General features: G+C 71.8%; 47 protein-coding genes and 1 tRNA gene (1 of these 48 only partly in view). 18 read left to right on the top strand and 30 right to left on the bottom strand.

The window, feature by feature from the left end; translation table 11 throughout:
- Together SGA01_RS32030 and SGA01_RS32025 are read right to left on the bottom strand one after the other, a co-directional pair.
- On the bottom strand, positions 1-717 hold the 5' portion of the coding sequence (locus SGA01_RS32030; RefSeq protein WP_141300932.1) for a carbohydrate ABC transporter permease. 390 nt of this gene lie to the left of the window's left edge; only the first 717 of its 1,107 coding nucleotides appear in the window; it begins with the start codon at positions 715-717; the stop codon falls past the left edge of the window.
- Positions 718-724: 7 nt separating this feature from the next.
- A complete protein-coding gene (locus SGA01_RS32025) occupies positions 725-2,065 on the bottom strand; it encodes an ABC transporter substrate-binding protein (RefSeq protein ID WP_141300930.1) in 1,341 nt (446 codons plus the stop codon).
- 202 nt (positions 2,066-2,267) lie between these two features.
- On the opposite strand from SGA01_RS32025, the gene SGA01_RS32020 reads away from it, so the two are divergent.
- Positions 2,268-4,919 (top strand): cellulose-binding domain-containing protein, encoded by a 2,652-nt coding sequence (locus SGA01_RS32020; RefSeq protein ID WP_141300928.1) that lies wholly within the window; start codon positions 2,268-2,270, stop codon positions 4,917-4,919.
- Entirely contained in the window at positions 4,904-6,244 is a 1,341-nt protein-coding gene (locus tag SGA01_RS32015; RefSeq protein ID WP_141300926.1) for a glycoside hydrolase family 10 protein, read from the top strand. Before SGA01_RS32020 ends, SGA01_RS32015 begins: the two co-directional genes overlap by 16 nt.
- A gap of 76 nt (positions 6,245-6,320) precedes the next feature.
- On the opposite strand, the gene SGA01_RS32010 is transcribed toward SGA01_RS32015, so the two are convergent.
- The 6 genes from SGA01_RS32010 to SGA01_RS31985 form a co-directional block, all read right to left on the bottom strand.
- Positions 6,321-6,767: a hypothetical protein gene (locus SGA01_RS32010; RefSeq protein WP_141300924.1), complete on the bottom strand. Its 447-nt coding sequence runs from the start codon at positions 6,765-6,767 to the stop codon at positions 6,321-6,323.
- Complete coding sequence (locus tag SGA01_RS32005) at positions 6,764-9,865, bottom strand: DNRLRE domain-containing protein (RefSeq protein ID WP_141300922.1); 3,102 nt, start codon at positions 9,863-9,865, stop codon at positions 6,764-6,766. Before SGA01_RS32005 ends, SGA01_RS32010 begins: the two co-directional genes overlap by 4 nt.
- Positions 9,866-10,092: 227 nt before the next feature.
- Positions 10,093-10,165 (bottom strand) — tRNA-His (locus SGA01_RS32000).
- Between the two features lie 113 nt (positions 10,166-10,278).
- Positions 10,279-10,881, bottom strand: a complete 603-nt coding sequence (gene orn / locus SGA01_RS31995) for an oligoribonuclease (protein ID WP_141300920.1) — start codon at positions 10,879-10,881, stop codon at positions 10,279-10,281.
- 320 nt (positions 10,882-11,201) lie between these two features.
- Positions 11,202-12,359, bottom strand: coding sequence for a helix-turn-helix domain-containing protein (locus SGA01_RS31990; protein WP_141300918.1), 1,158 nt, complete (start codon positions 12,357-12,359; stop codon positions 11,202-11,204).
- A gap of 409 nt (positions 12,360-12,768) precedes the next feature.
- On the bottom strand, positions 12,769-13,149 hold the full coding sequence (locus SGA01_RS31985) for a hypothetical protein (RefSeq protein WP_141300916.1): 381 nt from the start codon (positions 13,147-13,149) through the stop codon (positions 12,769-12,771).
- 342 nt (positions 13,150-13,491) lie between these two features.
- Here SGA01_RS31985 and SGA01_RS31980 point away from each other — a divergent pair, with 342 nt between their 5' ends.
- On the top strand, positions 13,492-14,013 hold the full coding sequence (locus SGA01_RS31980) for a universal stress protein (protein ID WP_055643330.1): 522 nt from the start codon (positions 13,492-13,494) through the stop codon (positions 14,011-14,013).
- 224 nt (positions 14,014-14,237) lie between these two features.
- On the top strand, positions 14,238-14,798 hold the full coding sequence (locus SGA01_RS31975; RefSeq protein WP_055643331.1) for a GPR1/FUN34/YaaH family transporter: 561 nt from the start codon (positions 14,238-14,240) through the stop codon (positions 14,796-14,798).
- Positions 14,799-14,926: 128 nt separating this feature from the next.
- On the opposite strand, the gene glmS is transcribed toward SGA01_RS31975, so the two are convergent.
- Both glmS and SGA01_RS31965 read right to left on the bottom strand, forming a co-directional pair.
- Positions 14,927-16,744: a glutamine--fructose-6-phosphate transaminase (isomerizing) gene (gene glmS, locus SGA01_RS31970; protein ID WP_055643332.1), complete on the bottom strand. Its 1,818-nt coding sequence runs from the start codon at positions 16,742-16,744 to the stop codon at positions 14,927-14,929.
- A gap of 61 nt (positions 16,745-16,805) precedes the next feature.
- Positions 16,806-17,081, bottom strand: coding sequence for a hypothetical protein (locus SGA01_RS31965; RefSeq protein ID WP_024758123.1), 276 nt, complete (start codon positions 17,079-17,081; stop codon positions 16,806-16,808).
- 185 nt (positions 17,082-17,266) lie between these two features.
- Between SGA01_RS31965 and SGA01_RS31960 the strand changes: the two genes are divergently transcribed.
- Both SGA01_RS31960 and SGA01_RS31955 read left to right on the top strand, forming a co-directional pair.
- Positions 17,267-18,898 carry a beta-N-acetylhexosaminidase gene (locus tag SGA01_RS31960; RefSeq protein ID WP_141300914.1) on the top strand — a complete coding sequence of 544 codons (1,632 nt, stop codon included), beginning with the start codon at positions 17,267-17,269 and terminating at the stop codon, positions 18,896-18,898.
- 149 nt (positions 18,899-19,047) lie between these two features.
- On the top strand, positions 19,048-19,926 hold the full coding sequence (locus SGA01_RS31955) for a DUF4175 domain-containing protein (RefSeq protein ID WP_141300912.1): 879 nt from the start codon (positions 19,048-19,050) through the stop codon (positions 19,924-19,926).
- On the opposite strand, the gene SGA01_RS31950 is transcribed toward SGA01_RS31955, so the two are convergent.
- Entirely contained in the window at positions 19,919-20,602 is a 684-nt protein-coding gene (locus SGA01_RS31950; RefSeq protein WP_141300910.1) for a hypothetical protein, read from the bottom strand. The genes SGA01_RS31955 and SGA01_RS31950 overlap by 8 nt on opposite strands.
- 240 nt (positions 20,603-20,842) lie before the next feature.
- Between SGA01_RS31950 and SGA01_RS31945 the strand changes: the two genes are divergently transcribed.
- Complete coding sequence (locus SGA01_RS31945; RefSeq protein ID WP_229917511.1) at positions 20,843-21,565, top strand: hypothetical protein; 723 nt, start codon at positions 20,843-20,845, stop codon at positions 21,563-21,565.
- Between the two features lie 72 nt (positions 21,566-21,637).
- Here the strand turns inward: SGA01_RS31945 and SGA01_RS31940 are convergent, their stop codons facing one another.
- The 10 genes from SGA01_RS31940 to SGA01_RS31895 all read right to left on the bottom strand — a co-directional run bounded on the left by SGA01_RS31940 (position 21,638) and on the right by SGA01_RS31895 (position 34,568).
- Positions 21,638-23,422, bottom strand: a complete 1,785-nt coding sequence (locus SGA01_RS31940) for an IucA/IucC family protein (RefSeq protein WP_141300908.1) — start codon at positions 23,420-23,422, stop codon at positions 21,638-21,640.
- Positions 23,419-23,949 carry a GNAT family N-acetyltransferase gene (locus tag SGA01_RS31935; protein ID WP_141300906.1) on the bottom strand — a complete coding sequence of 177 codons (531 nt, stop codon included), beginning with the start codon at positions 23,947-23,949 and terminating at the stop codon, positions 23,419-23,421. The genes SGA01_RS31940 and SGA01_RS31935 overlap by 4 nt, the downstream gene beginning before the upstream one ends.
- Positions 23,946-25,229 (bottom strand): lysine N(6)-hydroxylase/L-ornithine N(5)-oxygenase family protein, encoded by a 1,284-nt coding sequence (locus SGA01_RS31930; RefSeq protein WP_141300904.1) that lies wholly within the window; start codon positions 25,227-25,229, stop codon positions 23,946-23,948. Before SGA01_RS31930 ends, SGA01_RS31935 begins: the two co-directional genes overlap by 4 nt.
- Positions 25,216-26,655, bottom strand: coding sequence for a pyridoxal phosphate-dependent decarboxylase family protein (locus tag SGA01_RS31925; protein ID WP_141300902.1), 1,440 nt, complete (start codon positions 26,653-26,655; stop codon positions 25,216-25,218). The genes SGA01_RS31930 and SGA01_RS31925 overlap by 14 nt, the downstream gene beginning before the upstream one ends.
- 145 nt (positions 26,656-26,800) lie before the next feature.
- On the bottom strand, positions 26,801-27,649 hold the full coding sequence (locus SGA01_RS31920) for a siderophore-interacting protein (protein ID WP_141300900.1): 849 nt from the start codon (positions 27,647-27,649) through the stop codon (positions 26,801-26,803).
- A gap of 3 nt (positions 27,650-27,652) precedes the next feature.
- The gene (locus SGA01_RS31915) at positions 27,653-28,702 is read right to left on the bottom strand and encodes an ABC transporter substrate-binding protein (protein WP_141300898.1); all 1,050 of its coding nucleotides are present in this window, start codon (positions 28,700-28,702) and stop codon (positions 27,653-27,655) included.
- A gap of 208 nt (positions 28,703-28,910) precedes the next feature.
- On the bottom strand, positions 28,911-30,071 hold the full coding sequence (locus SGA01_RS31910; RefSeq protein WP_141300897.1) for an acyl-CoA dehydrogenase family protein: 1,161 nt from the start codon (positions 30,069-30,071) through the stop codon (positions 28,911-28,913).
- Between the two features lie 8 nt (positions 30,072-30,079).
- Positions 30,080-31,015: a hydroxymethylglutaryl-CoA lyase gene (locus SGA01_RS31905; RefSeq protein ID WP_141300895.1), complete on the bottom strand. Its 936-nt coding sequence runs from the start codon at positions 31,013-31,015 to the stop codon at positions 30,080-30,082.
- A complete protein-coding gene (locus SGA01_RS31900; RefSeq protein WP_141300893.1) occupies positions 31,012-32,946 on the bottom strand; it encodes an ATP-binding protein in 1,935 nt (644 codons plus the stop codon). Before SGA01_RS31900 ends, SGA01_RS31905 begins: the two co-directional genes overlap by 4 nt.
- Before the next feature lie 14 nt (positions 32,947-32,960).
- Complete coding sequence (locus tag SGA01_RS31895) at positions 32,961-34,568, bottom strand: carboxyl transferase domain-containing protein (protein WP_141300891.1); 1,608 nt, start codon at positions 34,566-34,568, stop codon at positions 32,961-32,963.
- Positions 34,569-34,655: 87 nt separating this feature from the next.
- On the opposite strand from SGA01_RS31895, the gene SGA01_RS31890 reads away from it, so the two are divergent.
- Positions 34,656-35,273: an SACE_7040 family transcriptional regulator gene (locus tag SGA01_RS31890; RefSeq protein ID WP_141300889.1), complete on the top strand. Its 618-nt coding sequence runs from the start codon at positions 34,656-34,658 to the stop codon at positions 35,271-35,273.
- 96 nt (positions 35,274-35,369) lie between these two features.
- On the top strand, positions 35,370-36,143 hold the full coding sequence (locus SGA01_RS31885) for a phosphatase (RefSeq protein ID WP_141300886.1): 774 nt from the start codon (positions 35,370-35,372) through the stop codon (positions 36,141-36,143).
- On the opposite strand, the gene SGA01_RS31880 is transcribed toward SGA01_RS31885, so the two are convergent.
- The 4 genes from SGA01_RS31880 to SGA01_RS31865 all read right to left on the bottom strand — a co-directional run bounded on the left by SGA01_RS31880 (position 36,129) and on the right by SGA01_RS31865 (position 40,461).
- Positions 36,129-37,079 carry a cation diffusion facilitator family transporter gene (locus SGA01_RS31880; RefSeq protein ID WP_141300884.1) on the bottom strand — a complete coding sequence of 317 codons (951 nt, stop codon included), beginning with the start codon at positions 37,077-37,079 and terminating at the stop codon, positions 36,129-36,131. The genes SGA01_RS31885 and SGA01_RS31880 overlap by 15 nt on opposite strands.
- A 22-nt stretch (positions 37,080-37,101) precedes the next feature.
- Complete coding sequence (locus tag SGA01_RS31875) at positions 37,102-37,971, bottom strand: acyl-CoA thioesterase (RefSeq protein ID WP_055643349.1); 870 nt, start codon at positions 37,969-37,971, stop codon at positions 37,102-37,104.
- Complete coding sequence (locus SGA01_RS31870) at positions 37,972-39,129, bottom strand: acyl-CoA dehydrogenase family protein (protein ID WP_017237177.1); 1,158 nt, start codon at positions 39,127-39,129, stop codon at positions 37,972-37,974.
- A 126-nt stretch (positions 39,130-39,255) separates the two neighbouring features.
- Positions 39,256-40,461, bottom strand: a complete 1,206-nt coding sequence (locus SGA01_RS31865) for a helix-turn-helix domain-containing protein (RefSeq protein ID WP_141300882.1) — start codon at positions 40,459-40,461, stop codon at positions 39,256-39,258.
- A 163-nt stretch (positions 40,462-40,624) separates the two neighbouring features.
- Here SGA01_RS31865 and SGA01_RS31860 point away from each other — a divergent pair, with 163 nt between their 5' ends.
- Entirely contained in the window at positions 40,625-41,230 is a 606-nt protein-coding gene (locus SGA01_RS31860; RefSeq protein WP_141300880.1) for a hypothetical protein, read from the top strand.
- A 12-nt stretch (positions 41,231-41,242) separates the two neighbouring features.
- Here SGA01_RS31860 and SGA01_RS31855 read toward each other — a convergent pair whose 3' ends face one another.
- Positions 41,243-42,802, bottom strand: a complete 1,560-nt coding sequence (locus SGA01_RS31855; RefSeq protein WP_229917513.1) for a PucR family transcriptional regulator — start codon at positions 42,800-42,802, stop codon at positions 41,243-41,245.
- 118 nt (positions 42,803-42,920) lie between these two features.
- On the opposite strand from SGA01_RS31855, the gene speB reads away from it, so the two are divergent.
- Together speB and SGA01_RS31845 are read left to right on the top strand one after the other, a co-directional pair.
- Entirely contained in the window at positions 42,921-43,898 is a 978-nt protein-coding gene (gene speB, locus SGA01_RS31850) for an agmatinase (protein ID WP_055643358.1), read from the top strand.
- A gap of 172 nt (positions 43,899-44,070) precedes the next feature.
- Positions 44,071-45,753: a thiamine pyrophosphate-binding protein gene (locus SGA01_RS31845; protein WP_141300876.1), complete on the top strand. Its 1,683-nt coding sequence runs from the start codon at positions 44,071-44,073 to the stop codon at positions 45,751-45,753.
- A 47-nt stretch (positions 45,754-45,800) separates the two neighbouring features.
- Here SGA01_RS31845 and SGA01_RS31840 read toward each other — a convergent pair whose 3' ends face one another.
- Positions 45,801-46,172, bottom strand: coding sequence for a hypothetical protein (locus SGA01_RS31840; RefSeq protein WP_141300874.1), 372 nt, complete (start codon positions 46,170-46,172; stop codon positions 45,801-45,803).
- A gap of 178 nt (positions 46,173-46,350) precedes the next feature.
- Between SGA01_RS31840 and SGA01_RS31835 the strand changes: the two genes are divergently transcribed.
- Positions 46,351-50,103 (top strand): ABC transporter ATP-binding protein, encoded by a 3,753-nt coding sequence (locus SGA01_RS31835; RefSeq protein WP_141300872.1) that lies wholly within the window; start codon positions 46,351-46,353, stop codon positions 50,101-50,103.
- Between the two features lie 101 nt (positions 50,104-50,204).
- Positions 50,205-50,558 carry a hypothetical protein gene (locus tag SGA01_RS31830; protein WP_141300870.1) on the top strand — a complete coding sequence of 118 codons (354 nt, stop codon included), beginning with the start codon at positions 50,205-50,207 and terminating at the stop codon, positions 50,556-50,558.
- A 10-nt stretch (positions 50,559-50,568) separates the two neighbouring features.
- Here SGA01_RS31830 and SGA01_RS31825 read toward each other — a convergent pair whose 3' ends face one another.
- Positions 50,569-50,994 (bottom strand): DUF4267 domain-containing protein, encoded by a 426-nt coding sequence (locus tag SGA01_RS31825; RefSeq protein ID WP_141300868.1) that lies wholly within the window; start codon positions 50,992-50,994, stop codon positions 50,569-50,571.
- A gap of 86 nt (positions 50,995-51,080) precedes the next feature.
- A complete protein-coding gene (locus tag SGA01_RS31820) occupies positions 51,081-51,527 on the bottom strand; it encodes an anthrone oxygenase family protein (RefSeq protein WP_141300866.1) in 447 nt (148 codons plus the stop codon).
- Positions 51,528-51,618: 91 nt separating this feature from the next.
- Between SGA01_RS31820 and SGA01_RS31815 the strand changes: the two genes are divergently transcribed.
- The 3 genes from SGA01_RS31815 to SGA01_RS31805 all read left to right on the top strand — a co-directional run bounded on the left by SGA01_RS31815 (position 51,619) and on the right by SGA01_RS31805 (position 54,406).
- A complete protein-coding gene (locus tag SGA01_RS31815; protein WP_055643365.1) occupies positions 51,619-52,197 on the top strand; it encodes a TetR/AcrR family transcriptional regulator in 579 nt (192 codons plus the stop codon).
- Positions 52,198-52,403: 206 nt separating this feature from the next.
- Positions 52,404-52,835 carry a hypothetical protein gene (locus SGA01_RS31810; RefSeq protein ID WP_141300864.1) on the top strand — a complete coding sequence of 144 codons (432 nt, stop codon included), beginning with the start codon at positions 52,404-52,406 and terminating at the stop codon, positions 52,833-52,835.
- A 122-nt stretch (positions 52,836-52,957) separates the two neighbouring features.
- The gene (locus SGA01_RS31805; RefSeq protein ID WP_055643367.1) at positions 52,958-54,406 is read left to right on the top strand and encodes a serine protease; all 1,449 of its coding nucleotides are present in this window, start codon (positions 52,958-52,960) and stop codon (positions 54,404-54,406) included.
- A 66-nt stretch (positions 54,407-54,472) separates the two neighbouring features.
- Here SGA01_RS31805 and SGA01_RS31800 read toward each other — a convergent pair whose 3' ends face one another.
- Complete coding sequence (locus SGA01_RS31800) at positions 54,473-56,206, bottom strand: glycoside hydrolase family 3 protein (RefSeq protein ID WP_371866232.1); 1,734 nt, start codon at positions 56,204-56,206, stop codon at positions 54,473-54,475.
- A 371-nt stretch (positions 56,207-56,577) separates the two neighbouring features.
- On the opposite strand from SGA01_RS31800, the gene SGA01_RS31795 reads away from it, so the two are divergent.
- Entirely contained in the window at positions 56,578-57,144 is a 567-nt protein-coding gene (locus SGA01_RS31795) for an AAA family ATPase (RefSeq protein ID WP_141300860.1), read from the top strand.
- The last annotated feature ends 105 nt before the right edge of the window (positions 57,145-57,249 follow it).

The following is a 57,249-nucleotide window of genomic DNA, read 5'->3' as shown; positions in this document are numbered from 1 at the left end:
CAGCTCGCGCGGGACCGTCTGCATCGCCGCCAGGTAGATCAGCGCGTTGTAGCCGGTCCAGCGCCAGACGACGATCGACGACACCGCGAGCTTCGACGCCCACGGGCCGTTCTGCCAGTCCACCGGGGCGAGACCGGCCACCCCCAGGGCCCAGTTCGCCATGCCGTTGTCCCGTCCGTAGAACAGCGCGAAGACCAGGGTCGCGGCGGCGACCGAGGTGGCGTACGGGGCGAGCGCCACGACCCGGAAGAGGCCCCGGCCCCGCAGCCGCACGTCGAGCAGATGCGCCACGCCGAGCGCGAGCAGCAGCTGTGGGACGGTGGAGAGGACCCCGATGACGGCGGTGTTCACCAGGGCGTTCCAGAAGAACGCGTCGTCGAGCAGCCGCGCGTAGTTGTGCAGCCCCACCCACTCCGCCTCGGCGGGCGCGGTCAGTTCGACCCGGTGCAGCGAGGTCCAGGCGGTGGCGGCCAGCGGGAACACCCCGAAGGCACCGAAGAAGAGGAAGAAGGGCGCGACGAGCGCGTAGGGGGCCCAGCGGGACCCGACGGGGGTGCGGCGGGGCGCGCCGGGGGTGCGGCGGGCCGACCGCGCGCCCCGCGCCCCGCGGTCCGCACGACGGCCGGTGCCGACCCGGGCGCCACGAGCACGGGAACCGGCTCCGGGCCCGGGGGCAGGCGGATCCGCCGGCCCCGTCGGCGTGTGTGTCTCCGTCACCCCGCCCTCACCGGTCCAGCGCGTTGTCGATCGCCTTCATCGCGGCCTTCCAGGCCGACTCCGGCGAGCGGCCCGTCTGGTCGACCTGGAGCATGCCGACGTCGGCCAGGGTCTGGGCGACCAGGGCGTCCTTCGGGCCGACGGGGGCCCGGGGGACGCCCCGGGCCGCCGCGGCGAAGATCTCGCCGACCGGGGCGTCGCCGAAGTACGGGTGCCGGGCGTCCGCGACCGACGGGAGCGCGTACGCGGCCGAGGCGCTCGGGAAGCTGCCGCGCCGCTCGAAGAGCACCGCCTGCTGGGCGGGCGCCGTCAGCCAGGCCGCGAGCCGGGCCGCCTCCGCGCGGTGCCGTCCGGCGGAGGGCACGACGAGGAACGAGCCGCCCCAGTTGCCGGGACGGGGCGCCGCGGCCACGTCCCAGCGGCCGCGCCCGGCGGGGCCCGCCTTGTCCTGGATGTAGCCGAGCATCCAGGCGGGGCAGGCGACCGTGGCGAACACGCCGTTGGCGAAGGCCTGGTCCCAGCCGGGCGTGAACTGCTGGAGCCGGGCCGTGAGCCCCTGCCGGGCGAACGCCGCCGCGAGGTTCCAGGCCTCCCGTACGGCCGGATTGACCGCCACGATCAGCTCGCCCCGCTCGTCGTAGTAGCGGAGCGCCGCGCTGCCCGTGACCGCCGCCATCACCCCGGACGCGGAGTCGGTGAAGGCCGTGCCTTTCGGGGCCCGCTCGCGGTAACGGACCCCGGCCGCCAGGTACTTGCGCCAGTCCCCGGCCCACAGCCGACCGACCGCGCCCCGCTCGGTGGGCAGTCCGGCCCGGGCGAAGAGGTCCTTGCGGTAGCAGACGGCCTGCGGCCCGATGTCGGTGCCGAGCGCGAGCGTGCGCCCGTCGGGAGCGGTGCCCTGCGCCCACTTCCACGGCAGGAAGGCGCTCGGGTCGACCCCCGGTGCCGAGCCGAGCGCGTCGAGCCGGCCCGTCTGCGTGGCGAGGACCTCGGCGATGTTGCCGACCTCGACGGCCTGGACGTCGGCGAGGCCGGAGCCGGCGGTGAGGTGGGTGAGCAGCTGCGGGTAGTAGACGTCGTTGCGGGTGAGGGAGGTCTGCCGGACCGCGATGTCCGGGTGGAGCCGCATGTACGTGTCGTAGAGCCCGGCCTCCTGGAGGCCGAACGTGCCGAACACCCCGACGGTGAGCGTGATCCGCCGCCCGCTCCCGTCCACCGGCTCCCGCGCCGGGACGCCCGCCCCGGGCGGCGGTGCGGGGTCGGTCGCGCAGCCGCCGGAGAGTGTCGCGCCCAGGAGGAGGGCGAGGGCGAGTACGACGACGGGCCCGTTCCTCCTCCTGCTCCCCATGCGCCCCGACCGTAGTGCGGCTCCGTCCGGGCGGCGGGGGCAGCTCGCCGGGCCGCGCGGAAGTCACCCGCACGCACCACACCCGCACCCCCACCTCCACGCCTGCGTCGTCGAACGTCTTCGACGACTCCCGGACCTTGACCGTGTTCTGACCCCGACTCAATAGTGGGAGCGCTCCCATTCAATCTTCGACGGGATACCCATGCGCAGAACACGCCACCTCCTCGCGGGGCTCGCCCTGACCGCGGGCCTCCTCGCGGGAGCGGTCCCCGCGACCGCGGCCTCGGAGACGCCCGTACCCGCGGCAGCGGCAGCACCTTCGTACACCTGGAAGAACGTCCGCATCGACGGCGGCGGCTTCGTCCCCGGCATCGTCTTCAACCGGGCCGAGAAGGACCTCGTCTACGCCCGCACCGACATCGGCGGCGTCTACCGCTGGAACCAGGCCACCACCTCCTGGACCCCGCTCCTCGACTCCGTCGACTGGGACCACTGGGGCCACACCGGAGTCGTCGGCCTCGCCTCCGACACCGTCGACCCGAACCGGGTGTACGCGGCGGTCGGCACGTACACGAACGACTGGGACCCCGGGAACGGCGCCGTCCTCCGTTCCGCCGACCGGGGCGCCACCTGGCAGCGCGCCGACCTCCCCTTCAAGCTCGGCGGCAACATGCCCGGCCGCGGCATGGGCGAACGCCTCGCCGTCGACCCGCACAAGAACAGCGTCCTCTACCTCGGCGCCCCCAGCGGCAACGGCCTGTGGCGCTCCACCGACTCCGGCGCCACCTGGGCAAAGGTCACCTCCTTCACCAACCCCGGAAACTTCCAGCAGGACCCCACTGACACCAGCGGCTACAACTCCGACGAACAGGGCATCGTCTGGGTCACCTTCGACGAGTCCACCGGCACCGCCGGCTCCGCGACCCGCACGATCTACGTCGGCGTCGGCGACAAGGACAACGCCGTCTACCGCTCCACCGACGCCGGCGCCACCTGGACCCGCCTCGCCGGCCAGCCCACCGGTCACCTCGCCCACAAGGGCGTCCTCGACGCCGCGAACGGCCACCTCTACCTCGCCTACAGCGACCGCGCCGGCCCGTACGACGGCGGCAAGGGCCAGGTCTGGCGGTACGCCACCGCCACCGGCGAGTGGAAGGACATCAGCCCCGTCGCCGAGGCCGACACCTTCCACGGCTTCAGCGGCCTCACCGTCGACCGGCAGAAGCCTGGCACGGTCATGGTCTCCGCCTACAGCGCCTGGTGGCCGGACACCCAGATCTTCCGCTCCACCGACTCCGGCGCCACCTGGACCAAGGCCTGGGACTACACCTCGTACCCCACCCGCGCCAACCGCTACACGATGGACGTCTCCTCCGCCCCCTGGCTCACCTGGGGCGGCACGCCCACCGCGCCCGAACAGACCCCGAAGCTCGGCTGGATGACCGAGGCACTGGAGATCGACCCCTTCGACTCGAACCGCATGATGTACGGCACCGGGGCCACGATCTACGGCACCACCGAACTCGCCAAGTGGGACACGGGCACGAACTTCACCATCCGGCCCATGGTGAAGGGACTGGAGGAGACCGCCGTCCTCGACCTCGCCTCGCCGCCCTCCGGGGCCCCGCTGATCAGCGCCCTCGGCGACATCGGCGGCTTCCGGCACACGGACCTCACCAAGGTCCCGTCGATGATGTTCACCGGCCCCAACTTCACCTCCACCACCAGCGTCGACTTCGCGGAGACCAAGCCGGGCACCGTCGTACGGGCCGGCCACCTCGACGGCGGGCCCCGCGTCGCCTTCTCCACCGACAACGGCGCCAACTGGTCCCCGGGACAGGAGCCCTCGGGCGTCACCGGAGGCGGCACCGTCGCCGCCTCCGCCGACGGCACCCGGTTCGTCTGGAGCCCGGACGGCACCGGCGTCCACACCGGCACCGGAGGCGCCTGGACCGCCTCCACCGGCATCCCCGCCGGCGCGACCGTCGAGTCCGACCGCGTCGACCCGAAGACCTTCTACGGCTTCAAGGACGGCACCTTCTACGCCAGTACGGACGGCGGCGCGAACTTCACCGCCCGCGCCGGCGGCCTCCCCGCCAAGGGCAACGCCCGCTTCAAGGCCGTCCCCGGCAGGAAGGGCGACCTCTGGTTCGCCGGCGGCGCCACCGACTCCACCTACGGCCTCTGGCACTCCACCGACGGCGGCGCCACCTTCACCCGCGTCTCCGGCGTCGAGCAGGCCGACACCATCGGCTTCGGCAAGGCCGCCCCGGGAGCCTCGTACCCCGCGCTCTACACCAGCGCGAAGATCGGCGGCATCCGCGGCGTCTTCCGCTCCACCGACGCGGGCGCGAGCTGGGTCCGGATCAACGACGACGCCCACCAGTGGGGCTGGACCGGCGGCGCGATCACCGGCGACCCCCGGGTCTACGGCCGCGTGTACGTCTCCACCAACGGCCGCGGCATCATCTACGGCGACACCGCCGAAACGGGTGGCGGCGACGGCGGCGGCACCGACCCGGGAACCCCCACCGGCGCCTGCAAGGTCGCCTACAAGGTCACCAACCAGTGGCAGGGCGGCTTCCAGGCCGACGTCACCCTGACCAACACCTCCACCACCGCCTGGACCGGCTGGGCCCTCGGCTGGGAGTACCCCGCCGGACAGCGGATCGGCCAGATGTGGAACGCCGCCCCGACCCAGTCCGGCACCGCGGTCACCGCACGGAACGCCGGCTGGAACGGCGCCGTCGCGGCCGGAGCCTCCGCCTCCTTCGGCTTCACCGGCACCTGGACCGGCAGCAACCCCGTACCCGCCGCCTTCACCCTCGGAGGTGCGACGTGCTCCGTCGCCTGATCGCCGCGGGCGCGGTCCTCGCCGCCGCCCTGACCGCGCTCGCCACCGCACCCGCGACCGCCGCCGACACCCCGCTCCGGGACCTCGCCGAGGCCCGCGGCCGCTACCTCGGCACCGCCGTCACCGCCGGCCGGCTCACCGGCGGATACGCGGACGTCGCCGCCGCCCAGTTCGACTCGGTCACCCCCGGCAACGAGATGAAGTGGGGCTCCGTCGAACGCACCCGGGGCACCTACGACTGGACCGGCGCCGACAAGGTCGTCGCCTTCGCCGAGGCCCACGGCCAGCGCGTCCGCGGCCACACCCTCGTCTGGCACAGCCAGCTGCCCTCCTGGGTCACCGGCGGCACCTGGACCGCCGATCAGCTGCGCACCCTGATGACCGACCACATCGCCGCCGAGGCCGGCCGCTACCGGGGCAGGATCGACCACTGGGACGTCGTCAACGAGCCCCTGAACGAGGACGGCACCCTCCGGCAGTCCGTCTTCGGCGCGACCCTCGGCGAGTCGTACATCGCCGACGCCTTCCGCGCCGCCCGGGCCGCCGACCCGGCCGCGAAGCTCTACCTCAACGACTACTCGACCGACGCGGTCGGCGCGAAGAGCGACGGCATGTACGCCCTCGTGAAGCGGCTCCTCGCGCAGGGCGTCCCGGTCGACGGCGTCGGCTTCCAGGCCCATCTGGTCCTCGGCCAGGTCCCCGCCTCCCTGGAGGCCAACCTGCGCCGCTTCGCCGACCTCGGCGTGGACGTGGCGATCACCGAGCTCGACATCCGGATGACCCTCCCCGCGACCGAGGCGAAGCTCGCGCAGCAGAAGGCCGACTACGCCTCCGTCCTGCGCGCCTGCCTGGCCGTCACCCGCTGCGCGGGCGTCACGGTCTGGGGCTTCACCGACTCCGACTCCTGGATCCCGGACTTCTTCCCGGGCCAGGGCGCGGCGACCCCGTACGACGAAGGGCTCGCCGCGAAGCCCGCCCGCGCCGGGATCGCCGAGGCGCTCGCCCCGGTCACCCCGCCCGCCCCGGGCGGGTGCTCCGCCACGTACGCGGTCACGAGCCAGTGGACGGGCGGCTTCACGGCGCAGGTCACCGTCCGCAACACGGGTACGGCCCCGCTGACCGGCTGGACCGTCCGCTGGACCCAGCCCGCCGGGCAGCGGGTCACCCAGGCCTGGAACGCCACGGTGACCCAGACCGGCGCGGAGGCGACGGCGACCCACCTCTCCTACAACGCGACGATCGCTCCGGGCGGCTCGACCGCTTTCGGCTTCAACGGCACCTGGTCGGCCACCAACCCGCCCCCGGCGTCCCTCACCTGCTCCTGAGGGCGTACGGGAACGACGGAGGCCCCGGTTCGGGAGAACCGGGGCCTCGGTCGTGCTGTCAGGCAAGGAGTACGGGTCAGGCCGTGGCCGTGAGCTCCGTCCTCCGGAACTCGCCGCGGAGGCCCAGGAGGCACGCGGCGGAGGCGATCACGGCGAACAGGACCATCACGCCGTTGATCACGACGTCAGGTCCGGCGTCCTGGGCCAGGGCGTTGGCCGTCGCCGACCAGGCGCCGAGCACCTGGACGGCCGTCGCCAGGCCGAGTCCCGCGACACGGGCCCACGTGGGTCCCTTGTCCGCGAAGGACGGCAGCGCGAGCAGAGCCGCGGCCCAGAGCAGGACCAGTACCGCCGCCGCTTCGGCGCCGAGGAAGAGCAGGGCGCCGGAGCCTGCCGACTCCGTGTGGTCGATCTCCGAGGTGTCCACCATGAAGACGGCCATGGACAGCTGCATGAGCAGCAGGTAGGCGACCTCGAGGCCGAGGATCGCCGCACCCGCCCGCCGCAGGAAGAGGGGCGTCACTGGTTGCTCCTCACAAGCTTGCCGCTCTTGATGATCCACAGCTTGCCGTTCCGCTGTGCGCTGCGGCAATCATCCCGCGCCCTGGTCCCGGCGCTGGTCTGACCGGTGCGCTTCCGGCCGATCTCCCGGCCGATCGCGTTGTTCTTCAGGTCCATCTGCTTGTCGACGCCCGAGGACGTCGACTCGTGCCGGGTGGCGAACTCGTAGGCGTCCGTGGTGGACAGCCGGATCTCCATCCGCGCGTTCCAGTAGCAGTGGCGGAAGGAGTCACCCGTCCCCTGGAAGAGGGTGCTGTCCGGGTACCAGTCCTGCGCCTGCTTGAACGCCTTGTTCGCGGCGTCGTACGCGGCGGTGCAGTCGATCGGGTTCCAGAAGCAGTAGGACCGCTCGGAGGAAGTGGCGCTGCCGTAGCCGAAGCCGGGGTCCATCAGGACCGGGAAGGCGAACTGCTGACCGGCGGCCGGGTCCAGCGAGGCGGTGACGACGCTCCCGGCGAGCGTGAGCTTCACCGGGATCTCCACACCCTTGGCGTCCCTGGCGAGAGGCGCGGTGATGAAGGTCAGGTTGCCCAGCTCGTCCGCGACGATGATGACGTTCCCCGCGGCCTGCGTCGCCGTCTGACCGGGAAGCAGCTGCAGCGTGTACGAGTAGCTCTGCGCCGCGGCGGCGCTCCTGAGAAGGTGGAACGTCTCGACGGCGTTCTGCCCCGTCCGGATGGCGAGGGTGTCCGCGTCCGTCTGCGTGTTGGGGTAGACGATGACGCCGGTCTCGCTGAGGCCGGCGCTCGCGGCGGCGCCCTCCGGCATGGTCACCGAGGTCTGGGTGGCACCGTCGGCGCTCGTGCCGACGATCTCCTGGCCCGCGGTGCCCGGGAGTTCCACGACTCCGGAGGCCAGGACGGACTCCTCGGTCTCGATGACCTCCGGGTCGATCTGCTCCTGGTAGCCCACGGGAGTGTCGTCGACCTCGGGGTACTCGGTGTCGACGGGCCGGTCCTCGGCCTCCGCGGGCGCCTCCTCGGGGTGCAGCAGGTCGGCGAAGTGCGTCTCGGCGAGCTCGTTGATGAAGCCGGAGGTGAGGCTTCCGGTGATGCGGCCGGCGCGGAACGTGTACTCCGCGAGCTCCGACCACGTTCCGGCGGCGTTCTTGACCCGGGCGGTGAGGACGTGTGTGCCGTCCGTCGCGGGGGTCAGGTTCACCGTCGCCTTGCCGGCCGTGAGCGCGACGGTGCTCGGCGCCCCGCCGTCCAGGGCGTACTCGGCCGTGACGGCCTGTCCCTTGGTGTCGGCGATCGTGAACGATCCCGGCGTCCCCGCGCCACCGTGCCACAGACCGTCGGCGGGGTAGGTGGTGGAGGTGACGGAGGGAGCGACCGGCACGGAGGTGTCGACGGTCAGGGTGCGCCAGGCGGACCAACCGCCGTTCCAGAGCTTGCCGTCGTACACCGCGATGCGCCACTTGTACGCGCCCGGCGCGAGAGCGGGGGAGGTCCAGGCGGCGGGCTTGGCGGAGGGCACGAAGGCGGAGGTGCCGGTGGTCACCTTGGTGGTGCCGGCGCTGTTCCACACCTCGAAGGTGAGGCGTACGGAGTCACCGTCGGGGTCCGTCGCGTAACCGGTGAGGGTCGGGGTCGTGTCCGAGGTGACCGTCGCGTTGAGGGGGCTCAGGGGGGAGGCCAGGTTCGGCTTGGTGTTGTACGTGACGACGAGCGTCGGCTCGGTGGGGCCCTGCGAGCCGTCCACGTAGTTCGCCGAGCGGAAACGGCGCCAGCTCAGCGAGTCGGCCTCGTCCACGGCGCGCACCTGGAGGCCGTGGTTCGGCTGGCCGTCGGCCCAGGCCTGGACGATGCCGTCCACGTCCCAGCGCATGAAGTTCGCCGGGCAGGCCGAGCTGAAGCCGTAGGCGGCCTTGGAGACGACGGAACCGTCCGTGGTCGTCGCGGGCTGCGCTCCCCAGGTCACCGCGCTGGGGTCCCAGTTGGCGGTGATGCGCTTGACCGCGACACCCGAACCGGTCGCGGAGCAGCTGGAGGACCAGTAGGAGTGCAGCCGGAACTCGGTGTCCAGGATCTGCGTGCCGGCGTACTTCGCGACGTCGAACTTCACGTACGAACGGGCCTTCGTGCTGCCGCTGTCGTAGGTGCCCGCCTTCAGCTCGGTCGAACCGCGCTGGGAGTCGGGGTAGTTGGTGGCGACCCAGGTGTCCGTGGACGCGGCCAGGGTCGTCGTGGGGTCGATGTTCACCGGGTAGGTGACATCGGGGTCGGTGAGGAAGTCCATGCTGGGCTTGAGGACCAGGACGGCCTTGCCCGCGGCCCGCTCGATACGGGTCTCGATCTCCATGGAGTGCGTGGGGTCACCCGACTTCGGGTTCGTCCCCATGCCCCACATCCGGGGCGCCGGGGCGCTGGCGACCAACGTCCCCTTGGAGTCCTCGAGTCGGAGGTGCCCCGACTTCTCCTTCTCCAGGCTCAGCCCGTCGAGCGTGACGGGCAGCCGCAGCTCCACCGGCTCGGTGGGGCGCTCGTGCAGGATGAGCGACTCGGTGAAGCCCTGGGGGAGCGCGGTGACGTGCAGGTCGCCCCCGGGGACGACGTCCTCGTAGACCGCGGTGTCGCCGTCGAGCTGAGGGGTCGGCAGGGACTTCGAGGCGGACCAGTCGAGACCGAAGGTCCGGCCCGAGCGGGTCACGGCGGCGAAGTCCTCCGCGCCGCCGTCGGACAGCTCCACGTCGGCGACGGCGACTTCGGGCTCCAGCCGCGCCCCGGTGTCGACGAGGGTCGTGTCGAGCGGCTTCCACTCGCCGCCCTCCTTGACGCGGACGGGCCCGGAGGCCGTCTCCGTGGTGAGCGTCCCGTTCGGGTTGGCCCAGGTGCTGGAGGTCGCCGTCCGCTCGGACAGGGCCTCCACCCTCTTGCCGCCGAGTGCGGCGGCCAGGCGCGCCGAGGCGAGGTCAGGAGCCTCGGTCGCACGGACGGAGGTGGTGCCGAATTCCCCGGCTGGTGCTGCTGTTTCCTCCACCGCGAGCGCCGGCAGCTGTATGGACAGCGTCAGCGCCACGGCGGCAGAGACGGAAGCGGTACGTACGCCTCTTCGCATCTCTCCCCCTTAGCTTGTTCGTTCGATGTGGTTCACCCGTAGGGACAGGTGGCCCGTGAGCTTTGCATGAGAACGAGGTAAAGAGAGTGCCAAGGGCATATGCAATCGATCACACTGCGTTGCAGCCGTTTGCAATCTGTAACTGCGAGTGATCAAGGAAAGAGGGCGGGCACATGAGAAAGGCCCCGACTCGCGTCTCCGCGAATCGGGGCCTTTTTCCTACTAAGGGTGAGTAACGGGACTCGAACCCGCGACATCCTGGACCACAACCAGGTGCTCTACCATCTGAGCTATACCCACCATGACCGGCGTTTTTCGGGTTTCCCCGACCGGCCGAGAAGAAGTCTACAGGGTTCTGAGGGGTGCTCGCGCCCACGTTTCCCGGAGGGGGTTCCGCGGGCGCGAGCGGGCGGTCATTCGGCCGGTACGACGTGCTTGGCGGCGATCCGCTTGGCGGTCTCCGAGTCGGGGCCGGGCTGCGGGACGAAGACGGCCTCGCGGTAGTAGCGCAGTTCCGCGATGGAATCGCGGATGTCGGCGAGCGCCCGGTGGTTGCCGTTCTTCTCCGGACTGTTGAAGTACGCCCTCGGGTACCAGCGGCGAGCCAGCTCCTTGACCGAGGAGACATCGACGATCCGGTAGTGCAGGTGGCTCTCCAGGGCAGGCATGTCCCGGGCGAGGAAGCCGCGGTCCGTGGAGACCGAGTTCCCGCACAGCGGCGCCTTGCCGGCTTCCTTGACGTGCTCGCGGATGTACGCGAGGACCTGGGCCTCCGCGTCGGCGAGCGTCGTGCCGCCGGCGAGCGCGTCGAGGAGCCCCGAGGACGTGTGCATCCGGCGCACGATCTCGGGCATGGTCTCCAGCGCCGCGTCCGGCGGGCGGATCACGATGTCCACCCCGTCGCCGAGCACGTTCAGTTCCGAGTCGGTGACCAGTGCGGCCACCTCGATGAGTGCGTCGTCCGTCAGCGAGAGCCCGGTCATCTCGCAGTCGATCCACACCATGCGATCGTTCATGCGTCCACCTTAGGGGGTCTCTTGCCGATCACGCCGGGCTCGCGGGGTCCTGCACCGCGCCTCGCCGCGTTGTCGTCACTCGCCATGGCTCCGCCATGACTCCCTCCTCCGCCTTGCGATCCACGGCACCAGACCCCGCTCCCTGATCCGGCCTGACCGACAAGACACCCCCAGGGAGTCTCTTGCCGATCACGCCGGGCTCGCGGGGTCCGGCTCGCAGGGGTCCGGTCCCCGGGATACGCCCGACGGGCGCCCGGGGGAGGTGTCCCCGGACGCCCGTCGTTCCTGCGATGCGCCGCTTGTGGCCGCGCGGGTCGGTGTTACGGCGTGCGCTGGCCCGGCAAAGAGGGGCGAGCGTAGAGGTCCGCGTGCTGCTTACCCGTGTCGAGCGGGGAGGCCGGGCGCCGCATGCCGGCGGCGACCTGCACGGGCACCTGGTCGAGCACCGCCGTGGCGGACTCGCCCTGGGGCCGCCTGGCCCGGTACGCCGCCCGGTAGGCGGCCGGCGAGGAGCCGAGCTGGCGCCGGAAGTGGCCGCGCAGCGCCACCGGGGACCGGAAGCCGCACCTGCCCGCGACCTCGTCGACCGAGTAGTCGGAGGTCTCGAGCAGCCGCTGTGCCTGGAGCACCCGCTGCGTGATCAGCCACTGGAGCGGGGCGGAGCCCGTCAGCGAGCGGAACCGGCGGTCGAAGGTCCGCCGTGACATGTACGCGCGCGCGGCCAGGGTCTCCACGTCGAACTGCTCGTGGAGGTGCTCCAGCGCCCAGGCGACGACCTCGGCCAGCGGGTCGGCGCCGATCTCCTCTGGTAAAGACCTGTCGAGGTAGCGCTCCTGACCGCCACTGCGCCGCGGCGGGACGACCAGCCGGCGCGCCAGCGCGCCCGCGGCCTCGGTGCCGTGGTCGGTCCGCACGATGTGCAGACACAGATCGATTCCGGCCGCGGTGCCGGCGGAGGTGAGGACGTCACCGTCGTCGACGAAGAGCTCCCGCGGGTCCACATGGACCGACGGGTAGCGCTTGGCGAGCGTCGGCGCGTACATCCAGTGCGTCGTCGCCGGGCGGCCGTCGAGCAGGCCGGCGGCGGCGAGGACGAAGGCCCCGGTGCACAGGCCGACGATCCGCGCGCCCTCCTCGTGGGCGCGGCGCAGCGCTTCGAGCGCCTCCGGTGGCGGCGGAGAGGTGATCGACCGCCAAGCCGGCACGACGACCGTGCCGGCGCGGCCGATGGCCTCCAGGCCGTACGGCGCGGTGAGTTCGAGACCGCCGGTGGTACGCAGCGGACCGTCCTCGCCGGCACAGACGAGCAGCCGGTAGCGGGGCACGCCCGCGTCCTGCCGGTCGATGCCGAAAACGGAGAGCGGGATGGAGCTCTCGAAGATGGGGCCGCCACTGAACAGCAGCACCGCGACGACTTCGCGGCGGCGGCGTCCGGACAGCTTCCGTGCGACCTCCGGTACGGCGGAGTCCTGGCTCATGGCGCTAAGCCCCCCTCGGTGTTCGCGTCTCCCTGGTCGTGTCGCTCCTGCACGTTTCCCCTCGGTTTTGCACGAGACCCCAGTCTTCGGTACCCATGATCGAATCTACTGTGTCCCATGGCGCCGGCGTGACAAGTTCTCCATCCGGTGGATTGTCGACAAGGCCACTTGGCGCGAAGCGATCGATCGCGAAGCGTTCCACCTGACGGCCGCCGTGGGAAGGGGTGGCGCCGCGAAGGCCCCGTGTGTGTGGGGTGCAGGGCCTTGTGGCGGGGCTTCGGGGGCCTTCGGCGCCAGGGTTGGCCAACCGTTCCGCCAAGGACTCGCCGACGAATGGAAGTTGGCTGAAAACATATGGGCTCGGGTGTGCGAACCTGTCAACTCGGAGGGGGGCGGAAGCGTCCCCGGCTCAGTTCCGGCGCCTGGTTCGTACGGTTTCGGCCCGTAGTCCCCGCTCCGAGCGCCGCAGCAGCACCCGGCACACCGCCGTCACCGTGACGAGCCCCAGCGCGGTCCCGGCCGCCCCGCCGAGCGAGGTGCCGTAGACGACGAGCACCACGGGGACGAGGACGCAGCAGAAGACCGCCCATCGGACGACGTCACCGGCAGCATCCGCGGTTCCCGCCCCGGCACCCGTCCCCCACTCCCGGTCCGGGCCCGCGGAGGGGCCCGCGGGGGCGACGGGGGCGACGGGGGCCCGGCGGCGGCCGCGGGGTGAGCCGAGCGCGGGGACGGGGACGGGGGCGGAGCCGGTGGAGGTCTGGCCGACGGTGGTCGATGGTGCGGGCACGGGCGGTCTCCCTGCGACGGTGGGCTGGACCTGTGGCAACGAGGAGCGGAACGTTCCGGTCACTGTGGGTGGCGTCCGTTTGGCCCCCGTACGGACGCCTGTAGGGCACAACCGGCATTGCCAGATCGCGAACCCCTCGGGCATGCTCCCTGGAACGCCGCGCACAGCGGGGCGTACGCCGGGGAGTGGCACGGCGGGCTCTGGGCAGGAGAGGAGTGTCGCCGTACCCTTGGGGGTATGGGCTTGGGAAGATGATTCCCGGACACAGCTCCGCCGCCACCCGTTGTTCCGTCCCCTCCTTTCCCGTCCCTTCCCACGAGGACTCTCTTCGCCGAGACACCGATGGCCGGTCACGAATTCCCCGAACCCGCGGACCGCAAGCGCGTCGCCGACTCCACGGTCGACCCCCTCGCGGTCGAACAGCCACGTCACGCCTGCGACCCGGCCTTCCGGCACGGGGTGGTCGTCGGCTTCGACGGCTCCATGTCCAGTGAGCGAGCGCTCGCGTACGCCATCGGCATGGCCCGCCGCTCCGGCTCCGGCCTGATCATCGTGCACGTGGCCAACCGGCTGCCCACCACGGTGTGGGCCGGCTGCGAGCCGCCGGTCTTCGTCGACGTACCGGATCACCGCACCGAGGTCCTCGGGCTCGAGCTGGCCTGCGCCGAGCACCTCTCCGAGGTGCCGTGGATCCTCGTCGAGCGCGGCGGCGACATCTGCCACGAGCTGGAGGAGGTCGGCCGCGAGTACTCGGCCGACGCGATCGTGGTCGGCTCCACGCACGGGATCGTCGGCCGGATCTTCGGCTCGGTCGCCGGCCGCCTCGCGCGCCGCGCCCAGCGGCCCGTGATCGTCATCCCGTAGCCGGCCCCTCCCTCGACCCGTAAGCGGCGCCTTCCTCGACCCCGCATGCGGCCCGGCCCTCGACCCGCAAGCGGCCCCCTTCACGCGCTCCGCTCCCCAACTGGCGTTCCCCGGCCATAATTTCGGCCTTCCTCAGGTGAATTGTGCGCTTGTGAAGGGTAGATAAGGCTCACCGGATCACAGCAGCTCACGCAGCTCGACTGCTCTCCTGAAGGGAGCCCGCCGTGGACAACGAAGTCGCCGCGGGGAACAGCACCTCCACTCTCGGCAACCTCGCACTCGGACTGACCCTGCTTGCCTTCGGGCTGGGCGGGACGGGTGTCATCGACAACGTCGCGGCAGCGGATGCCGCAGGCCTCGCCACCTGGGTCGGCGGGGTGACGCTCTTCCTCGTCGGACTGCTCGCCCTGCGCGGCGGCAGCACCGGTGAGGGCACGGCGTACGCGGCGCTCGGCGCCTTCTGGTTCACCTGGGGGACCGCCGTCGGCGGCGGGGCCTCGGCGGACGCCGTGGGGCTCTTCATGCTCCTGTGGGCGCTCCTCGCGCTCACCCTGACCATGGCCGCGTCGGGGAGCGGTCTGTTCGGACAGGGCGTGTACGGGCTGCTGTTCGTCGCGCTGCTGCTCATCGGCATCGGCGCGCTGGCCGACAACGGCGGCCTGGCGAAGGCGGGCGGCTGGGTCGCGGCCGTCGGCGGACTCCTCGCCTGGTACGGCGCCACGGCCGCCGTGGCGGGCTGGCCGACGGCGCTCCGGCGCACGGCGAGCGCCCCGGCCGCGGGGTAACGAACAGGGGAAGTGAAAGAGGTCCCTGCCGCACCTGGGTGTGCGGCAGGGACCTCTCTCGTGTCCGGTCGAACCGCCGGGGGACAGGCCCGGCGGCGCTGGTCGGGGGGACAGGCCCCGACCGGCTGCTACTCGACCGTGACGGACTTGGCCAGGTTGCGCGGCTTGTCGATGTCGCGGCCCATGGCGAGCGCCGTGTGGTAGGCGAGGAGCTGGAGCGGGATGCCCATGAGGATCGGGTCCAGCTCGTCCTCGTTCTTCGGCACGACGATGGTGTGGTCGGCCTTCGCCTGCGGCTGGTGCGCGACCGCGAGGATGCGGCCGCTGCGGGCCTTGATCTCCTCCAGGGCGGCGCGGTTCTTCTCCAGCAGGTCGTCGTCGGGGACGATCGCGACCGTCGGCAGGGCCGGCTCGATGAGGGCGAGCGGGCCGTGCTTCAGCTCGGAGGCCGGGTAGGCCTCGGCGTGGATGTAGGAGATCTCCTTCAGCTTGAGGGAGGCCTCCAGGGCCACCGGGTAGCCCCGGACGCGGCCGATGAACATCATCGACTGGGCGCCCGCGTACTCCGCGGCGATCTTCTTGATCTCGTCCTCGGTCTCGAGGATCTCCTGGATCTGCGCGGGCAGCTTGCGCAGGCCCTCGATGATCCGCTTGCCGTCGGTGACGGACAGGTCGCGGATGCGGCCCAGGTGCAGGGCGAGCAGCGCGAAGGCGGTGACCGTGTTGGTGAAGCACTTGGTGGAGACGACGCAGACCTCGGGGCCGGCGTGGACGTACACGCCGCCGTCGGCCTCGCGGGCGATGGCCGAGCCGACGACGTTCACGACGCCGAGGACGCGGGCGCCCTTGCGCTTGAGCTCCTGGACGGCGGCGAGCACGTCGTAGGTCTCACCGGACTGCGAGACGGCGATGTAGAGGGTGTCGGGGTCCACGACCGGGTTGCGGTAGCGGAACTCCGAGGCCGGCTCGGCGTCGGCGGGGATGCGGGCCAGGGACTCGATGAGCCCGGCGCCGATGAGGCCGGCGTGGTACGAGGTGCCGCAGCCGAGGATCTTGATGCGGCGGATGGTGCGGGCCTCGCGGGCGTCGAGGTTCAGGCCGCCCAGGTGCACGGTGGAGAAGCGGTCGTCGATCCGGCCGCGCAGCACGCGGTCGACCGCGTCGGGCTGCTCGGAGATCTCCTTGTGCATGAACGTGTCGTGGCCGCCCATGTCGTAGGAGGCGGCCTCCCACTCCACGGTCTCCGGGGTGGCGGTGGTGGACGCGCCCGAGGTCGTGTAGGTGCGGAAGTCGTCGGCCTTGAGGGTGGCCATCTCGCCGTCGTCGAGGGTGACGACCTGGCGGGTGTGGGCGATCAGGGCGGCGACGTCGGAGGCGACGAGCATCTCCTTCTCGCCGATGCCGAGGATGACCGGGGAGCCGTTGCGGGCCACCACGATGCGGTCGTTGAAGTCGGCGTGCATCACGGCGATGCCGTAGGTGCCCTCGATGACCTTGAGCGCCTCGCGGACCTTCTCCTCCAGGGTGGAGGCCTGCGAGCGGGCGATGAGGTGGGTGATGACCTCGGTGTCGGTCTCGGAGGCGAAGACGACGCCGTCGGCCTCCAGCTTCGCGCGGAGCTCCTGGGCGTTGTCGACGATGCCGTTGTGGACGACCGCGACCTTGTTCTCGGGGTCCAGGTGCGGGTGCGAGTTCACGTCGCTGGGGGCGCCGTGGGTGGCCCAGCGGGTGTGGGCGATGCCGGTGGTGCCGGAGAAGCGCTTGGGGACGCGGGCCTCGAGGTCACGGACCCGGCCCTTGGCCTTGACCATCTTCAGGCCCGTGGCCTTCGGGCTGGTGATGACCATGCCGGCGGAGTCGTATCCCCGGTACTCCAGGCGCGCCAGGCCCTCAAGGAGCAGGGGGGCGACGTCGCGCTTTCCGATGTAACCGACAATTCCGCACATAAAGGTGAAACCCCTCCAGGTTGGTGATGGTGCTCGTGTGCTCGCCGTGGTCGTTCGCGGCTCAGCCGTAGACGATGCGGCGCAGCTGTCGGAGCGAGAGCTCCGGTGGTGCCACGGCCCGGTGCGGCAGCTCCGCCGCGATCCGTTCGAAGATCTCGGCGTTCACGGCCCCGCCGGACTGCAGTTCGCGGTGGCGGCGGCGGACGAACTCCTCGGTCGTCTCGTCGAAGTACGCCAGCACGTCGAGCACCACCCGGGCGGCCTCACCGCGCTGGAGCGCGGTGCTGCGGACCAGATGGTCGACGAGGTCGTCGTGCGACGGGCGGCGTTCGAGCACCCGTGAATACTGAGGGGTGCCTGCCACTCTTCGCAAGAATCCTGCCCGAAATCGGGCAGGAGCTGCATGATCGGCGCCCTGTGCGGGGATATTGGTCCAGACCTTGACCCGGAGTAGTGGTAGCGGTACGCATGGTTGCCAAATGGATATATGACCCGAAGACGTGTCGATCACCGAAGGGGACCATGCCCGTGAGTCAGCGCCGAAGGATTCCTCGCCTCATCGGATCACTCCTCCTGGTCGCCACCGCCGGGGTCGGCTGCGGCGAGGCCGCCGCCGACAGCGGAGGCACCGACGGGAAGGCGGCCGCCGCGGAGCCCGAGGTCCGCCCGCTCGGCCGCATCGTGCCCGTACCCGCCTCCGTCACCCCCGAGGGCGAGCCGTACACCCTCACCCACGCCACCCGCATCGGCATCGACGAGACCTCCCGCGAGTCCCGGGCCGTCGGCCGCTACCTCGCCGGCCTCCTCCGCCCCGCCACCGGCTTCCCGCTGCACATCGTCGACGAGGCCGCGGCCGGCGGCGGCATCCGCCTCCGCCTCGACCGCGAGGACACCGCGCTCGGCGACGAGGGCTACCGCCTCCACTCCGGGGCCGAGGGCGTCACCCTCACCGCCCGCACGCCCGCCGGCCTCTTCCGCGGCGTCCAGACCCTCCGCCAGCAGCTGCCCTCCGCCGTCGAGCGCCGCACGGTCCAGGAGGGCCCCTGGAAGATCGCGGGCGGCACGATCACCGACACCCCGCGGTACGCCTACCGGGGCGCCATGCTCGACGTCGCCCGCCACTTCTTCACCGTCGACGAGGTGAAGCGGTTCATCGACCAGCTCGCCCTCTACAAGATCAACACCCTCCATCTGCACCTCTCCGACGACCAGGGCTGGCGCATCGCCGTCGACTCCTGGCCCCGGCTCACCACCCACGGCGGCTCCACCGAGGTCGGCGGCGGCCCCGGCGGCTTCTACACGAAGGAGGAGTACACGGAGATCGTGCGGTACGCGGCCTCCCGCTACCAGGAGGTCGTCCCCGAGATCGACGTGCCGGGCCACACCTTCGCGGCCCTCTCCTCATACGCCGAGCTCAACTGCGACGGTGTCGCCCCGCCCCTCTACACCGGCATCAAGGTCGGCCTCAGCTCCCTCTGCGTCCCCAAGGACGTCACGTACGACTTCGTCGACGACGTGATCCGCGAGATCGCCGCGCTCACCCCCGGCCGCTACATCCACATCGGCGGCGACGAGGCCCACTCCACCAGCCACGCCGACTACGTGACCTTCATGGACAAGGTGCAGCCGCTCGTCGCCAAGTACGGCAAGACGGTCGTCGGCTGGCACCAGCTGACCGGCACGAAGCCCGTCGAGGGCGCCCTCGTCCAGTACTGGGGCCTCGACCGCACGCCCCTCGCCGAGAAGGAGCGCGTCGCCGCCGCCGCGCGGGACGGCGCCGGGCTGATCCTCTCGCCGGCCGACCGCTCCTACCTCGACATGAAGTACACGAAGGACACGAAGCTCGGCCTGGCCTGGGCCGGCACGGTCGAGGTCCGGCGCTCGTACGACTGGGACCCGGCGACGTACCTCGCGGGCGCCCCGGAGAGCGCCGTCCGGGGCATCGAGGCCCCGCTCTGGACGGAGACCCTCGCCACGACGGACGACCTCGACGTCATGGCCTTCCCCCGCCTCCCGGGCCTCGCCGAACTGGGCTGGTCCCCGGCGGAGACCCACGACTGGGAGACGTACAAGGTCCGGCTCGCGGAACAGGCCCCGCGGTTCGACGCGATGGGCATCGACTACTACCGCTCACCGCAGGTGCCCTGGGAGTAGGCCGGAGTTCGGCCGGGTGGCGGGCTCGTCGCGCGCGGCCGGGCGGTGGTGCGGAGACTGGCGGCATGTCCGTTCCGTCAGGGGAACCGTCCCAGCCAGCGCCCGAGCCGTCGGGGGAACCGTCCCGGCCGGCGCCCGAGCCGTCGAGGGTGACGCTCTTCGACAAGGCGGCCTACATCGTGGCGCCGGGGACGGCCGTCATCGGCCTGCTCTACTACTTCGGCAGCCTGTACGCCGACACCTATTACGCGACCTTCGGCGTGCCGGCGGCCGACCTCCAGCTGTCCGTCCAGTCCTACCTGGCCAAGAGCCCGGACGCGGTCTTCGGCCCGGTGTGGTTCCTGCTGATCTGCGGACTGGTCGTGCTGCTGGTGCTCGGCCGGGTCGGACACACGCTGGACCGCCCCGGGAAGGAGCGCCGGCGCCGCACGGTGTGCCAGGTGCTCCTTGTCGTCGGCCTGTTCATGGCGCTGCTGGGATTTCCGGTCTTCTTCGGACTGCGGATCTGGCTCCCCCTCCCCGCGGGCTTGTGGTGGAGACCGTTCGTCCCGCCCTTCCTGGTGGCCCTGGGGGCCACCCTGGCGTTCTTCGCCGTGCGGCAGCGTCTTCAGCGGAGCGCGGACGAGCACCGGCGTGAGCGGACCGCCGAGCGGATGTGGTCCGCGGGCGGGGCCCTGCTGATCGGGCTGCTGGCCATGAGCCTGTTCTTCGGTGTGAGCCAGTACGTGGCCGCGGGCGCGGCGACCAAGGCCCGGGCGGCCATCGAAGCGGGCAACGAGAAGAGCCTGCCCGTGCTGGTCTATTCGCGCATCCCGGTCGCGCACGACGCGAAGGGCATCACGTACAAGGACCTGGGCGCCGCCAAGGGCCCGTACCGGCATCGGTACGCCGGATTCCGCCTGCTCGTGAAGTCTCCGTCCCGCTTCTACCTGGTCTCCCACCAAGCACGGGACATGAAGCACTACATGACGGTCGTGCTGCCGGACGACGACACCGTGCGCGTGGCGCTGACCTCGGCCGTCAAGTGACGTCGGACTCGGGCTCGATCTCGGGCTCGGTCTCGATCGGGGTCGGCTCGGTGGTGGGCTCGGGCTCGGGCGTCTCGGTCGTGGGCTCGGGCTCGGGCGTCTCGGTGGTCGGCGAAGGCTCGGGCGTCTCGGTGGTGGGCGAGGGCTCGTCCGCCACCGCCTCGCCGGAGAAGGGCACGGTGAGCGTTTCGCCCTCTGAAGTCTCGACGGTCAGCACTCCGGAGTAGGAACCCGCCTTGTACGGCATGAACCGGAAGTTCATCTCGCACTCCTCGCCGGGGGCCAGCGTGCCGGCGCAGGTGCCGAGATCCGCATCCGCGTCCCCCATGTCCGGGTTGTTGGTCAGTGTCCGTGGAGGCGCGAATTGCATGGGCCGGTCGGAGGTGCTGACGACCTTCACCTTCCCGGCCGCCGATTCGCCCACCTTGGCGGTCGGCACGTCGATCGGGGCGGACTGGCCGCCTGCGCCCTTTCCCGGGAAGAGTGACCCGATCGATTCGTCCGAGTCCGAGTCCGAGTCCGAGGCCGCCGACGATGTCTCTGCGGCCTCCGCGGCATTCGGCCTCTCCGTCGGATCGTCCGTCGTGCCGCCGCCCTCGCTCCCGCAGGCCGCCGACGCGGCGAGGGCCACGACCACTGCTGTTCCGGCGAGGCCACGGGCGATTCGAGTCAGCATGGCGTCAGACCTCCGCTCCCGGCCGGTGGACCCCGGCTCGTGGCCAACCTGCCACAGCGACGCTGGGTAATCGACGAGATGGGTCGGTGACACAGCGTGATCACCTGATCGGAGGGGAGAGTGCCGTCGCGACCGGGCACGACACCTTCGCCGTCACGGCCGAGTACGTTGCCCTGGTGACGGGGGCGTCTGCCTCCATGGGGTGACGTCACAGCTTCCGGGCGCCCAGGGGGGTACGAGATGAAGCGGCGTGCGAGATTCGCGGTGCTGTGTGCCGTGCTCGCGGTGGCCGTTGGCCTGGCCGTGGTCTTCGTGGCGCGGAACGACTCCGATGCGGCGTCCGGGATCTCCCTCCTGCGCGCCGAGGACAGACTTCCGAATCGCACAGCGACCGACTGGGTCACCTACGCCGATCACGTCGTCGTGGTGACTCCGACGGAGGAGAAGGACCAGGTGAGGGCGCGAGGTGCGGAGTTCGTCGACCGCGATCTCACGCTGCGCGTCGACGAGGTCCTGTGGTCGCGGCCGAAGGCGCCCCGGCCCGCGCCCGAGGTCTTCGGCTGGCGGGCCTTGGGGTGGTCCTTCAAGGGCGGTGACACGGGCGAGCGAACCGAACTCGCGATGGAGAGCGCCCCGCGCGTCGAGACGGGCCACAGCTACGTCATGGCCGTCGTCTGGGAAGAGGCGCGGTGCAGCGAGGGGGACCCTTCGATTCCGGCTCAGTGGGGCGGACTCGGCAGTAGCGGTGTCATCCCGTTCGACGATGCGATTCTCGGCCAGGGGGAGTCCGAAGGTCGCGTGGTCACCGTGGCTCAGGCTCGCGAGAAGGTCGACTCGCCCACTTCGGCATCCGGTCTCGAAGGCAGATTGGCAGGGAAGGGCGCGACTGCGCTGGTCGCGGAACTGAGGTCTGCAACGCCTGCCGAGCGGAGGACGTTCCTCCCTGCTGCGCCGTGTGGATAGCGCCCCAAGGAACAGATGTGAGCCCCGCCGGAGGACCGTACTCCGGCGGGGCTCGCATCGGTTTCGGGGGTGTCAGGCGAAGCGGGCGATCGGGTTGGTGAGGTCGCCGATGAGCTGGAGGGCCGCCGACGGGTCCGAGAGGTCGACCATCTGCTTGTTGTTGCGGAGCTGGAGGCGGTTGAGGGCGGAGAGGGCGAAGGTCTCCGCGAACATGTCGTACTGGGCGAACCTGTCGGCCAGTTCCGGCTTCGACCCCTCGTACGCCCGGACGCACTCCGCGACCGTGCGCCAGAAGTCGTCCTCGTCGAGCACGCCCTCCGCCGCCAGCGTCGCCGCCAGGAAGCGGAAGAAGCAGTCGAAGACGTCCGTGAAGACCGAGAGGAGCTTCATGTCCTCCGGGATCTCCGCGCGGACCCGCTCCACGGCCGGCGGCAGGACCGCCGCCGGGTCCATGACGACGATCTCCTCGGCGATGTCCTTGAAGATCGCGCGGGAGACCGTGCCCTGCTCGTCGAGGACCAGGATCACGTTCTCGCCGTGCGGCATGAACGCCAGGTCGTAGGCGTAGAAGCTGTGCAGGATCGGGAGGAGATAGGCGTCGAGGTAGCGGCGGAGCCACTCCGTCGGCGCCAGGCCCGACTCCTTGATCAGCGCGCCCGTGAAGGACGCGCCCGTGTGGTCCACGTGGAGGAGCGACGCCATGGTGGCCAGGCGCTCGCCCTCGGCGAGGGTCGGGACCGGGGACTCGCGCCAGAGCGCGGCCAGCATCTTGCGGTAGGGGGAGTAGCGGTCGGTCGCGGCCTCGTACTCCATGTGCCGGTAGCCGACGGCCGCCCGCTCGCGGATGATCGAGAACCGGGCCGCGGCGAAGACGGAGTCCGACTCGATCAGCTGGTGCAGCCAGTCGTTGATCGCCGGGGTGGCCTCCATGTACGCGGCCGAGAGACCCCGCATGAAGCCCATGTTGAGGACCGAGAGCGCCGTCTTGACGTAGTGCTTGGCCGGGTCCGAGGTGTTGAAGAACGTACGGATCGACTGCTGCGCCAGGTACGTGTCGTCGCCCTCGCCCAGGTACACCAGGCGCTGCTGCGCGACCTCGGCCGCGAAGGTGACCGAGAGCTTGTTCCACCACTGCCAGGGGTGGCAGGGCATCAGGAGGTAGTCGGCCATGTCCAGGCCGCGGGAGGCGAGGGTCGCGGCGAAGCCGTCCACCGCCTCCTCGCCCAGCTCGGCGCGGATGAACGCGTCGTACTCGATGTCCGCGCCGGCGGTGAAGGTCGTGCGGTCGCGGCGGGCGGCCAGCCAGATCAGGTGGATGCCGCTCGCGGCCTCGGGGGCGTACGCGCGGAACTCGTCGACGCCGAAGCCGAGCCGGCCGTTGTTGGCGACGAAGCAGGGGTGACCCTCGGTCATCCCCGTCTCGATCGCCTGGAAGCCGGCGTGGGCCAGTTCGGAGGCGGTGATCTGGGGCTTGGTCGACTTGAATGCCGTGCCCGCCAGGGTGGAGGAGATCTCCTCCAGGTAGACCGGGAGGATCTCGTCGCTCAGACCGAGGGCGCCGCGCAGCTCGGTGATGAACTGGAGTGCGTCGAGCGGGAGCTGCTCGTCGCCGCGGTGGCGGCTGATCGAGTCCGCGTAGACCTGCCAGTGGTCGAGCGCGAACCGGTCCGCGGTGAAGCGGTACTCGGTCGCGCCGTCGTCGCTGAGGACCTTGTAGCGGGACTCGCCCAGCTCCTGCGGGTCGAGGAGCCGCTCGTGGGCGAACTCGGCGAGGCCCTTGCGGATCAGCGCGCGGTTGGCGTCGGCCCAGCGCTCGGGCGTGAGGTGGGCGACGGGGTCGGTGACGAAGGCGGTCATATCGTGACTCCCACGGCGGCCTCGAACTGGGCACGGGTGCAGAAGCTGAGCAGCGCCCGCTTCTCCGGCTTCTGGATCTCGCGCTCGGGCACGAAGCCGACGACCTCGTTGAGCGCGTGGACGGCCTTGTTGGACACGTCCGGTTCGACGACCACGCGGGCGGTCGCCGGGTCGTCGAACAGCTCCGCCATCACGGCGGTGATCACCCGGCGGGTGAAGCCGTGCACGGGGGTGTCGCTCGGGGCCACGAGGAAGTGCATGCCGACGTCGCCGGGGAGCGGGTCGTACAGCCCGACCAGCTCCAGGTGGGCGGGGTCGTAGCGCTCCATGAGGATCGCGGGCTGTTCGTCGACCAGGCCGATGAAAGCCTGGTGGTGCGGGTTCGCGGCGAAGGCCGTGTACTCGCGTACGACGTCGTCCAGGGTCGCGTCCTGCATCATCCAGAAGGCGGCCTTGGGGTGGGTCACCCAGGCGTGGAGCAGCTCCGCGTCCTTGAGGGGATCGAGCGGGCGGAAGCGGATGGTCATGCGGCGAACTCCTGGAAAGCGATGGTCTTCTCTACGGGGTAGTACTCGGAGCCCAGCATCTCCCCGATGATGTACGCGTTGCGATACGCCCCCATGCCCAGGTCGGGCGCGGTGATCGAGTGGGTGTGCACGGCGGAGTTCTGGAGGAAGATCCCCCGGCCGGTCGTGTCGATCGCGTAGTTGCGGGCCACGTCGAAGCGGCCCTGGCCGTCCCAGCGGATGCGGTCGCGGACGGGCTCCAGGAAGGCGGGAACGGCGTACTTGTACCCGGTGGCGAGGATCAGGCCCTCGGTGTCCAGGGTGAAGTCCTTCTCCTGCTCCTCCTGGCGGAAGCCCAGCGTGTACGTGCCGGTGGTGTCGTCGTACGCGGCGGCGTGCAGCGCGGAGTTGGTGAGCAGCCGGGTGGGGACGGGGCCGTTCAGGTTCTTCTGGTAGAGCAGGTCGAAGATGGCGTCGATGAGCTCGCCGTCGATGCCCTTGAAGAGGCCCTTCTGCTGGGTCTCCAGGCGGTAGCGGGTCTGCTCGGGGAGCGCGTGGAAGTAGTCCACGTACTCCGGGGAGGTCATCTCCAGGGTGAGCTTGGTGTATTCCAGGGGGAAGAAGCGGGGGGAGCGGGTCACCCAGTTGAGCTTGTAGCCGTGGACGTCGATCTCCGACAGGAGGTCGTAGTAGATCTCCGCCGCGCTCTGGCCGCTGCCGACCAGGGTGATCGACTTCTTCTTCTGGAGCGCCTCCTTGTTGGGGAGGTAGCGCGAGTTGTGGATCAGGTCGCCGCCGAGGTCCGCGCAGGTCTCGGGGACGTACGGCGGGGTGCCGGTGCCCAGGACGATGCGGCGGGCGCGGAAGGTGTCCCCGGCCTCGGTGGTGACGGCGTAGACCTCGTCGGTCTCGTCGAAGGTCACGGCGGCGACGGTCGTCGACCAGCGGACGGAGGTGACCTTCGCTGCGGCCCAGCGGCAGTAGTCGTTGTACTCGGTCCGCAGCGGGTAGAAGTTCTCGCGGATGTAGAACGAGTAGAGCCGGCCCTTCTCCTTCAGGTAGTTGAGGAAGGAGAAGGGGGACGTCGGGTCGGCCATCGTGACGAGGTCCGACATGAACGGCGTCTGGAGGTGCGCGCCTTCGAGGAACATCCCCGAGTGCCACTCGAAGTCCGGCTTGGACTCCAGGAAGAGACCGTTCAGGTGGTCGATGGGCTCGGTCAGGCAGGCGAGTCCGAGGTTGAACGGGCCGAGCCCGATGCCGATGAAGTCGTACGTCTCGGTCGTCTCAGGCGTGGACAAGGGTCTCTCCCAGGTACTGCTCGGCGTGGCCGGCGATCAGATCGAGGACGGCGGCGATGTCGGCCGCGGTGGTCTCGGGGTTGAGCAGGGTGAACTTGAGGTACTGGCGGCCGTCGACCTTGGTGCCGGCGACGACGGCCTCGCCGGAGGCGAAGAGGGCCTTGCGGGCGTAGAGGTTGGCCCGGTCGATCTCGGCGGGCGAGGTGACGGCCTCGGGGACGTAGCGGTAGACGAGGGTGGAGAGCTGCGGCTCGACCACGACGTCGTAGCGCGGGTCGGCGGCGAGCAGCGCGTGGCCCTCCCGGGCCAGGTCGCAGACCTCGTCGAAGAGCTCGCCGATGCCGTCGGCGCCCATCACGCGCAGGGTCATCCAGAGCTTGAGCGCGTCGAAGCGGCGGGTCGTCTGGAGCGACTTGTCCACCTGGTTGGGGATCAGCTCGGTGACCGCGCGGCGCGGGTTGAGGTAGTCCGCGTGGTACGTCGCGTGGCGCAGGGTGGCGCCGTCGCGGACCAGGAGGGCGGAGGAACTCACCGGCTGGAAGAAGGACTTGTGGTAGTCGACCGTGACCGAGTCGGCCCGCTCGATGCCGTCCAGGAGGTGGCGGCGGGTGCGGGAGGCGAGCAGTCCGCAGCCGTAGGCCGCGTCGACGTGCATCCAGGCGCCGTACTCGTCGGCGAGGGTGGCGATCTCGGGCAGCGGGTCGATGGAGCCGAAGTCGGTGGTGCCGGCGGTGGCGACGATCGCCATCGGGACGAGGCCCTCGGCGCGGCAGGCCTCCAGCTCGGCGGCGAGGACGACGGACTGCATGCGCTTGTTCCGGTCGACCGGGATGGAGATGACGGCGTCGGCGCCGAGGCCGAGGAGGGTGGCCGACTTCTGGACGCTGAAGTGGCTGCACTCGGAGGAGAAGATCCGGAGCTTCGCCAGGTCCTTCGTCTTGGCCTCCTCGCGGGCGAGGAGCATGGCCTGGAGGTTGGACTGCGTGCCACCGCTGGTGAACACCCCGTCCGCGGCGGGGCCGAGGCCGATCCGGCCGGTGGTCCAGTCGATCAGCTTCCGCTCGATGAGGGTGCCGCCCGCGCTCTGGTCCCAGGTGTCGAGCGAGGAGTTGATCGCCGAGAGGACGGCCTCGCCGAGGACGGCGGGGATGACGACCGGGCAGTTCAGGTGGCCCAGGTAGCGCGGGTGGTGGAAGTAGACGGCGTCGCGGAGGTAGACGTCCTCCAGCTCGTCGAGGGCCGCGGAGGCGTCGCCGAGCGGCCGGTCGAGGTCGACGGCGTCGATGACGGGGGCCAGTTCGGCGGGGGTGACGCCGCTGAACGGGCGGCGTGTCGCGGCGAGTTTGGCCGCCACCCGCTCGACTCCTTCGGTGACGGAGCGCCGGTAGCTCTCCGCCGTGGCGTCGTTGAGCAGGTGGGAGCGCATGTGGGGGCCCTTTCGGGAGGAACGCTGAAGGATGCTTCGGGACGCGCCGGAAGGCGCTGCGAAAGTAAGGTTAGCCTAACCTAATTTTGCAACGCAATGGCCCCCCAACCCATGAGGGTCGGGGGGCCATTGGGGGAACGGAGGGTTACGCGTCTTCCTGCGTCTCGTCCGGCACCTCGCGCAGGGCGTCCTCGGAAAGACCCTTGCGCCAGTAGCCGACGAACGTCACCCGGCGGCGGTCGAGTTCGCGCTCGCGCACGAAGTGACGGCGCAGCGCCTTCACCGAGCCGGACTCGCCCGCGATCCAGACGTACGGGGCCTCGCCGGGCAGCTCGGCGCCGCGCACCGCGTCCACGGCCGAGGGCGCGCCCTCCTCCCGTACGAGCCAGGTGACCGTGGCGTCCGCCTCGGTCGCGAGGTCCATGCGGTCGCCGGAGTACGGCACTTCGAGGAACACCTGCGCGCGGGTCTCGGCCGGCAGCCACTCCAGGATCGCCGAGGCGGCCGGCAGGGCCGTCTCGTCCGCCCAGATCAGCACGGAGTCCGCGTCCTCGGGGAGCTGGAAGCGGACGCCCGTGTTCGCGGCGACCGCGGGGCCGAGGACGACCACCCGGTCACCGGGCTCGGCGCGGCCGGCCCAGCGGCAGGCGGGCCCGCCGTCCGTGTGGATCGCGAAGTCGATGTCCATCTCGTCCGGATCGGTGCGCTGCTCGCGGACCGTGTACGAGCGCATCACGGCCCGCTCGTCGTCCGGCATCGCCCGCCAGGCGCCCAGGATCGCGTACATGTCCGGGTCGTCGAGCGGCGGCAGGACGGGCGCCTCCTGGCCGGGGTGCGGCAGGAAGAGGGAGAGCGACTGGTCGCGGCCTCCGGAGGCGAACCTCTTCAGGTCCTCGCCGGTGAAGGTGACGCGGACCAGCGACGGGCCGAGCCGCCGCGTCCGGTCGACCTGGAGGGAGAAGAACTGGAACGGGGCGGTCTCGGCGGTCGTCATGGGTCAGGACACCTTCTTCGCGTTCTCCAGGGCCTTCGCCAGGTCCTCGAGGAGCGGGGCGCACTTGGCGTAGGAGTAGACCGGCTCCGTCACGCGCGGGATGACCTGGCCGGCCTTGACGGCGGGCAGCGCGCCCCAGGTGGGCTTGGCCTTCAGCTGCTCCGGCTGGAGGGTGCCGGTGCGGTTGTCGAGCATGATGACGTCGGCCTTGTACTTGTCGACGTTCTCCCAGCTGAGGCCCTCGAACCAGCCGCCCTGGTCCAGCTTGGTCGGGACGACCAGGTTGACGCCCAGCTCCTTGAAGAAGAGCGTGTCGGTCGGGCGGACCGGGGTGGAGACGTAGAAGAGGTCGGGGGAGCCGGAGCCGATCAGGACCTTGATGTCCTTCTTGCCCTTGGCGGCCTTGCGGACGCGCTCGGCCGCGGCCTCGAAGCGGGCCTTGTCGGCCTTGATCTGCGCGGTCTGGACGTCGGCGCCGAGCGAGGCGGCCAGGTCGGCGTGGCGCTGGAGGACGGCCGGCATCGACAGGTCCGAGGCCCACAGGGCGACGCTCGGGGCGATCTTGAGGATCTTGTCCTTCTGCTCCGCCGGGACGTACCAGAGGTCGTTCTTCTCCCACATGTCCGTGATGAGGACCTCGGGCTGGAGCTTGAGGTACTCCTCGATCTTGAACTCGCCCCAGACGTTGCCGATGACCTTGACCTTGGTGATGTCGAGGTCGCCCGCCTGGACGTCCGGCTTCTTCTCCTTGGTCTTCGGGTCCTCGACGTAGGTCGGGCCGAAGACGCCGACGACCTCGATGCCGAAGTCGTGCAGGGCGGCGGCGGTGCCGGTGAAGGCGACGATCCGCTTCGGGGCGGACTTCGCCTTCACGGTCAGACCGCGGTCGTCCTTGAACTCCCAGGAACCGGACTTCGCCGAGGCGGAGGGAGCGGCGGCGCCGTCCTTCTTGTCGCCGCCGCAGGCGACGAGCGCGGCGCCCAGACCGAGAGCGCCGCCCGCGGCCAGCAGGCCGCGACGGGTGAGATGGGTGGCGCGGGCGGTGCTGGGCATGGCGGAGTCGCTTTCGGTACGAGCCGGTGTCGGCCGGGGCAAGTCGAGGAAAGGTTAGCCTAACCAAATAACGATCAGTAGAGGTGGGCGGGCGAGGCGTGGATCACACGCCGGGAACCCGCCGTGGGGCCGCCTGGAGGGCGCCGGGAACGCGACGGAGCCCGCCGCCCCCTGACGGGACGACGGGCTCCGGACGGAGGGCGGGGGGTCAGGCCGGGAGGCCCAACTCCCGCGCGATCAGCATCCGCTGGACCTCGCTCGTGCCCTCGCCGATCTCCAGGATCTTCGAGTCGCGCCACATACGGGCCACCGGGTACTCGTTCATGAAGCCGTAGCCGCCGTGGATCTGGGTGGCGTCACGGGCGTTGTCGACGGCCACCGTGGAGGAGTACAGCTTGGCGATGGCCGCCTCCTTCTTGAAGGACTCGCCGAGGACGAGGCGCGAGGCCGCGTCCCGCCAGCCGATCCGCGACATGTGAGCCTTCGTCTCCATGTCGGCGATCTTGAACTGGATGGCCTGGTTGTCGCCGATCGGCCGGCCGAAGGCGTGGCGCTCGTGCGCGTACTTCACCGACTCGTCCACACAGCCCTGCGCGAGACCGGTCGCGAGCGCCGCGATGGCGACCCGGCCCTCGTCCAGGATCCGCAGGAACTGCGCGTAGCCGCGGCCCTCTTCGCCCAGCAGGTTCTCCACCGGGACGCGGACGTCGTCGAAGGAGAGCTCCCGGGTGTCCGAGGCGTTCCAGCCGACCTTCGAGTACGGGGCGGCGACCGTGAAGCCCGGCGTGCCGGACGGCACGATGATCGAGGAGATCAGCGGGCGGCCGTCGGGCTTGCGGCCGGTGACCGCCGTGACCGTCACCAGACCCGTGATGTCCGTACCGGAGTTGGTGATGAAGCACTTCGAGCCGTTGATGACCCAGTGGTCGCCGTCGCGGACGGCGGTCGTACGGGTGCCGCCGGCGTCCGAGCCCGCACCGGGCTCGGTGAGGCCGAAGGCGCCGAGGACCTCGCCGGAGCACAGCTTCGGCAGCCACTCCCGCTTCTGCTCCTCCGTGCCGAAGCGGAAGACCGGCATCGCGCCGAGGGAGACGCCCGCCTCCAGCGTGATGGCGACGGAGGAGTCGACCCGGGCGAGCTCCTCCAGGGCGATGCCGAGCGCGAGGTAGTCGCCGCCCATGCCGCCGTACTCCTCCGGGAAGGGGAGGCCGAACAGGCCCATGCGGCCCATCTCGCGGACGATCTCGTACGGGAACTCGTGCCGCTCGTAGTAGTCGCCGATCTTCGGGGCGACGACGTCGTGCGCGAAGGCCTCGACGGTGCGGCGGAGTTCCTCGTGCTCTTCGGTGAGCCGGTGGTCGAGGGACATGGGTTTCGTCACTCCTTGTGGGAGAGGGCGCGGACGGTACGGGAAGGGCTGGGCCGGCCCAGCTGTTCGGCCATCCACCCGCTCGTGGCGGTGAGGGCGGCCAGATCGACCCCGGTCTCGATGCCGAGACCGTCGAGCATCCACACGAGATCCTCGGTGGCGAGATTGCCGGTCGCGCTCTTCGCGTACGGGCAGCCGCCGAGGCCGCCGGCGGAGGCGTCGACCGTCGTCACCCCGTGCCGCAGCGCGGCGAGGGTGTTGGACAGGGCCTGTCCGTAGGTGTCGTGGAAGTGCACGGCGATACGGGAGGTCGGGACCCCGGCCTCGTTCAGCGCGGTCAGGAGGGCCTGGACGTGGCCCGGGGTGGCGACGCCGATCGTGTCGCCCAGGCTCAGCTCGTCGCAGCCCATCTCGGCGAGGGCCTTCGTGACGCGGACGACCTGCTCGATCGGGACGGCGCCCTCCCAGGGGTCGCCGAAGCACATCGAGAGGTAGCCGCGGACCTTCAGACCCGCCTCTATGGCGCGGGTGACCGTCGGCGCGAAGAGCGCGAGCGCCTCGTCGACGGTCCGGTTGAGGTTGGCCTTCGCGAAGGACTCGGTCGCCGAGGCGAAGACCGCGATCTCCCGCGCCCCGAGCGCGAGCGCCCGGTCCAGGCCGCGCTCGTTCGGCACGAGGACCGGGAGGCGGACGGGCAGGTCGCGGACGAGCGGGAACAGCTCCTCGGCGTCGGCCAGCTGGGGCACCCACTTCGGGTGCACGAAGCTGGTCGCCTCGACGGTGTCCAGGCCGGCGGCGGCGAGCCGCCGGACGAACTCCGCCTTCACGGCGGTCGGGACGGCCGTCTTCTCGTTCTGCAGCCCGTCGCGGGCGCCGACCTCGTGGATCCGGACCCGGGCGGGGAGGGAGGGGTCGGCGACGGTCATGGGCAGGCCGGTGGTCATGCGTCCTCCTCCTCGCGGGGCGTCACCACGGCCAGGATCTGGTCCATGGCGACGGTGGTGCCGGGCGTGACGTCGAGCTCGGTGACCGTGCCGGCGTGCGGGGCGGAGATGACGTGCTCCATCTTCATCGCCTCGACGACGAGCAGGCTCTGCCCGGCCTCGACCTCGTCGCCGACGGCCACCTTGACGACGGTGACGGTCCCGGGCATCGGCGCGGCGAGCGTGTCGGCCCCACCGTGCCTCGCCCCGCTGAGCGCGGCCTCGACGGGGTCGTGGTCGAGCACGTGCCAGGAGTCGCCGTCGCGGCCCAGCCAGGAGCCGGCGCGCCGGAAGTGATGGGTGATCCCGTCCAGCGTCACGGTCACCGCGGTGTCCGTGACCCGCGCCCCGGCGGGGGCGTCGACCGTGACGGGTTCGAGCCCCGGCACGCGGAAGGGGAAGGCGAGCCGCTTGGGCGCACCGCCGAGCCGGAAGCCGTTCGGCACCGAGAACGGGTCCGTCCAGCCCTCCCGGGGCTCCGGGGCCAGCCCGGCGAGCCGTACGGCCGCCGCGGCCGCGTACACCTCTTCGGGGACGCCCTGCGGGACCAGGCTCTCCGCGTCCCGCTCCACCAGACCCGTGTCGAGGTCGCCCGCGATCACGTCCTCGTGGGCCAGGAGGCGGCGCAGGAAGCCCGCGTTCGTCGGGACGCCGAGGGTGACCGTGTCCGCGAGCGCCGCGCGCAGCTTGCGGAGGGCCGTCGGGCGGTCCTTCGCGTGGACGATGACCTTCGACAGCATCGGGTCGTAGAGGGACGAGACCTCCGTGCCCTGCGACAGACCCGAGTCCGTGCGGACGCCTTCGCCCTGCGGCTCGTTCAGCGCGAGGACCGTGCCGCCCGACGGGAGGAAGCCCCGCGAGGGGTCCTCCGCGCAGATGCGGGCCTCGATCGCCCAGCCGTCGAGACGGATGTCGTCCTGCGCGAAGGGGAGCGGTTCGCCGGAGGCCACCCGCAGCTGCCACTCCACCAGGTCGATACCGGTGATCAGCTCGGTCACCGGGTGCTCGACCTGGAGACGGGTGTTCATCTCCATGAAGTAGTACGCCGACGGGTCGACGCCCGGCACGATGAACTCGACCGTGCCCGCGCCCACATAGCCGCAGGACCGTGCCGCCTCGACCGCCGCCGCACCCATGGCGGCGCGGATCTCGGGCGTGAGGAGGACGCTCGGCGCCTCCTCGATGATCTTCTGGTGGCGGCGCTGGAGCGAGCACTCGCGCTCGCCGAGGTGCACCACGTTCCCGTGGGTGTCGGCGAGGACCTGGATCTCGATGTGCCGGGGCCGGTCGATCCACCGCTCCACGAGCAGCGTGTCGTCGCCGAACGAGGCGCGCGCCTCACGGCGGGCCGCCGCGATCTCCTCCTCAAGGACCGAAAGGTCCCGGACGAGCCGCATGCCCTTGCCGCCGCCGCCGGCGGACGGCTTGAGCAGGACGGGCGCGCCCAGTTCGCGGGCCGCCTCGACCAGTTCGGGATCGGCGGCGCCGGGGACGACGGGCACGCCCGCCGTCTTCACGGTCTCCTTCGCCCGGATCTTGTCGCCCATCAGGGAGATCGCCTCGGCGGTCGGGCCGATGAAGACCAGACCGGCGTCGGCGCAGGCCCGCGCGAAGGCGGCGTTCTCCGCGAGGAAGCCGTAGCCCGGGTGCACGGCCTGTGCCCCGGTGCGGGCGGCGGCGTCGAGGAGGGCCGGGACCGACAGATAGGACTCGGCGGCCGGCGGCGGACCGATCCGTACCGCCGTGTCCGCCTCACGGACGTGCCGGGCGTCGGCGTCCGCGTCGCTGTAGACGGCCACCGAGCGCACGCCGAGCGCCCGCAGGGTGCGGATGACGCGGACGGCGATCTCGCCCCGGTTGGCCACGAGGACGGTGTCGAACATGCTGTGCATCTCCTGAGGGCCCTTCACATCCGGAAGACGCCGAACTGGGGGTCACCCAGGGGCGCGTTGGCACAGGCGGTCAGGGCCAGTCCGAGGACCTGCCGGGTCTCCAGGGGGTCGATGACCCCGTCGTCCCACAGCCGGGCCGACGCGTAGTAGGCGCTGCCCTGGGTCTCGTACTGCTCGCGGATCGGAGCCTTGAAGGCCTCCTCGTCCGCCGCGCTCCACTCGTCGCCGAGCTGGTCCCGCTTGACCGTCGCGAGGACGGACGCGGCCTGCTCGCCGCCCATGACGGAGATCTTGGCGTTGGGCCACATCCACAGGAAGCGGGGGGAGTACGCGCGGCCGCACATCGAGTAGTTGCCCGCGCCGTACGAACCGCCGACGACGACCGTCAGCTTCGGGACCCGGGTGGTGGCCACGGCCGTGACCATCTTGGCGCCGTGCTTGGCGATGCCGCCGTGCTCGTACGCCTTGCCGACCATGAAGCCGGTGATGTTCTGGAGGAAGACGAGCGGGATCCCGCGCTGGTCGCACAGCTCGATGAAGTGCGCGCCCTTCTGGGCGGACTCGGCGAACAGGATGCCGTTGTTGGCGACGATCCCGACGGGGTGGCCGTGAATCCGGGCGAAGCCGGTGATCAGCGTCTGCCCGTACTCGGACTTGAACTCCTGGAAGCGGGAGCCGTCCACGACCCGGGCGATCACCTCGCGCACGTCGTACGGGGTACGGGAGTCCACCGGCACCGCGCCGTAGAGCCCGGCCGGGTCGACCTTCGGCTCCTCGGCCGGCTCGACCGACCAGGGCAGCGGGCCGCGCTCGGGGAGCGTGGCGACGATGTTCCGGACGATGCGCAGGGCGTGGGCGTCGTCCTCGGCGAGGTGGTCGGTGACGCCGGAGATCCGCGAGTGGACCTCGCCGCCGCCCAGCTCCTCCGCGGTGACGACCTCGCCGGTCGCCGCCTTCACCAGCGGCGGACCGCCCAGGAAGATCGTGCCCTGGTTCCGTACGATCACGGCCTCGTCGCTCATCGCCGGGACGTACGCGCCGCCCGCCGTGCACGAACCGAGGACCGCCGCGATCTGCGGGATGCCCGCGCCGGACATCCGGGCCTGGTTGTAGAAGATCCGGCCGAAGTGCTCCCGGTCCGGGAAGACCTCGTCCTGCATCGGCAGGAAGGCGCCGCCCGAGTCGACCAGGTAGAGGCAGGGGAGACGGTTCTCCAGCGCCACCTCCTGGGCGCGCAGGTGCTTCTTCACCGTCATCGGGTAGTACGTGCCGCCCTTGACCGTCGCGTCGTTGGCGACGATCACGCACTCGCGGCCCGAGACCCGGCCGATGCCGGCGATGACCCCGGCGGCGGGCGCCTGGTCGCCGTACATCCCGTTCGCCGCCAGCGGGGCCAGCTCCAGGAAGGGCGAGCCCGGGTCCAGGAGGGTGTCCACACGGTCCCGCGGCAGCAGCTTCCCGCGCGCCGTGTGCCGGGCGCGGGACTTCTCACCGCCTCCCAGAGCGGCGGCGGCGAGCTTGGCGCGCAGGGTCGCGGCCAGCTCGTGGTGCGCCGACTCGTTGGCCTGCCAGGCCGCGGACGCGGGATCCGCCGCGCTCGTCAGCACAGGTGCCTGCTGCATCCCTCGAGCTCCCTTGCTCGGTTAATGAGCGTTAACGTATGACGCCCAGGTTAACGACCGCTAACCGGGTTGTCTAGAATCGATCGCATGACCACGAGCCCGACCCCCACGACGACTCCGCAGGCCGGTGGCAGGACCGCAGCCACGACACGGCGCGAGCAGATCCTCAGGGAGGCCGCCCGCCTGTTCGCCGAGCGCGGCTTCCACGGGGTGGGCGTGGACGAGATAGGGGCGGCCGTCGGCATCAGCGGCCCCGGGCTCTACCGCCACTTCCCCGGCAAGGACGCGATGCTCGCCGAGCTCCTCGTCGGGATCAGCGAGCGGCTCCTCACCGGTGGCCGCATCCGGGTCGGCGAGACCGCCGGCGACCCCGAGGCCGTGCTCGCCTCGCTCGTCGACGGCCACATCGACTTCGCCCTCGACGACCGGCCGCTGATCACGCTGCACGACCGGGAGCTCGACCGCCTCAAGGACGAGGACCGCAAGCGGGTACGGCAGCTCCAGCGGCAGTACGTGGAGCTGTGGGTCGCGGTCGTACGGGAGCTGTACCCGGACTCCTCCGAGAGCGAGGCGCGGACGGCGGTGCACGCGGTCTTCGGCCTGCTGAACTCGACCCCGCACCTGGCGGCGCTCGGCCGCCAGTCGATGGAGGAGCTGCTGCGACGACTGGCGCACGGGGCGTTCGGGGCCCTGGCGGGCGAGTAGGGCAGGACGGGGGTCGAACGGGGCACGGCGGGGGCGGGGGTCCGGAAATCCGGACGGGCTGCTCATCGCGCCCGGCCCTCGGACAGAATGAACCCCATGCCGATACTCAGCCGCCCCGCCCTTGTCGAGCACCTCGTCCGCACCCGGATCGCCGGAGACGTCGCCACGCCGCGCGACAACAACCTCTCCCACTACAGAAAGCTCGCCAACGGCGACCGGCACTACTGGCTCGGTCTGGAGCTCGGCGACCGCTGGACCGACGAGCAGGACGTCCTCGCCGTGATGGCCGAGCGGTGCGGGGTCGTCGACGACCCGGCCCACCGGGTCGGCCAGGACACCATCGACCCCGAGCTGACCGTCGACGGCCTGGACCGGATGGCCGCCCGGCTCCGCAAGGCCGCCGCCGGCAAGGAGCGGGTCCTCTTCGCGACCGGCCACCCCGGCTCGCTCATCGACGTCCACAGTCGCGTCGCCGCCGCGCTGCGCGCCCAGGGCTGCGACATCGTCCGCATCCCCGGCGGGCTGATCGCCGACGAGGGGTACGTCGTGCAGTTCGCCGACGTCGCCGTCTTCGAGCGTGGCGCCACCCTCTGGCACACCCACTCCCCGGAGCCGATGAACGCGATCCTGGACGCCCTCGGCGAGGACGGGCGCCCCGATCTGGTGATCGCCGACCACGGCTGGGCCGGGCGCGCGGGCCAGCGCGGGATCGACTCCGTCGGGTACGCGGACTGCAACGACCCCGCCCTCTTCATCGGTGAGGCCGAGGGCACGATGCAGGTCACGATCCCGCTCGACGACCATGTGATCGACCCCCGCTACTACGAGCCGATGACGGCGTACACGCTGGAGGCCTCAGGCCTGCTCTGACGGCCGGGCCCGGCGCTGACCCAGGCCCGGAGTCGGGTCCAGGTACACGCGGCGGATCGCCGGGAAGCGCTCGCGGAGCTGGTCCTCGGCGTCCTCGCAGGCCCATTCGATCTGCTCCGCCGAGGCGACGTCCCGGAAGTCGATCTTCGCGGCGACCAGGACCTCGGAGGGCCCCTGGATGAGGGTCGTCAGGTCGAGGACGTCCACGATGTGCGGGACGGTGAGCAGCTCCTCGCGGACCGCGGCCCGCATGTGCCGGGGCAGCGGCCGGCCGATGAGGAGTTCGGCGTTGGAGCGGCCGAGGACCCAGGCCACGTACACGAGCAGGACGCCGATGAGGATCGAGGCGACGCCGTCCCAGACGCCGGAGCCGGTGATCTGGCCGCCGAGGAGGCCGCCCGCCGCCAGCATCAGGCCGGCGAGGGCGGCGGAGTCCTCCATCACCACGGCCTTGACGGTGGTGTCGGCGGTGAGGCGGAGGTAGCGGCCGAAGGGCGCCTTCATCCGCTCCGCCTCGGCCTGGACCTGCCTGATCCCGGTCCGCAGGGAGAAGCCCTCCAGGACGAAGGCGACGCCGAGGACGATGTACGAGATCGTCGGGTCGCCGAGCTCCTCGCCGTGGGTGAGGGTGTGGATGCCGTCGTAGACGGAGAAGACCGCGCCGCCGACGAAGGTCGCGACGGCCGCGAGCATCGCCCACACGTACCGCTCGCCCGCGTACCCGACGGGATGGTCCTCGTCGGCGGGCTTCTCGCTGCGCTTGAGCGCGGTGAGCAGCATGGCCTCGGTGACGGTGTCGGCCAGCGAGTGGGCCGCCTCCGAGAGCATCGCGCTCGATCCGCTGACGATCCCCGCGACGACCTTGGCGGCGGCGATCCCGAGGTTCGCCGCCGCCGCCACGATCACCGTGAAGGTGCTTTCGCCGTTGTCCGCCATGATCGGACGGTATGTCCGATCATCAGCGCGGCACGCGAACGACACCCTCCTGGATGACGGAGATCGCGAGCCGGCCGTCCTGCGTGTAGATCCGTGCCTGGCCGAGGCCGCGCCCGCCGGACGCGGTCGGCGACTCCTGGTCGTACAGGAGCCATTCGTCGGCCCGGAAGGGCCGGTGGAACCACATGGCGTGGTCGAGGGAGGCCCCGACCACGTCGCCGACGGCCCAGCCGCCACGCCCGTGCGCGAGCAGGATGGAGTCGAGCAGGGTCATGTCGGAGACGTACGTGGCGAGGACGACGTGCAGCAGGGGGTCGTCGGCCAGCTTGCCGTTGGTGCGGAACCAGACCTGGGAGCGGGGCTCGCGCGGGGTGCCGACCGTGCCCCACGGGGGCGTCTCGGCATAGCGGAGATCGACCGCCGCGCGGGCCTCGATCAGCCGGTCCGCGACCTCGCGGGGGAGGTGGCGCGGCAGCATCTCGGCCGGTGTCGGGAGCGACTCCGGGTCCGGGGCGGGCGCCATGTCGACCTGGTGGTCGAGCCCCTCCTCGTACGTCTGGAAGGACGCAGAGAGGTGGAAGATCGGCTGCCCGTGCTGGACGGCGACGACCCGGCGGGTGGTGAAGGAACGGCCGTCACGGATGCGGTCGACCGTGTAGACGATCGGCGCGCCCGGGTCGCCGGCCCGCAGGAAGTACGCGTGGAGCGAGTGGGCGAGCCGGTCGGCCGGGACGGTCCGCCCCGCCGCCACCAGCGCCTGGGCGGCCACCTGGCCGCCGAAGACGCGGGGGACGATCGAGGGGCGGGACTCGCCCCGGAAGATGTCCTGCTCGATCCGCTCCAGGTCGAGCAGATCGAGCAGGTCATCCAGTGCGTTGTGCGACTGCGGCACTTACAGGCCCATCGACTTCGCGATGATCGACTTCATGATCTCGCTGGTGCCGCCGTAGATGCGGTTGACGCGGTTGTCGGCGTACAGGCGGGCGATCGGGTACTCGTTCATGTAGCCGTAGCCGCCGTGCAGCTGGAGGCAGCGGTCGATGACGCGGTGCGCGACCTCGGTGCAGAAGAGCTTGGCGCTCGCGGCCTCGGCCGGGGTCAGCTCGCCCGCGTCCAGGGCCTCCAGGGCGCGGTCGGCGACGGCCTCGGCCGCGTCCACCTCGGCCTGGCAGGCGGCCAGCTCGAACTTGGTGTTCTGGAAGTGCGCGACCGGCTTGCCGAAGACCGTGCGGTCCGTGACGTACTGCTGGGCGAAGCGGACGGCGGCCTTGGCCTGGGCGTAGGCGCCGAAGGCGATGCCCCAGCGCTCGGAGGCCAGGTTGTGGCCGAGGTAGTAGAAGCCCTTGTTCTCCTCGCCGAGCAGGTCCTCGACCGGCACCTTCACGTCGACGAACGCCAGCTCGGCGGTGTCGGAGGTGCGCAGGCCGAGCTTGTCCAGCTTGCGGCCGATGGAGTAGCCCTCGGACTTGGTGTCCACGGCGAAGAGGGAGATGCCGTGGCGGCGGTCCTCGGCCGTCGGGGCGGACGTACGGGCGCAGACGATCACGCGGTCGGCGTGGACGCCACCGGTGATGAAGGTCTTGGCGCCGTTGAGGACGTAGTGCGTGCCGTCCTCGGAGAGCTTGGCGGTGGTCTTCATGCCCGCGACGTCGGAGCCGGTGCCCGGCTCGGTCATCGCCAGCGCCCACATCTCCTCGCCGGTGACGAACTTCGGCAGGTAGCGCTTCTTCTGCTCGTCGGTGGAGAGCATCTTGATGTAGGGGAGGGCGAGCAGCACGTGCACGCCGGAGCCGCCGAACTGCACACCGGCGCGCGAGGTCTCCTCGTACAGGACGGCCTCGAACTTGTGGGTGTCCAGGCCCGCGCCGCCGAACTCCTCGGGCACGTTGATGCCGAAGATGCCCAGCTCGCCGAGCTTGTCGTAGAACTCGCGCGGCGCCTGGCCCGCCGCGAACCACTCGTCGTAGACGGGGACGACCTCGGCCTCGATGAAGGCGCGGATGGTCTCCCGGAACGCCTCGTGGTCCTCGTTGAATACGGTACGGCGCACGAGCCGCCTCCTCGGAGTCCTGGGCACCCTGGCCCACTATGCCTAAGCGCTTGCTCAGTCAAGTTACCCATCGGTTCGTATCGCTGTCCAGATCTGCGCGCCCAAGGTTGTCCATGTCACGTCTGGTCAGGAGCCGGAGGCCTCTTCGCGGATCCAGCGACGGTTCACGTCGTCGTACGCGAACAAAGGCCTGCCGGCGACGGGGGCGGTGCGGAACGGCTGCCCGTCGTCGGTGATCCGGACCGTCCCCGAACGGCCCTCGCTGCTCCACACCAGCTCCAGGTACCAGCGGCAGTCGCAACCCGCCGTCCGGGCGGTGACGAGCAGCTCCTCCGGGTCCGAGGAGGTCACCGCGTACGGGAAGGAGATCGCCGGGAGCGTCCGGCCCTCCTCCCCGGAGGCGTCGTACCCGTCCAGCGCCCGCGCCACCGGCCGTGGCCGGTCCAGGTCCACCTCGAAACGGCGCGGCGTCACCGCCCCGCCGCACCCGTCGCCCATCCGGTACGCCGCCCGCGGCAGCGGCGCGCCCCGCTCCGCCACCCGCACGTGCAGCGCCTGGAGCACCACCGCCGCAGCGCCCTTCCCCTGCACCGACACCCGCACCAGCGTGTCCCCGCCGTCCACGGCCCCCTGCGCCGCCGCCCAGCTCCGCGCGTCGGCCGCCTCCGGCGGGGGAGGGGGCGTCCGCTCCACGAGGTAGGTGTGCCCGCACCCGTTCTGCCAGAGGTGCGAGGCGACCGTCCACGTCAGCGGCGCCGGTGGTTCGGCGGCCCGCTCCCGGGTCTTCCCGGGCAGGAGTACGGCTCCGAGCGTCACCGTCCCCACGACCGCCAGCGCCCCGCAGACCACGCCCACCCACCCCCACCGGCGCCTCCGCCGCTCGGACGGGAGGCCCGGCACGCGCGCGTGCACGGGTTCCAGCTCGGTGGTGGGCTCGGGCTCGGGCGCCGTCTCCGGGGCCGGCGCGGGCTCCGGAGCCGGCTTCGGCTCCGGCTCGGGTGTCGGCTCCGGGTCGGGCTCGGGCTGCGGCTCCGGGCCGGGCTCGGGCGTCGGCTTCGCGTCGGGTTCCGGTGCCGGAGGGCGGCGGACGCCGTCCGCGCGGGTCCAGGCCACCTCCAGGGCCCGCCGCTCCTCCTCGTCCGCCCCGCACAGCAGGGCGAGGCGGTCGACCACGGCGAACTCCTCCGGGACGGTCGCGCCGGAGCAGTAACGGTGGAGGGTGGACGCGCTGACGCTCAGGCGCCGGCCCAGCGCCTCGTAACTCCTCCCGTCCCGCGCCTTCAGCGCGCGCACGAGCCGCGCGAACTCCTCGACGGCGGCGTCCTTCGGCATTCCATCCCCCTCGACCCTGCGTCCCACGCTTCACGTCCTTGCACGTCAGCGGGGGTGGAATGGTTCCGGGACGGATGGTGGGCGCGTCACCGTTGCAGGCGGCGGGCGCCGGCCCGACGCTGGTCGAGCACTGACCGAACGACCCGACGGGGGATCCACCACCATGAACAAGCTCCGCACCGCGCTCGCCACCGCCGCCGCTGCAGCCCTGGGCCTCGCGGCCCTCGCCACGGCCCCGGCGCAGGCAGCCGCCCAGCCCGCCTTCCTCGCCGCCTCCCAGATGCCGAAGTCGTCGACGCCGTGGACCGCCACCCAGGTCTTCACCGGCGTCCCGGAGAACGGCGGCGTCCTCTGCGCCCCGTACAAGATCCCGGCGCAGAACAGCCGCTACCGCGAGTTCAGCACCGAGCTCGACACCAACGGCGTCCAGATCACCAACGTCGCCCGCACCGAGGCCGACGCCGTGAAGCTGGTCGACACCCTCCGCAAGGCCCTCGCCGGCTGCGGCCCCCTGCTTGAGCGGCAGAACCCGGGCCTGAAGGCCGTCAGCGCCTCCCACGGCAAGCTCGCCGTCGAGGAGGGCGCCTGGGTCTACAGCCTGGACACCGCCGACCCGCAGATCGGCAACACCGACATCCACCTCTTCTCGGTCGGCCGCGACGGCCGCACCGTCACCCTCGTCCGCTGGGGCCAGATGGGTGACTTCAAGGACGCCCCGCTGACCGCCTTCCGCACCACGACGAAGACCGCCGTCAACAAGCTCTACTGACCCGGCCGCGGCTCAGCCGAGCCGCAGGGCGAACCACAGCTCCATCCGTACGTCCGGGTCGTCCAGGTCCCGGTCCAGGAGCGCGGTACAGCGGGTGATCCGCTGCCGGACGGTGTTGCGGTGGACGTCCAGCGCCGCCGCCGTCCGGTCCCAGCTGCCGTGCAGCGAGAGCCAGACCCGCAGGGTCTCGGTCAGCGGCTCGGCGAGCGGGGCGAGGAGGGCGCGGGCGTACGCGGCGGCCTCCGCCGGGTCCACGAGCCCCGCGAACCCGGCGGGGCGGTGCCGGGCCAGGGGGGTACGGGAGGCCTCCGCGCGCCGCAGCGCCCGCGCGGCCTCCGCGTCGGCCGCGGGGAGGTCCCGGGCGTGGGCGGGGGCGGCGGCCCCGAGCGTCCACCCGGGCTGGGCGGTGAGGGGCGCCGAGGCGGGGAGGAGGAGGCGTACGGGGGAGGGGGCGGCCGCGGGAGTTCCGCCGGGTGCGCCTTCGGCGTCCGTCGCGCCGGTGCCGGTATCCGGGGGCGTGCCCGTAGCCGTACGCATGCCCGTCCCCGTCCCCGCGTCCATCAGCGGGGTCCCCAGGGCCGCCGCCAGCGCCGTCGCCGCGAACGGGGTGCCGTCGCCGCCGCGGGCGTGGACCACCGTCCAGGGCCCCGGGCCCAGCGCCGCCGCGACGTCCTCCGGGGCCGCGCCCAGGAGGAGCCGGACCAGGGCCCCGTCCCGTACCGTCACGTCCGCGCCCCGGTGCGGGGCCGTGAGAAGCGAGAGCAGGACCACCGCGACGCCCGCGATCGTGTGGTCGCCGGGGTCGCGCCGCTCCGTCGCCACCCCGAGCGTCAGACCGTCCCCGCCGCCCAGCGCGTACGCCGCGAGCCGCCACCCGCCGCCGTCCCCGCTCGCCGAGGCGGGACCTTTGGCGGGCGCCCCGCCGGGGTGCGGGCCGAGCACCCCCGTGAGCTCGCGCAGGGCCCGGGCCGCCTCGGGCGGGACCTCCCGGCCGGCCGCCGTCGACTCCGTACCGTCCGCCCCGAAGAGCACCGCCCGCCCCGCGAGGCGGGAGGCGAGGGCGCCGAGCACCGCCGGGACGGGGGCCGGCCGGGCGGCGGCCGCCGCGAGGGACTGCTGTGCCTCCGTCACCCGGCGCAGCTCCTGCAGCCTGGCCTCCGCCATCAGCCGCCACAGCGCCCGCGCCACCGCCGTGAACGGGGTCCTCGGCGGGACCTCGACCAGCGGGAGGCCGCGCCGCGCGCAGGCCTCGACGAGCTCCGCCGGGACCGTGTCGTAGACGGGCGTCACACCGAAGCCGAGCGCCGCGGCCCCCGCCTCCACCACCCGCTCCACGTAGTGCGCCGGGTCGGTGAGCTGCACGCCCGCCGTCATGAGCAGCTCGCCGCCGAGGAGGTACGGGTACGGGTCGGCCATCTCCGAGGTGTGCACCCAGTGCAGCGGTACGTCCCCGGAACCGGTGAGCAGCCGGAGCCCGAGGTCCCGGCGGGCGAGCAGTGCGGCCAGCGGGACCGGCGGCGCGGGGGGAGTGGAGCCGGGGTCGGGTGAGGTCGGTGCGCTCGGCGAGCTCATCAGGGTGGACCCTTCGTACATCCGCTGTCCGTACAGTGGAGGGAACGTACACTTCAATGTCGCTTTCGGGCCACTTACTGTCGAGCCGGACCCACCCACACCCCAGGAGGACCCGACCATGAGCAGCAGCGAGCAGAACACCCCGCGCGGCCCGATCGACTCGTCCCGCACCCCGCGGTACGCCGGTCCCGCGACGTTCGCGCGGCTGCCGCGACTGGACGAGGTCGGCACCACCGACATCGCCGTGGTCGGCGTCCCCTTCGACAGCGGTGTCTCCTACCGCCCCGGCGCCCGCTTCGGCGGCAACGCCATCCGCGAGGCCTCCCGCCTCCTGCGCCCCTACAACCCGGCGCAGGACGCCTCCCCCTTCGCCCTCGCCCAGGTCGCGGACGCCGGTGACATCGCCGCCAACCCGTTCAACATCAACGAGGCCGTCGAGACCATCGAGGCCGCCGCGGACGAGATCCTCGGCACCGGCGCCCGCATGATGACCCTCGGCGGCGACCACACCATCGCGCTGCCGCTGCTGCGCTCCGTCGCCAAGAAGCACGGCCCCGTCGCCCTGCTCCACTTCGACGCGCACCTCGACACCTGGGACACGTACTTCGGCGCCGAGTACACCCACGGCACGCCGTTCCGCCGGGCCGTCGAGGAGGGCATCCTCGACACCGAGGCGCTCTCCCACGTCGGCACCCGCGGCCCGCTCTACGGCAAGCAGGACCTCACCGACGACGAGAAGATGGGCTTCGGCATCGTCACCTCGGCGGACATCTACCGCCGCGGCGCCGACGAGGTCGCCGACCAGCTCCGCCAGCGCATCGGCGACCGCCCGCTCTACATCTCCATCGACATCGACTGCCTCGACCCGGCCCACGCGCCCGGCACCGGCACCCCCGAGGCCGGCGGCATGACCTCCCGCGAGCTCCTGGAGATCCTGCGCGGCCTCTCCTCCTGCAACCTGGTCTCCGCCGACGTCGTCGAGGTCGCCCCGGCCTACGACCACGCCGAGATCACCGCCGTCGCCGCCTCGCACACCGCGTACGAGCTGACGACGATCATGTCCCGTCAGATCGCGGCGAGCCGCGAGGCGAAGTAACCTCCCCTCCGGCCCGGCGTCAGGGCGTCTCTTCCGGATCAGGCCGGATCAGGGAGCGTGCGTGCCAGACCCCGCGAGCCCGGCAGGATCCGGAAGAGACGCCGTAACCGCCGGGCCGGGCCGCCGGGCCGCACCGCACGACCACGCCATGCCACGCCCAAGGGGACCGTCCATGACCCACGACCACGACCTGGTCCTGCGACCGACCGCCGCACAGACCGAGGCGGCCCTGAACCCGCCCGCCGGGCGCACCGGCGGCGACCTCGTCGTCGAGACCCTCTCCGGCCTCGGCGCGACCACCGTCTTCGGCCTGCCCGGTCAGCACGCGCTCGGCATGTTCGACGCCCTGCGCCGCTCCTCCCTGCGGTACGTCGGACTCCGCGTCGAGAACAACGCGGGCTTCGCCGCCGACGCGTACGGCCGGATCACCGGCGAGGCGGCCCCGCTGATGCTCTCCACCGGGCCCGGCGCGCTCATGTCGCTCGCCGCGCTCCAGGAGGCGGCCGCCGCCTCGGCCCCGGTGCTCGCGATCGGCAGCCAGATCCCGGTGGCGGGGCTCGGCGGGGGCCGGCACGGCTATCTGCACGAGCTGCGCGACCAGCAGGCCTCCTTCCGGGACGTCGTGAAGTCCGTCCACACGGTCCGTACGCAGTCCCAGATCCCGTCCGCGATCGCGGCGGCCTGGGAGTCGGCGCTGACGGCCCCGCACGGGCCGGTGTGGGTGGAGATCCCGCAGGACGTGCTCCTCGCGGAGACCCTGCTGCCCGTGGTCACGGCGATGGACGCGACACCCGAGGAGGCCGCCCCGCGGCCCGAGCTCACGGCCGTCGCGGCCGACCTGCTGACGAAGGCCGCCCGGCCCGTGATCATCGCCGGCGGCGGAGTCGTACGCTCCGACGCCTCCGGCAAGCTCCGCGCGCTCGCCGAGCGGATCGACGCGCCCGTCGTCACCACCTTCGGCGGCAAGGGCGCCTTCCCCTGGGAGCACCCGCTCTCGCTCCAGTCCTGGCTGGAGGACCGGCACACCACCGACTTCCTGGAGGACGCCGACGTCGTCCTCGTCGTCGGCTCGGGCCTCGGCGAGCTCTCCTCGAACTACCACACCTTCGCCCCGCGCGGCCGGGTGATCCAGATCGAGGCCGACGCCGGGAAGCTGGAGTCCAACCACCCGGCGCTCGGCATCCACGCGGACGCCCGGCTCGCCCTCCAGGCCCTCCTGGAGACGGTCGGCGAGCGCACCGACCCGACCGCCGCCGAGCGGGTCTCGGCCGTCCTGGGCAAGGTCCGGGAGCGGATCGCCGCCCAGGACCTCGGCCTGGAGCAGCGGGTCGTCGCGGCGGTGCGCGAGGCGCTGCCGGACCGGGCCCCGAGCTTCTGGGACATGACGATCCTGTCGTACTGGGCGTGGTCGGCCTTCGACGCCCGGCACCCGAACACGATGCACTCCGCCCAGGGCGCCGGCGGCCTCGGCTACGCCTTCCCCGCCGCCCTCGGCGCGGCCGTCGCGGACCCGTCCGTGCCGGTCCTCGCGGTCTCCGGCGACGGCGGCGCGATGTATTCGATCGCGGAGCTGGCCGCGGCGAAGCAGTACGGCCTCGACGTGACGTGGCTGATCGTCGACGACGGCGGCTACGGCATCCTCCGCGAGTACATGACGGACGCCTTCGGCGAGACCACGGGCACCGAGCTCGCCCGCCCGGACTTCGTCGCGCTCGCCGAGTCCTTCGGCGTCCCGGCGACCGGGACGACCCCCGAGACGCTGACGGCCGACCTGGCGAAGGCCCTCGCGACCCCCGGCCCGTCGGTGGTCGTCCTCCCGGCCCTCCTGAGGATGTTCGAACCGACGCACCTCTGAGCCCGGGGGCCGGTGCCCCGCCTCCCCGGGGAGGCGGGGCACCGACCTCAGACGACGAGCGCCTCCCACTCGGCGCGGTACAGGCCGAGCTGGTGCTCGTACCCCTGGCGGAACTCCTCGGCCTCCGCCTGGCTCAGTCCCCTCCGGATCATCGGCTCCGGGCGTATCAGCTTCGCCACGTCCGCGAAGACCGTCTCGACGGCCCGGGCCCGGTCGCCGCCCTTCTCGCGGGCCGCGAGCACCTGGATCCCCGCCTTGCCCAGGAGGCTCTCGAACGTGGTCCGGGGACGGCCGACGGTCTCCTTCAACTTCGCCGGCAGCCCCAACTCCGTCCTGCCCCGGGCAAGCCCCTCAAGGACGTGGAACGCCGCGTACAGCCGCCCCCACCCGTACGGCATCCCTTCCTCGACCCGCGCCATGAACTCCCCTTCCGGTCCGACCGCGGCACCGCCCGGACGGCGGCCCCCCGGCTTCCTACCCGGCCCGGCGTCCCCGCGACCCTGGACCGAGCAGTCGCTCGGTTTGTTGCGGCGGGATGAAATAGCAGCCCAGGCGTGTTGGGCCTTCCGGTAGAGAAGGACGAACGGGAGGCCACTCGTGGCGGCGGCGGGGCAGAAACAGACGGACGAACGGCAACAACAGACGGACGAACGGCAACAGGGCTGGGCGCGCAGGCTGACCGGCTACGCGTGGCGCTACAAGACCAACGTGGTGCTCGCGCTGGGGTCGTCGCTCGTCGGCATGGCCGTCCTCGCCCTCGTGCCGCTCGTCACCAAGGTGATCATCGACGACGTCATCGGGACCAAGACCCGGGACCTCGGCGTCTGGACCGGGCTCCTCATAGGCGCCGCCGTCCTCGTGTACGTCCTCACCTACGTACGCCGCTACTACGGCGGCCGCCTCGCCCTCGACGTGCAGCACGACCTCCGTACCGACATGTACGGGACCATCACCCGCCTCGACGGGCGGCGGCAGGACGAGCTGTCCACCGGGCAGGTCGTCGGCCGCGCCACGAGCGACCTGCAGCTGATCCAGGGCCTTCTCTTCATGCTCCCGATGACGATCGGGAACGTCCTCCTCTTCGTCATCTCGCTGGCCGTCATGGCCTGGCTCTCCATCCCCCTCACCCTCGTCGCGCTCGCCGTCGCCCCCGCCCTCTGGTTCATCGCCAAGCGCAGCCGCACCCGCCTCCACCCGGCCACCTGGCACGCGCAGCAGCAGGCCGCCGTGGTCGCCGGCGTCGTCGACGGGGCCGTGACCGGCGTCCGGGTCGTCAAGGGCTTCGGCCAGGAGGACCAGGAGACCGGCAAGATCCGCGAGGCCGGGCGCAAGCTCTTCGCCGGCCGGCTGCGGACGATCAAGCTGAACGCGAAGTACACCCCCGCCCTCCAGGCCGTGCCCGCCCTCGGCCAGGTCGCCGTCCTCGCCCTCGGCGGCTGGCTCGCCTACAAGGGGCAGATCACCCTCGGCACCTTCGTCGCCTTCTCCGCCTACCTGGCGTCCCTCGTCGGCCCGGTCCGGATGCTCGCCATGGTCCTCACCGTCGGCCAGCAGGCCCGCGCGGGCGTCGAGCGGGTCCTCGACCTCGTCGACACCGAGCCGGTCATCCAGGACGGGACGAAGGAGCTCCCGGCCGACGCCCCGGCCACCGTCGAGTTCGACGGCGTCTCCTTCGCCTACGACGAGGGGCGTCCCGTCCTCGACGGCTTCTCCCTGGAGATCCGCTCCGGCGAGACCGTCGCCGTCGTCGGCGCCTCCGGCTCCGGCAAGTCCACCGTCTCGCTCCTCCTGCCCCGCTTCTACGACGTCACCCACGGCGCCGTCCTCGTCGGCGGCCACGACGTCCGCGAGCTCACCCTCGACTCCCTGCGCGCCGCGATCGGACTCGTCCCGGAGGACTCGTTCCTCTTCTCCGACACGATCCGCGCCAACATCGCGTACGGCGCCCCCGACGCCACCCAGGAGCAGATCGAGACCGCCGCCCGCGCCGCCCAGGCCGACCGGTTCGTCGCCGAGCTGCCCGAGGGGTACGACACCAAGGTCGGCGAGCACGGCCTCACCCTCTCCGGCGGCCAGCGCCAGCGCGTCGCCCTCGCCCGCGCGATCCTCACCGACCCCCGGCTCCTCCTCCTCGACGACGCCACCTCCGCCGTCGACGCCAAGGTCGAGCACGAGATCCACGAGGCCCTGAAGTCGGTCATGGAGGGCCGTACGACCCTCCTCATCGCCCACCGCCGCTCCACCCTCGGTCTCGCCGACCGCATCGCCGTCCTCGACGACGGGCGGCTCTCCGACATCGGCACCCACGAGGAGCTGGAGGAGCGCTCCGCGCTCTACCGCCGCCTCCTCACCGACCCCGACGAGCTCGGCGCGGTCTCGCCGGGCCACGTGCTCCCGGCCGAGGTCCCCGAGGACGCCACGCTGCGGGCCGAGCTCGACGCCGAGTTCGACGCCGAGCGGGGCATCACCCCGGCCCTGTGGGTACGGGACGGCGCCGCCGAGGAGAGCCCGGCCCCCGGAGCCACCCCCGAGCTGCTCGCCGCCGTCGAGGCCCTGCCGCCCGCCACCGACACCCCCGGGATCGACGAGGCCCGCGCCGTCTCGCCCGAGGACACGTACGGCCTGCGCCGGCTGCTCCGCGGCTTCGGCGTCCCGCTGCTCATCAGCCTCGGCCTGGTCGCGCTCGACGCGGGCGCCGGCCTGCTGCTGCCGGTCCTGATCCGCCACGGCATCGACGAGGGCGTGAACCGGCTCGCGGTCGGCGCCGTCTGGGCGGCCTCCGCGCTCGCCCTGGTCACCGTGCTCGTGCAGTGGGTCGCGCAGACCGCCGAGACCCGCATGACGGGCCGCACCGGCGAGCGGGTCCTCTACGCCCTGCGTCTGAAGATCTTCGCCCAGCTCCAGCGGCTCGGCCTGGACTACTACGAGCGCGAGCTCACCGGCCGGATCATGACCCGCATGACCACGGACGTGGACGCGCTCTCCACCTTCCTCCAGACGGGTCTGGTCACCGCCTTCGTCTCGGTCGTGACCTTCTTCGGGATCATGGTCGCGCTGCTCGTGCTCGACCTCCAGCTCGCCCTGGTCGTCTTCGCGACCCTGCCGGTCCTCGCCGTCGCCACGTACTTCTTCCGCCGGTCGAGCGTGCGGGCGTACGAGCTGGCGCGCGAGCGGATCAGCGTCGTCAACGCCGACCTCCAGGAGTCCGTCACCGGACTGCGGATCGTGCAGGCCTTCCGCCGCGAGCGCTCGGGCGCGGAGCGCTTCGCCGCCCGCAGCGACGAGTACCGCGAGGCACGCGTCCGCGGCCAGTGGCTGATCTCGATCTACTTCCCCTTCGTGACCCTGCTGTCCTCGGTGGCCGCCGCGGCCGTCATGATCGTCGGCGCGAACCGCATCGACGGCGGCACCCTCACCACCGGCGCGCTCGTCGCCTACCTCCTCTACATCGACCTGTTCTTCGCCCCCGTGCAGCAGCTCTCGCAGGTCTTCGACGGCTACCAGCAGGCCGCGGTCTCGCTGAAGCGGATGCAGGAGCTGCTCCAGGAGCCGACGTCGACGGCCGCCGCCGACGCGCCCCGGGACGTGACGTCGCTGCGCGGCGAGATCGCCTTCGAGGACGTGTCCTTCGCGTACGACTCCAAGGAAGAAGCTCTTACAGGCATCGACCTGCGGATCCCGGCCGGGCAGACCGTCGCCTTCGTCGGCGAGACCGGCGCCGGCAAGTCGACCCTGGTCAAGCTGGTCGCGCGGTTCTACGACCCGACGGGCGGGCGGGTCACCGCCGACGGCACCGACCTGCGGGACCTGGACCTCACCGCGTACCGCCACCGGCTCGGGGTCGTCCCCCAGGAGGCGTACCTCTTCGCCGGGACCGTCCGTGACGCCATCGCCTACGGCCGCCCCGAGGCGACCGACGCGGAGGTCGAGGCGGCGGCCCGCGCGGTCGGCGCCCACGACATGATCGCCACGCTCGACGGCGGCTACCTCCACGAGGTCGCCGAGCGCGGCCGGAACCTCTCGGCGGGGCAGCGCCAGCTCATCGCGCTCGCCCGCGCCGAGCTCGTCGACCCGGACGTCCTGCTCCTCGACGAGGCCACGGCGGCCCTCGACCTCGCCACCGAGGCCCAGGTCAACCAGGCCACCGACCGGCTCGCGGGTCGCCGGACGACGCTCGTCGTCGCCCACCGCCTGACCACGGCGGCCCGCGCCGACCGGGTGGTCGTGATGGACCACGGGCGGGTCGCGGAGGACGGGACCCACGACGAACTGCTCGCCCTGGGCGGCCGGTACGCGGCGCTGTGGAGCACCTTCATCGGCGAGGCGGAAACGGAGAGGGAGCGGGTGTGAGCACGGGAGTGAGTGCGGGCCGGGGGTGAGTACGGGCCGTCCGTCCGGTTGAGTATCCGGACGGATTCCCGGGCCACCGTCCCGCGGGCTTGGATGAGGGCATGACCCCCGACGTCCGCACCCGCGCCGCCTCGCCCGTCCCGATCACCCCGCCGGACGTGGAGGGCGCCCGGCTGCGGAAGCGGTCCCTGATCTGGGCCGGGCTGCTCGTCCCCGCGACCCTGCTCGCCGGCGTCCTCGTCCTCGCCACCGAGGCCGCGGCCCTCTGTATCGCCAAGGGGCGGGGTTGTGGCGGCGCCCCGGGCTACCTGTACCTCGCGAGCCTGGCGGTCGCCGGTGCGGCCTTCGTGGTCGTGCAGAGCACCTCGCGCGCCGACGTCCGCCGGGCGGCGCTGCGGACCCAGCTCGGCGCGGAGGCCGTCTTCCTGCTGTTCGTCCTCACCACGTTCGCCTAGGGCCTAGGGCCTAGGCGGGCTGCGGGAGGGGCGTTGCCGTCGCGGTCGCGACCTTGAGGGTCTCGCGCAGGATCAGCAGGCCGTTGACCACCATCAGTGTCGCGGTCAGGCCGTGGACGCCGAGCGCGGTGCCCACGGAGCCGTGGTGGGCCAGTACGTTGGCCATGTCGCCGTACGCGGCGAGGGCCTCCACCAGCAGCGCCCAGCCCAGCGCCCGACGGTGGCCCGTCACCAGCAGGACGCCCAGGACCAGGGCCATGACGACGTCGCGGACTCCCTTGACGACCAGGAAGCCGCCGCCGTCGCCGGACGGCCAGCTCGGCAGGCCGAAGGTCGGTGCCACCGTCTCCGGGCTCAGGATGAACTCCGTCCCGAACCAGAGGATGAAGAGGACGAAGGTGGCGGCCAGGACGGTGTTGATCTTCTTCAGCGACATTGCTCTTCTCCCTGCGGGTCTTCGTCGGCTTGGTGAAGCCGTCGATGCGTCGGTCCGAACACGTGCGTGTCGGGGCAGTGCTCGGATCAGACGAGGGCGGCGACCAGCAGGGTGAACGCGGCGACGATGACCGCGACACGGACGTAGTGGTAGCTGTTCCAGCGCCGCAGCTGCTTCTCCCAGTCGGCGGGCCGGTTCTCGGGGGTCCAGGTCTTGTTCCGGTTGTTGATCGGGACGAGCAGGAGCACCGACATGAGCACGCTGACGATCAGCAGTCCGGCGGCGGTGACGACGAGTCCGGCGCCGTGGTGGTGCCACCCGGCGACGGCCCAGATCGCGCTGAGGACGACCGAGCCGATGTACCAGAACGGCATCAGGGCGCCGAGCATCCGGCCGCCGTGGGCGTGGCCGAGCTGGCGGCTGTCCTCGGGAAGCGCGTCGAGGATCCGGTTCATGACGAAGGCGACGGAGAACTCCACTCCCACCATCAGGCCGACGACGACGGTGGTGAAGACCTCGAGTGCGTTGAGCATGACGGCCCCTCCTGGGATCTAGCGTTGCTAGCTGATGAGGCAACGCTAGTACTACTGCCGCTCGATTGTCTAGCGATGCTAGGATCGAATCATGTCGGTAAAGGAACGCAAGGAACGCGAACGGGCGGACCGCGAGCGCCTCATCGTGGCGACGGCCCGTGAACTCGCCGAGCAGCAGGGCTGGGACGCGGTCACCACCCGCCGGCTCGCCGAGCGCATCGAGTACAGCCAGCCCGTCCTCTACAGCCACTTCCGCGGCAAGCGCGAGATCATCGGCGCCGTCGCCCTGGAGGGCGCCGCCGAGATGGCCGTGGCGCTGCGGGCCGCGACCTCCGCCGCGGACGGCCCGCGCGCCCGGGTCGCCGCCCTCGCCCGCGCCTACCTCGACTTCGCCGAGCACAACCCGGCGGTCTACGACGCCCTGTTCCAGCTCGACGGCGGCCTGGCGTACGCGCGGGAGGACACCCCCGAGCAGCTGAAGGACGCCTTCGCCGCCCTGCTCGAGTGCCTCGCCGAGGTCGCCGGCGACGGCGTCCACCCGGGGCTGTTCACCGAGGTGTTCTGGGCGGCCCTGCACGGCCTGGCGACCCTGACCCGGGCGGGCCGCCTGCTGCCCGAGGACGCCGAATCGAGGGTGGAGCTGCTGGTGGACCGGCTCGCAGTGATCTGACACGCCGTCCCGTCGGGCGCGCGGCCGGGGTCCTCGGGTCCCGGCGCAGGTCAGGCCCCTCGGCCCCGGCGCAGGTTGAGTCCCTCGGCCCCGGTGCAGGTCGCGTCCGGCTGCCGGAAGCAACCATTCCGGTGGCTCGCGCGTCGTACGCCCGTACGCCTGAATCTCCGTACGTCCGTACGGCGACTCGCCCGGGAGGGGAACGCATGCCCACGGACCCGACGCACACACCACCGCCGCCACCGCCACGCCGCCGGCTGCTCGCCCGGGTCCTCGGCCCCCTCCTCGCCGCCCTCGCCCTGCTCCTGCTCCCCGTGCCGGGCCCCGGCGGCGGCGGGACCGCCGAGGCCGCCTCCGTCTGCCACGGCCGCCCCACCAAGACCTACCGCTTCGCCACCGGCGAGCTGCGCCTCTACCGGAACCGCCACTACGCCTGCGCCGTCACCGTCGCCAAGCGTCCCGGCACCGTCCGTCCGATGACCGTCTCCCTCCAGCCGCGCGGCGGCCGCCCCGCCCTCAAGGCCGGACGGTTCGCCCGGCAGACCGGTCCCGTCACCGTCCACGCCCTCAACCGCTGCGTCAGCGCCTACGGTTCGGTGGCCGGGCAGGGCAGGTCCACGGGCTGGATCCTGTGCTGATGCCGGTCCGTTTCCTCTGCTGATGCACAGGAAAGTCCAAGGGTAAGGACCAACTGGGTCTGGCGGTCCACACGTTGCCCCCGCTAGGTTCGCGACACCGTTGTGAACCAAGGGGAGGACGAATGCGCAAGTCGCTCAGAGGGCTGGTGTCGCTCGCGGTGCTCATAGGCACTGTCGGCACCACGGGCGTGGCCACCGCGGCGGACACGGAGGCCAACAGCCCCACCGCCGTCGCCGACTCGCAGAGCACGGACATCAAGGACCGCATCCTGGCGATCCCCGGGATGAGCCTGATCGAGGAGAAGCCCTACGCGGGCTACCGCTACTTCGTCCTGGACTACGTCCAGCCGATCGACCACAAGCGTCCGTGGGCGGGCACGTTCAAGCAGCGGCTCTCGGTCCTGCACAAGGACACGGACCGCCCCACCGTCTTCCGCACCAGCGGCTACGGGCTGAGCACCACCCCCAGCCGCGCCGAGCCGACGCGGATCATCGACGGCAACCAGATCTCCATGGAGTACCGCTTCTTCACGCCGTCGCGCCCGCAGCCGGCCGACTGGTCCAAGCTGGACATCTGGCAGGCGGCCAGCGACCAGCACCGGATCTTCGCCGCGCTGAAGAAGATCTACGGCAAGAACTGGCTCTCCACCGGCGGCTCGAAGGGCGGCATGACCGCCACGTACTACGAGCGCTTCTACCCGCGTGACATGGACGGCGTCGTCGCGTACGTCGCGCCGAACGACGTGGTGAACAAGGAGGACTCGGCCTACGACCGGTTCTTCGAGAACGTCGGCACGAAGGACTGCCGCGACCGCCTGAACAACATGCAGCGCGAGGCCCTCGTCCGCCGCGAGCCGCTGCAGAAGAAGTACAAGGAGTGGGCCGAGGCCGAGGGCGCCACCTTCAACACGGTCGGCTCCCTCGACAAGGCCTACGAGGCCGTCGTCCTCGACTTCGTCTGGGGCTTCTGGCAGTACTACGGCGAGGACGTCTGCGCCGAGATCCCGGACGCGGCGACCGCGAGCGACGACACCGTCTACGGGACGATCGACGCCTACTCCGGCTGGGCCGCCTACACCGACCAGGGCCTGGAGTACTACACGCCGTACTACTACCAGGCGGCCACCCAGCTCGGCTCGCCCAGCATCAAGCAGCCGCACCTCGCGGGCCTCAGCCGCTACGGCTACCAGCCGGCCAGCAGCTTCGTGCCGAAGTCGATCCCGATGAAGTTCCAGCCGCAGGTCATGCGGGACGTCGACAACTGGGTCCGCAGGAACGCGAACAAGATGCTCTTCGTCTACGGGCAGAACGACCCGTGGGGCGCCGAGCCGTTCCACCTCGGCAAGGGCACGCGCGACAGCTACGTCTACACCGCGCCGGGCGCGAACCACGGCGCGAACGTCGCCGGGCTCGTCGAGGCCGAGCGGGAGAACGCCACCGCCCGCATCCTGGCCTGGGCCGGCGTCTCCGCCCCGGCCGTCCAGGCGGCGCAGCCGCTGGCGCGCTTCGACGCCCGCCTCGACAAGGCGGTCGACGAGGACGTGACGCGGGAGCACGGGCTGCGCCCGTAACCCCTCCGTACGCGCGGGTGTGCCCGGCGGTCCTCCCGAGGAGCGCCGGGCACACCCGTACCCGTATCAGCCGTAGGTCAGCCCGTGGCCCACCGGATACAGCACCCGCGTCGGGTCGACCGCGCTCTGCACCGGAACGGGAAGCCGTCCCTTCGGCCGGGCACGCCCGGCCAGGACCCGGACCGCGGCGCGGAGTTCGACGTCGGTCCAGGAGTAGGCGGCGAGGGTCGCCCGCTGGCCGCCGAGCCGGGCGATGTCGTACGGATTGCGGATCGCGATCGTCACGACGGGCACGCCGCTCGCGACGAGCCGTGCGACGAGCGTGCGCTGCGGACTGGTCGCGGTGACGTTGTACGTGCCCACGACGACCACGTCCTGCCCGGCCGCCGCCGCCACCGCCTCCTCGATCCGCGCGGCCGTCGGGGTGATCCCGGTGGACAGCGCGGTCGTGGTGAATCCCAGCTCCGTCAGGGCGGTCGCGAGCGTCGTGGTCGGCGGGCCCGTCGAGCCGGACGGCGAGGCCGGGTCGGCGCCGACGACGAGGACCCTGCCGTGGTCGGCGGGGCTCAGCGGCAGGAAGCCGTCCTCGTTGAGGAGCAGGGTCGTGGTCGCTTCGGCGATCCGGTCGGCCTGGGCGAGGTGGGCGGCGGTGCCGACCACCCGGTCGACGCCGGCCCGCGTCACGTACGGCTGCCGGAAGAGGCCCAGCTTCGCCTTGAGCCGCAGGATCCGCAGGATCGATTCGTCGAGCCTGGCCTCCGTCAACTCGCCGGCCTTGACCGCCGCCAGGACCGCCTTCCAGGCGACGTCGAGCTTCGGCGGGTTGAGCAGCTGGTCCACTCCGGCCTTCAGGGCGAGGACCGGGACGCGCTCGTCGCCGTACTTGGTGCGCACGCCCTCCATGCCGAGCGAGTCGGTGACCACCACGCCGTCGTAGCCGAGCTGCCGGCGCAGGATGCCGGTGAGGATGGGCTCGGAGAGGGTCGCCGGGTCCTCGCTGGGGTCGAGCGCGGGCACCACGATGTGCGCGGTCATGATCGAGTCGATCCCGGCGTCGATCGCCGACTCGAAGGGCGGCGCGTCGAGCTCGGCCCACTGTGCCCGGGTGTGGGTGATCGTCGGCAGGCCGTAGTGGCTGTCGACAGCGGTGTCGCCGTGCCCCGGGAAGTGCTTGGAGGTGGCCGCGACCCCGGCCCGCTGGTACCCCTTGACCTGGGCGGCGACCAGACCGGCGACCGCGCGCGGGTCGGAGCCGAAGGAGCGGACGCCGATGACGGGGTTGGCCGGGTTGACGTTGACGTCCGCGACCGGGGCGTAGTTCTGCCGGATGCCGACGGCGGCGAGCTCGGCGCCCGCGATCTGCGCGGCCTTACGGGCGTCGGCGAGCGAGCCGCCCGCGCCGAGGGCCATCGCCCCGGGCACCAGGGTCGCGGGCTCGCCGACCCGGCAGACGATGCCGTGCTCCTGGTCGGTGGAGATGAGCAGCGGGATCGGGGTCGGCTGCGCGAGACCGGCCTGCTGGATGCCGTTGGAGAGCTCGGCGATCTGGTGCGGGTCGCGGGTGTTGTGGGCCCAGGCGAAGTAGATGACGCCACCGACGTGATAGCGCTCGACCAGCTCGGCGGCGGTGCGGACACCGATCTCCGAGAGGTTGGCGTCGATGTCGGCCTGGTCGGGGGCGGTCGCGGAGTGGCCGTACACCCGCATCACGAAGAGCTGGCCGACCTTCTCCTCCAAGGACATCCGGTCGATGATCTTCCGGAGCTTCTTGTCGGTGGTCTCCGCGTGGGCGTGGGCCACGGGGGCGGTGGCGCCGGTGACGGCGGCCGCGGCGGCTGCGGCGGTCACCGCGAGAAGGGTGCGTCGGGAGGGGGAGGAGGCAGGGGGAGGGGACGCGGGAGCGGAAGTGGGGGAGGAGGGGGCGGGGGCGCGGTGGTGCACTGATGCTCCTTCCGGCCGTGCAAGGTTGAAGGAAACTTCCAAGGAGTCACGGATAGCCCGAAAGTAACTGCCAGGTCAAGGACCCGCGCAGGAATCGCCACCGTGCGCGCCGCGCCCGCCCGTTCCCCCGCCGCCCGCCGCGCCGCAGCCGCGACCGGCCGGGAAATCCCTGGCGCCCGGGCCTCGCTGCTCGTACTGTCATCCGGTCCCACCTGCGAGGAAAGGCACGCATGACCTTCGAGCACCTCACCGTCGACACCCCCGAGCCCGCCCCCGGCGCCGTCCTGCTCGCCGGCATCCCCGGCAGTGGCAAGTCGACGGTCGCGGCGGCCCTCGCGGCCCGCTTCACCCGCTCCGCGCACATCGAGGTCGACGACCTCCAGGAGCTGATCGTCCAGGGCTGCCACTGGCCGACCCCGGACGGCGACCCCGAGGCGGACCGCCAGATCCTGCTGCGTGCCCGCAACGGCTGCCTGCTCGCGGACAGCTTCGCCTCGGCGGGCTTCCTGCCGGTCCTCGACGACGTGGTCGTACGCCGCTCCCACCTGGACTTCTACCGCGCCCACGCGAAGGCGGTCCCGCTCCATGTGGTGATCCTCGCCCCCGGCCCCGACAAGGCCTGGGAGCGCAACAACGCCCGCCACAAGAAGCTGACGACGAACTGGGCCTTCCTGGACGAGGCCATGCGTGCCGAACTCTCGGACGAGGGCGTCTGGATCGACAACGCGGACCAGACGGTCGAGGAGACGGTCGAAGCGGTCCTCGCGGCGACGGGCCTCGCCGCGTTCCTGACCTGACGCACCCCGGGCCCGGGCCGCGGACGCCCGCCCCGAGCCCGCCGCCGTGCAGGGCACGGCGGGGCTGCGGGCCCGGGTGGTGCCCCGGCCCGGTGGTGCCCCGAG

This window comes from Streptomyces gardneri (genome assembly GCF_006539185.1).
GTDB lineage: Bacteria > Actinomycetota > Actinomycetes > Streptomycetales > Streptomycetaceae > Streptomyces > Streptomyces gardneri.
This window is presented reverse-complemented; position numbering and strand designations above follow the sequence as displayed.

Bases quoted from the DNA above. Each gene is read 5' to 3' on its own strand.
- SGA01_RS31840 (WP_141300874.1), bottom strand. From the start codon at position 46,172: ATGGCGCGGGTCGAGGAAGGGATGCCGTACGGGTGGGGGCGGCTGTAC.
- SGA01_RS31895 (WP_141300891.1), bottom strand. From the start codon at position 34,568: ATGCAGCAGGCACCTGTGCTGACGAGCGCGGCGGATCCCGCGTCCGCG.
- SGA01_RS31940 (WP_141300908.1), bottom strand. From the start codon at position 23,422: ATGACCGCCTTCGTCACCGACCCCGTCGCCCACCTCACGCCCGAGCGC.
- SGA01_RS31915 (WP_141300898.1), bottom strand. From the start codon at position 28,702: ATGCCCAGCACCGCCCGCGCCACCCATCTCACCCGTCGCGGCCTGCTG.
- SGA01_RS31830 (WP_141300870.1), top strand. From the start codon at position 50,205: ATGACCCCCGACGTCCGCACCCGCGCCGCCTCGCCCGTCCCGATCACC.
- SGA01_RS31795 (WP_141300860.1), top strand. From the start codon at position 56,578: ATGACCTTCGAGCACCTCACCGTCGACACCCCCGAGCCCGCCCCCGGC.
- SGA01_RS32020 (WP_141300928.1), top strand. From the start codon at position 2,268: ATGCGCAGAACACGCCACCTCCTCGCGGGGCTCGCCCTGACCGCGGGC.
- orn (WP_141300920.1), bottom strand. From the start codon at position 10,881: ATGAACGATCGCATGGTGTGGATCGACTGCGAGATGACCGGGCTCTCG.
- speB (WP_055643358.1), top strand. From the start codon at position 42,921: ATGAGCAGCAGCGAGCAGAACACCCCGCGCGGCCCGATCGACTCGTCC.
- SGA01_RS31805 (WP_055643367.1), top strand. From the start codon at position 52,958: ATGCGCAAGTCGCTCAGAGGGCTGGTGTCGCTCGCGGTGCTCATAGGC.
- SGA01_RS31845 (WP_141300876.1), top strand. From the start codon at position 44,071: ATGACCCACGACCACGACCTGGTCCTGCGACCGACCGCCGCACAGACC.
- SGA01_RS31910 (WP_141300897.1), bottom strand. From the start codon at position 30,071: ATGTCCCTCGACCACCGGCTCACCGAAGAGCACGAGGAACTCCGCCGC.
- SGA01_RS31935 (WP_141300906.1), bottom strand. From the start codon at position 23,949: ATGACCATCCGCTTCCGCCCGCTCGATCCCCTCAAGGACGCGGAGCTG.
- SGA01_RS32005 (WP_141300922.1), bottom strand. From the start codon at position 9,865: ATGCGAAGAGGCGTACGTACCGCTTCCGTCTCTGCCGCCGTGGCGCTG.
- SGA01_RS31860 (WP_141300880.1), top strand. From the start codon at position 40,625: ATGAACAAGCTCCGCACCGCGCTCGCCACCGCCGCCGCTGCAGCCCTG.
- SGA01_RS31945 (WP_229917511.1), top strand. From the start codon at position 20,843: ATGAAGCGGCGTGCGAGATTCGCGGTGCTGTGTGCCGTGCTCGCGGTG.
- SGA01_RS31825 (WP_141300868.1), bottom strand. From the start codon at position 50,994: ATGTCGCTGAAGAAGATCAACACCGTCCTGGCCGCCACCTTCGTCCTC.
- SGA01_RS31960 (WP_141300914.1), top strand. From the start codon at position 17,267: ATGCCCGTGAGTCAGCGCCGAAGGATTCCTCGCCTCATCGGATCACTC.
- SGA01_RS31855 (WP_229917513.1), bottom strand. From the start codon at position 42,802: ATGAGCTCGCCGAGCGCACCGACCTCACCCGACCCCGGCTCCACTCCC.
- SGA01_RS31885 (WP_141300886.1), top strand. From the start codon at position 35,370: ATGCCGATACTCAGCCGCCCCGCCCTTGTCGAGCACCTCGTCCGCACC.
- SGA01_RS31980 (WP_055643330.1), top strand. From the start codon at position 13,492: ATGGCCGGTCACGAATTCCCCGAACCCGCGGACCGCAAGCGCGTCGCC.
- SGA01_RS31905 (WP_141300895.1), bottom strand. From the start codon at position 31,015: ATGACCACCGGCCTGCCCATGACCGTCGCCGACCCCTCCCTCCCCGCC.
- SGA01_RS31920 (WP_141300900.1), bottom strand. From the start codon at position 27,649: ATGACGACCGCCGAGACCGCCCCGTTCCAGTTCTTCTCCCTCCAGGTC.
- SGA01_RS31880 (WP_141300884.1), bottom strand. From the start codon at position 37,079: ATGGCGGACAACGGCGAAAGCACCTTCACGGTGATCGTGGCGGCGGCG.
- SGA01_RS31990 (WP_141300918.1), bottom strand. From the start codon at position 12,359: ATGAGCCAGGACTCCGCCGTACCGGAGGTCGCACGGAAGCTGTCCGGA.
- SGA01_RS31950 (WP_141300910.1), bottom strand. From the start codon at position 20,602: ATGCTGACTCGAATCGCCCGTGGCCTCGCCGGAACAGCAGTGGTCGTG.
- SGA01_RS31925 (WP_141300902.1), bottom strand. From the start codon at position 26,655: ATGCGCTCCCACCTGCTCAACGACGCCACGGCGGAGAGCTACCGGCGC.
- SGA01_RS31900 (WP_141300893.1), bottom strand. From the start codon at position 32,946: ATGCACAGCATGTTCGACACCGTCCTCGTGGCCAACCGGGGCGAGATC.
- SGA01_RS32025 (WP_141300930.1), bottom strand. From the start codon at position 2,065: ATGGGGAGCAGGAGGAGGAACGGGCCCGTCGTCGTACTCGCCCTCGCC.
- SGA01_RS31815 (WP_055643365.1), top strand. From the start codon at position 51,619: ATGTCGGTAAAGGAACGCAAGGAACGCGAACGGGCGGACCGCGAGCGC.
- SGA01_RS31820 (WP_141300866.1), bottom strand. From the start codon at position 51,527: ATGCTCAACGCACTCGAGGTCTTCACCACCGTCGTCGTCGGCCTGATG.
- SGA01_RS31865 (WP_141300882.1), bottom strand. From the start codon at position 40,461: ATGCCGAAGGACGCCGCCGTCGAGGAGTTCGCGCGGCTCGTGCGCGCG.
- glmS (WP_055643332.1), bottom strand. From the start codon at position 16,744: ATGTGCGGAATTGTCGGTTACATCGGAAAGCGCGACGTCGCCCCCCTG.
- SGA01_RS31890 (WP_141300889.1), top strand. From the start codon at position 34,656: ATGACCACGAGCCCGACCCCCACGACGACTCCGCAGGCCGGTGGCAGG.
- SGA01_RS31810 (WP_141300864.1), top strand. From the start codon at position 52,404: ATGCCCACGGACCCGACGCACACACCACCGCCGCCACCGCCACGCCGC.